General features: G+C 62.7%; 57 protein-coding genes and 1 pseudogene (1 of these 58 cut by a window edge). 31 read left to right on the top strand and 27 right to left on the bottom strand.

Annotated features, from left to right (window positions below; genetic code table 11):
- A protein-coding gene (locus BM026_RS07035) for an MFS transporter (protein WP_093123709.1) crosses the window boundary here: on the bottom strand, window positions 1-988 show its 5' portion. 263 nt of this gene lie to the left of the window's left edge; only the first 988 of its 1,251 coding nucleotides appear in the window; the start codon lies at window positions 986-988; its stop codon lies off the left edge, out of view.
- A 70-nt stretch (window positions 989-1,058) separates the two neighbouring features.
- Between BM026_RS07035 and BM026_RS07030 the strand changes: the two genes are divergently transcribed.
- The gene (locus BM026_RS07030; RefSeq protein WP_093527793.1) at window positions 1,059-1,778 is read left to right on the top strand and encodes an ArsR/SmtB family transcription factor; all 720 of its coding nucleotides are present in this window, start codon (window positions 1,059-1,061) and stop codon (window positions 1,776-1,778) included.
- Here the strand turns inward: BM026_RS07030 and BM026_RS07025 are convergent, their stop codons facing one another.
- On the bottom strand, window positions 1,779-2,567 hold the full coding sequence (locus BM026_RS07025) for an AraC family transcriptional regulator (protein ID WP_092245197.1): 789 nt from the start codon (window positions 2,565-2,567) through the stop codon (window positions 1,779-1,781).
- A gap of 86 nt (window positions 2,568-2,653) precedes the next feature.
- On the opposite strand from BM026_RS07025, the gene BM026_RS07020 reads away from it, so the two are divergent.
- From BM026_RS07020 to aqpZ, 3 genes are all read left to right on the top strand, one after another.
- Window positions 2,654-3,652 (top strand): bile acid:sodium symporter family protein, encoded by a 999-nt coding sequence (locus BM026_RS07020; protein WP_071491778.1) that lies wholly within the window; start codon window positions 2,654-2,656, stop codon window positions 3,650-3,652.
- 231 nt (window positions 3,653-3,883) lie between these two features.
- Window positions 3,884-5,068: a sugar transporter gene (locus BM026_RS07015; RefSeq protein ID WP_093123699.1), complete on the top strand. Its 1,185-nt coding sequence runs from the start codon at window positions 3,884-3,886 to the stop codon at window positions 5,066-5,068.
- A gap of 103 nt (window positions 5,069-5,171) precedes the next feature.
- Window positions 5,172-5,873: an aquaporin Z gene (gene aqpZ, locus BM026_RS07010; RefSeq protein WP_092245530.1), complete on the top strand. Its 702-nt coding sequence runs from the start codon at window positions 5,172-5,174 to the stop codon at window positions 5,871-5,873.
- Between the two features lie 64 nt (window positions 5,874-5,937).
- Here aqpZ and tal read toward each other — a convergent pair whose 3' ends face one another.
- The 7 genes from tal to BM026_RS06975 all read right to left on the bottom strand — a co-directional run bounded on the left by tal (window position 5,938) and on the right by BM026_RS06975 (window position 13,138).
- On the bottom strand, window positions 5,938-6,861 hold the full coding sequence (gene tal / locus BM026_RS07005) for a transaldolase (protein ID WP_093527791.1): 924 nt from the start codon (window positions 6,859-6,861) through the stop codon (window positions 5,938-5,940).
- Window positions 6,862-6,883: 22 nt separating this feature from the next.
- On the bottom strand, window positions 6,884-7,837 hold the full coding sequence (locus tag BM026_RS07000; protein ID WP_071491775.1) for a sugar-binding transcriptional regulator: 954 nt from the start codon (window positions 7,835-7,837) through the stop codon (window positions 6,884-6,886).
- A gap of 62 nt (window positions 7,838-7,899) precedes the next feature.
- A complete protein-coding gene (locus tag BM026_RS06995; RefSeq protein WP_093123689.1) occupies window positions 7,900-8,700 on the bottom strand; it encodes an SDR family oxidoreductase in 801 nt (266 codons plus the stop codon).
- Window positions 8,701-8,709: 9 nt separating this feature from the next.
- A complete protein-coding gene (locus BM026_RS06990; RefSeq protein ID WP_256575376.1) occupies window positions 8,710-9,489 on the bottom strand; it encodes an SDR family oxidoreductase in 780 nt (259 codons plus the stop codon).
- A gap of 131 nt (window positions 9,490-9,620) precedes the next feature.
- Window positions 9,621-11,132, bottom strand: a complete 1,512-nt coding sequence (locus BM026_RS06985; protein ID WP_092245212.1) for a sugar ABC transporter ATP-binding protein — start codon at window positions 11,130-11,132, stop codon at window positions 9,621-9,623.
- 15 nt (window positions 11,133-11,147) lie between these two features.
- Window positions 11,148-12,080, bottom strand: a complete 933-nt coding sequence (locus BM026_RS06980) for a sugar ABC transporter substrate-binding protein (protein WP_092245215.1) — start codon at window positions 12,078-12,080, stop codon at window positions 11,148-11,150.
- 50 nt (window positions 12,081-12,130) lie between these two features.
- On the bottom strand, window positions 12,131-13,138 hold the full coding sequence (locus BM026_RS06975; RefSeq protein WP_092245218.1) for an ABC transporter permease: 1,008 nt from the start codon (window positions 13,136-13,138) through the stop codon (window positions 12,131-12,133).
- A 362-nt stretch (window positions 13,139-13,500) separates the two neighbouring features.
- Between BM026_RS06975 and BM026_RS06970 the strand changes: the two genes are divergently transcribed.
- The 3 genes from BM026_RS06970 to BM026_RS06960 are packed head-to-tail and all read left to right on the top strand — an operon-like array spanning window position 13,501 to window position 16,740.
- The gene (locus tag BM026_RS06970; RefSeq protein ID WP_092245221.1) at window positions 13,501-14,337 is read left to right on the top strand and encodes a transketolase; all 837 of its coding nucleotides are present in this window, start codon (window positions 13,501-13,503) and stop codon (window positions 14,335-14,337) included.
- The gene (locus BM026_RS06965; RefSeq protein ID WP_092245224.1) at window positions 14,327-15,259 is read left to right on the top strand and encodes a transketolase family protein; all 933 of its coding nucleotides are present in this window, start codon (window positions 14,327-14,329) and stop codon (window positions 15,257-15,259) included. Before BM026_RS06970 ends, BM026_RS06965 begins: the two co-directional genes overlap by 11 nt.
- Window positions 15,260-15,264: 5 nt before the next feature.
- A complete protein-coding gene (locus tag BM026_RS06960) occupies window positions 15,265-16,740 on the top strand; it encodes an FGGY family carbohydrate kinase (RefSeq protein WP_093527789.1) in 1,476 nt (491 codons plus the stop codon).
- 175 nt (window positions 16,741-16,915) lie between these two features.
- Here the strand turns inward: BM026_RS06960 and BM026_RS06955 are convergent, their stop codons facing one another.
- Complete coding sequence (locus BM026_RS06955; protein ID WP_093527787.1) at window positions 16,916-17,860, bottom strand: aliphatic sulfonate ABC transporter substrate-binding protein; 945 nt, start codon at window positions 17,858-17,860, stop codon at window positions 16,916-16,918.
- A 245-nt stretch (window positions 17,861-18,105) separates the two neighbouring features.
- Between BM026_RS06955 and BM026_RS06950 the strand changes: the two genes are divergently transcribed.
- Together BM026_RS06950 and BM026_RS06945 are read left to right on the top strand one after the other, a co-directional pair.
- The gene (locus tag BM026_RS06950; protein WP_093527785.1) at window positions 18,106-19,044 is read left to right on the top strand and encodes an aliphatic sulfonate ABC transporter substrate-binding protein; all 939 of its coding nucleotides are present in this window, start codon (window positions 18,106-18,108) and stop codon (window positions 19,042-19,044) included.
- Entirely contained in the window at window positions 19,041-20,366 is a 1,326-nt protein-coding gene (locus BM026_RS06945; RefSeq protein ID WP_092245236.1) for an LLM class flavin-dependent oxidoreductase, read from the top strand. Before BM026_RS06950 ends, BM026_RS06945 begins: the two co-directional genes overlap by 4 nt.
- A gap of 42 nt (window positions 20,367-20,408) precedes the next feature.
- On the opposite strand, the gene BM026_RS06940 is transcribed toward BM026_RS06945, so the two are convergent.
- Window positions 20,409-21,251, bottom strand: coding sequence for an AraC family transcriptional regulator (locus BM026_RS06940; RefSeq protein WP_093527783.1), 843 nt, complete (start codon window positions 21,249-21,251; stop codon window positions 20,409-20,411).
- 111 nt (window positions 21,252-21,362) lie between these two features.
- Here BM026_RS06940 and BM026_RS06935 point away from each other — a divergent pair, with 111 nt between their 5' ends.
- On the top strand, window positions 21,363-21,773 hold the full coding sequence (locus BM026_RS06935) for a hypothetical protein (RefSeq protein WP_071491762.1): 411 nt from the start codon (window positions 21,363-21,365) through the stop codon (window positions 21,771-21,773).
- A gap of 168 nt (window positions 21,774-21,941) precedes the next feature.
- Window positions 21,942-22,850, top strand: a complete 909-nt coding sequence (glsB, locus tag BM026_RS06930; protein ID WP_071491761.1) for a glutaminase B — start codon at window positions 21,942-21,944, stop codon at window positions 22,848-22,850.
- A gap of 213 nt (window positions 22,851-23,063) precedes the next feature.
- On the opposite strand, the gene BM026_RS06925 is transcribed toward glsB, so the two are convergent.
- Genes BM026_RS06925 through BM026_RS06910 form a run of 4 tightly spaced genes read right to left on the bottom strand, consistent with a single transcriptional unit; the run spans window position 23,064 to window position 26,525 of the window.
- A complete protein-coding gene (locus BM026_RS06925) occupies window positions 23,064-24,332 on the bottom strand; it encodes an NAD(P)/FAD-dependent oxidoreductase (RefSeq protein ID WP_093527781.1) in 1,269 nt (422 codons plus the stop codon).
- Window positions 24,329-25,081, bottom strand: coding sequence for an amino acid ABC transporter ATP-binding protein (locus tag BM026_RS06920; protein ID WP_093527779.1), 753 nt, complete (start codon window positions 25,079-25,081; stop codon window positions 24,329-24,331). The genes BM026_RS06925 and BM026_RS06920 overlap by 4 nt, the downstream gene beginning before the upstream one ends.
- Window positions 25,078-25,746: an amino acid ABC transporter permease gene (locus BM026_RS06915; protein WP_092245245.1), complete on the bottom strand. Its 669-nt coding sequence runs from the start codon at window positions 25,744-25,746 to the stop codon at window positions 25,078-25,080. The genes BM026_RS06920 and BM026_RS06915 overlap by 4 nt, the downstream gene beginning before the upstream one ends.
- The gene (locus BM026_RS06910; RefSeq protein ID WP_093527777.1) at window positions 25,743-26,525 is read right to left on the bottom strand and encodes an ABC transporter substrate-binding protein; all 783 of its coding nucleotides are present in this window, start codon (window positions 26,523-26,525) and stop codon (window positions 25,743-25,745) included. The genes BM026_RS06915 and BM026_RS06910 overlap by 4 nt, the downstream gene beginning before the upstream one ends.
- 215 nt (window positions 26,526-26,740) lie before the next feature.
- Between BM026_RS06910 and BM026_RS06905 the strand changes: the two genes are divergently transcribed.
- Window positions 26,741-27,520, top strand: a complete 780-nt coding sequence (locus BM026_RS06905; protein ID WP_093512708.1) for an IclR family transcriptional regulator — start codon at window positions 26,741-26,743, stop codon at window positions 27,518-27,520.
- 121 nt (window positions 27,521-27,641) lie between these two features.
- Here BM026_RS06905 and BM026_RS06900 read toward each other — a convergent pair whose 3' ends face one another.
- Window positions 27,642-28,886, bottom strand: a complete 1,245-nt coding sequence (locus tag BM026_RS06900) for a saccharopine dehydrogenase family protein (protein ID WP_033896713.1) — start codon at window positions 28,884-28,886, stop codon at window positions 27,642-27,644.
- 28 nt (window positions 28,887-28,914) lie between these two features.
- Window positions 28,915-30,012, bottom strand: coding sequence for a carboxynorspermidine decarboxylase (locus tag BM026_RS06895; RefSeq protein WP_093527775.1), 1,098 nt, complete (start codon window positions 30,010-30,012; stop codon window positions 28,915-28,917).
- 334 nt (window positions 30,013-30,346) lie between these two features.
- Between BM026_RS06895 and BM026_RS06890 the strand changes: the two genes are divergently transcribed.
- From BM026_RS06890 to BM026_RS06855, 8 genes are all read left to right on the top strand, one after another.
- Window positions 30,347-31,366, top strand: a complete 1,020-nt coding sequence (locus tag BM026_RS06890) for a LacI family DNA-binding transcriptional regulator (RefSeq protein WP_071491754.1) — start codon at window positions 30,347-30,349, stop codon at window positions 31,364-31,366.
- Complete coding sequence (locus BM026_RS06885; RefSeq protein WP_093527773.1) at window positions 31,350-32,354, top strand: ABC transporter substrate-binding protein; 1,005 nt, start codon at window positions 31,350-31,352, stop codon at window positions 32,352-32,354. The genes BM026_RS06890 and BM026_RS06885 overlap by 17 nt, the downstream gene beginning before the upstream one ends.
- Window positions 32,355-33,173, top strand: a complete 819-nt coding sequence (locus BM026_RS06880; RefSeq protein WP_093527771.1) for an ABC transporter permease — start codon at window positions 32,355-32,357, stop codon at window positions 33,171-33,173.
- Window positions 33,170-33,964, top strand: a complete 795-nt coding sequence (locus BM026_RS06875; RefSeq protein WP_093512700.1) for an ABC transporter permease — start codon at window positions 33,170-33,172, stop codon at window positions 33,962-33,964. Before BM026_RS06880 ends, BM026_RS06875 begins: the two co-directional genes overlap by 4 nt.
- Complete coding sequence (locus BM026_RS06870; protein ID WP_071491750.1) at window positions 33,961-34,992, top strand: ABC transporter ATP-binding protein; 1,032 nt, start codon at window positions 33,961-33,963, stop codon at window positions 34,990-34,992. The genes BM026_RS06875 and BM026_RS06870 overlap by 4 nt, the downstream gene beginning before the upstream one ends.
- 9 nt (window positions 34,993-35,001) lie before the next feature.
- Window positions 35,002-35,835: a phosphodiesterase gene (locus BM026_RS06865; RefSeq protein WP_093527769.1), complete on the top strand. Its 834-nt coding sequence runs from the start codon at window positions 35,002-35,004 to the stop codon at window positions 35,833-35,835.
- Between the two features lie 7 nt (window positions 35,836-35,842).
- On the top strand, window positions 35,843-37,162 hold the full coding sequence (locus BM026_RS06860; protein WP_093527767.1) for an OprD family porin: 1,320 nt from the start codon (window positions 35,843-35,845) through the stop codon (window positions 37,160-37,162).
- Window positions 37,163-37,411: 249 nt separating this feature from the next.
- Entirely contained in the window at window positions 37,412-38,020 is a 609-nt protein-coding gene (locus BM026_RS06855; protein WP_092245281.1) for a LysE family translocator, read from the top strand.
- Between the two features lie 39 nt (window positions 38,021-38,059).
- Here BM026_RS06855 and BM026_RS06850 read toward each other — a convergent pair whose 3' ends face one another.
- Complete coding sequence (locus BM026_RS06850; RefSeq protein ID WP_093512691.1) at window positions 38,060-39,214, bottom strand: acetyltransferase domain-containing protein; 1,155 nt, start codon at window positions 39,212-39,214, stop codon at window positions 38,060-38,062.
- A 93-nt stretch (window positions 39,215-39,307) separates the two neighbouring features.
- On the opposite strand from BM026_RS06850, the gene BM026_RS06845 reads away from it, so the two are divergent.
- From BM026_RS06845 to BM026_RS06825, 5 genes are all read left to right on the top strand, one after another.
- Window positions 39,308-39,844: a DUF924 family protein gene (locus BM026_RS06845; protein WP_092245287.1), complete on the top strand. Its 537-nt coding sequence runs from the start codon at window positions 39,308-39,310 to the stop codon at window positions 39,842-39,844.
- Between the two features lie 97 nt (window positions 39,845-39,941).
- The gene (gene yfcF / locus BM026_RS06840) at window positions 39,942-40,559 is read left to right on the top strand and encodes a glutathione transferase (RefSeq protein ID WP_092245290.1); all 618 of its coding nucleotides are present in this window, start codon (window positions 39,942-39,944) and stop codon (window positions 40,557-40,559) included.
- Between the two features lie 110 nt (window positions 40,560-40,669).
- A complete protein-coding gene (locus BM026_RS06835; protein WP_093527765.1) occupies window positions 40,670-41,401 on the top strand; it encodes a GntR family transcriptional regulator in 732 nt (243 codons plus the stop codon).
- Window positions 41,402-41,499: 98 nt separating this feature from the next.
- Complete coding sequence (locus BM026_RS06830) at window positions 41,500-42,780, top strand: MFS transporter (RefSeq protein WP_093527763.1); 1,281 nt, start codon at window positions 41,500-41,502, stop codon at window positions 42,778-42,780.
- A gap of 27 nt (window positions 42,781-42,807) precedes the next feature.
- Entirely contained in the window at window positions 42,808-43,641 is an 834-nt protein-coding gene (locus BM026_RS06825; protein WP_093527761.1) for an amidohydrolase family protein, read from the top strand.
- Here BM026_RS06825 and BM026_RS06820 read toward each other — a convergent pair.
- Window positions 43,618-43,881: a hypothetical protein gene (locus BM026_RS06820; RefSeq protein WP_071491739.1), complete on the bottom strand. Its 264-nt coding sequence runs from the start codon at window positions 43,879-43,881 to the stop codon at window positions 43,618-43,620. The genes BM026_RS06825 and BM026_RS06820 overlap by 24 nt on opposite strands.
- Window positions 43,882-44,012: 131 nt before the next feature.
- Between BM026_RS06820 and BM026_RS06815 the strand changes: the two genes are divergently transcribed.
- Both BM026_RS06815 and BM026_RS06810 read left to right on the top strand, forming a co-directional pair.
- Entirely contained in the window at window positions 44,013-44,657 is a 645-nt protein-coding gene (locus tag BM026_RS06815; protein ID WP_092245301.1) for an ATPase, read from the top strand.
- A gap of 34 nt (window positions 44,658-44,691) precedes the next feature.
- Window positions 44,692-45,033, top strand: a complete 342-nt coding sequence (locus tag BM026_RS06810) for a hypothetical protein (protein ID WP_092245304.1) — start codon at window positions 44,692-44,694, stop codon at window positions 45,031-45,033.
- 131 nt (window positions 45,034-45,164) lie between these two features.
- Here BM026_RS06810 and BM026_RS06805 read toward each other — a convergent pair whose 3' ends face one another.
- The gene (locus tag BM026_RS06805; RefSeq protein WP_093527759.1) at window positions 45,165-45,911 is read right to left on the bottom strand and encodes a creatininase family protein; all 747 of its coding nucleotides are present in this window, start codon (window positions 45,909-45,911) and stop codon (window positions 45,165-45,167) included.
- Window positions 45,912-45,939: 28 nt separating this feature from the next.
- The gene (locus BM026_RS06800) at window positions 45,940-46,653 is read right to left on the bottom strand and encodes a murein L,D-transpeptidase catalytic domain family protein (RefSeq protein ID WP_093527757.1); all 714 of its coding nucleotides are present in this window, start codon (window positions 46,651-46,653) and stop codon (window positions 45,940-45,942) included.
- Window positions 46,654-46,693: 40 nt separating this feature from the next.
- Between BM026_RS06800 and BM026_RS06795 the strand changes: the two genes are divergently transcribed.
- Window positions 46,694-48,289 carry a L,D-transpeptidase family protein gene (locus tag BM026_RS06795; protein ID WP_093123581.1) on the top strand — a complete coding sequence of 532 codons (1,596 nt, stop codon included), beginning with the start codon at window positions 46,694-46,696 and terminating at the stop codon, window positions 48,287-48,289.
- A 135-nt stretch (window positions 48,290-48,424) separates the two neighbouring features.
- Here BM026_RS06795 and BM026_RS06790 read toward each other — a convergent pair whose 3' ends face one another.
- A complete protein-coding gene (locus BM026_RS06790) occupies window positions 48,425-48,967 on the bottom strand; it encodes a P-loop nucleotide/nucleoside kinase family protein (protein WP_092245314.1) in 543 nt (180 codons plus the stop codon).
- A 73-nt stretch (window positions 48,968-49,040) separates the two neighbouring features.
- On the opposite strand from BM026_RS06790, the gene dapF reads away from it, so the two are divergent.
- Entirely contained in the window at window positions 49,041-49,844 is an 804-nt protein-coding gene (gene dapF / locus BM026_RS06785; RefSeq protein ID WP_093527755.1) for a diaminopimelate epimerase, read from the top strand.
- On the opposite strand, the gene BM026_RS06780 is transcribed toward dapF, so the two are convergent.
- The gene (locus BM026_RS06780; protein ID WP_092245533.1) at window positions 49,832-50,974 is read right to left on the bottom strand and encodes a PAS domain-containing sensor histidine kinase; all 1,143 of its coding nucleotides are present in this window, start codon (window positions 50,972-50,974) and stop codon (window positions 49,832-49,834) included. The two genes, dapF and BM026_RS06780, sit on opposite strands and share 13 nt — an antisense overlap.
- The gene (locus tag BM026_RS06775; protein WP_092245320.1) at window positions 50,964-51,779 is read right to left on the bottom strand and encodes an alpha/beta fold hydrolase; all 816 of its coding nucleotides are present in this window, start codon (window positions 51,777-51,779) and stop codon (window positions 50,964-50,966) included. Before BM026_RS06775 ends, BM026_RS06780 begins: the two co-directional genes overlap by 11 nt.
- 128 nt (window positions 51,780-51,907) lie before the next feature.
- Between BM026_RS06775 and BM026_RS06770 the strand changes: the two genes are divergently transcribed.
- A complete protein-coding gene (locus BM026_RS06770; protein ID WP_093527753.1) occupies window positions 51,908-53,113 on the top strand; it encodes a TPM domain-containing protein in 1,206 nt (401 codons plus the stop codon).
- A gap of 5 nt (window positions 53,114-53,118) precedes the next feature.
- Here the strand turns inward: BM026_RS06770 and BM026_RS06765 are convergent, their stop codons facing one another.
- Window positions 53,119-53,796, bottom strand: a complete 678-nt coding sequence (locus BM026_RS06765; RefSeq protein WP_093527751.1) for a class I SAM-dependent methyltransferase — start codon at window positions 53,794-53,796, stop codon at window positions 53,119-53,121.
- A gap of 106 nt (window positions 53,797-53,902) precedes the next feature.
- Here BM026_RS06765 and BM026_RS06760 point away from each other — a divergent pair, with 106 nt between their 5' ends.
- Window positions 53,903-54,436 (top strand): GNAT family N-acetyltransferase, encoded by a 534-nt coding sequence (locus tag BM026_RS06760; protein WP_093527749.1) that lies wholly within the window; start codon window positions 53,903-53,905, stop codon window positions 54,434-54,436.
- Here the strand turns inward: BM026_RS06760 and BM026_RS06755 are convergent.
- Together BM026_RS06755 and BM026_RS06750 are read right to left on the bottom strand one after the other, a co-directional pair.
- On the bottom strand, window positions 54,423-54,848 hold the full coding sequence (locus BM026_RS06755; RefSeq protein ID WP_093527747.1) for a GNAT family N-acetyltransferase: 426 nt from the start codon (window positions 54,846-54,848) through the stop codon (window positions 54,423-54,425). The two genes, BM026_RS06760 and BM026_RS06755, sit on opposite strands and share 14 nt — an antisense overlap.
- Window positions 54,845-55,243 (bottom strand): annotated as a pseudogene (locus BM026_RS06750) (GNAT family N-acetyltransferase); the annotation flags it as partial. The gene BM026_RS06755 and the pseudogene BM026_RS06750, both read right to left, overlap by 4 nt.
- Window positions 55,244-55,336 lie beyond the last annotated feature (93 nt).

The raw sequence follows: 55,336 nt of genomic DNA, 5'->3' as shown, positions 1-55,336 counted from the left end.
TGCCGATCCCGGAGCCGATCAGCACGACTGCTATCCAGGCGACCGCAGGGTCCAATTGCAGGCAAAGCAACATCAAGGTGCCCAGCAGTTGAACCCCATAAGCCAGGCAAGCCAAATGGCGACGATTAATGCCTTGGCTCATCCAGTGCGCGGCGATGTATCGCCCGCCCATGGCGCTGGCGGTGGCCAAGCCCATGGCGAATGAGGCAGGGCGGGAGCCCAGGTGTACGACCAGGATCGAATACAGATGGGCGATCAACCCAATCTGTGCAAACAGACCAAGGGACATGCCGGCGGCCAGCGTGCGAAATTGTGCCGATCGGAATGTCTGCACGGTCGTCCAGGGGATGACAGGGGCATGGAGCGGTGATGCGGACGGCGTGGCGAGATTGTCAGGTTGCTGGCCCACGCTCTGCGGTGTTTTGCCGAACACCCACACAGCAAACCCGGCAGTCAGCGTAATGGTGCCCAGGGTTATTGCCAAGGCCGCGATGGCAAAGCCGAATCGCTCGATCAAGAGTACCCACAGCGGCGAGAAGATCACCCCACCCAGGCTTGCACCGTTATAGGCCTTGCCCAGTGCGGTTGGCCTCCCTTTGATGTACCAGGGCGCAATCAGCGTGTTGACGGCCGCGGCGCCCAATGTGACCCAGCCGATACCCGAGCACATGGCGCCGAAATATAGCACCCACAGCGCGTCCGCTTGAGCCCAGATATTAACCCCGATGCCCAGGATCAGGCTGCCCACCCAAGTTACTGCGGGTATACCCCAGCGTTTGTACAGTCGCGGCAGATTGGCGATGACCAGGGTGCCGCTGAGAAAGTGCAGGGTCACCGCCGCAGACACCTCGTCAATCGGCCACCCGGTGCGATCCATGACGGCCTGCATATAAATCGGCGGGCCGTAGAACCCGACTCCCCAGCCAATGATTGCCATAACGAACGTACACCTGAGTACGGTCTGGCCAAAAAAACGCGTGTGATTCATCGGCATCTCTCCTGGATTGGCTTGTAAAGTACTCTGCCGATATGGCTTTCACTTCGAGGAGCATCGAACTATGGATGTTGAACCTTCCGAATTGCGCCTGGCCCATGTAGCGGCTGCGATTGCCGACCCGGCCAGGGCGCGCATGCTCTGTTGCCTGCTCGATGGGCGTGCGCGCACGGCCACAGAACTGGCAGTGGTCGCGCAGAAGAGCTTGTCGACGGCGTCCAGCCATTTTCAAAAACTGCTGGAGCAAGGGCTGGTGACGATGATCAGCCAAGGCAAGCATCGCTATTTTCAATTGGCAAACAGCGATGTCGCCCATGCGCTGGAGGCGCTGCTGGCGATCAGTTCATTTGAACTGCCGGCGTTCAAGCCGTCCACTCCGTGCCATCTGCGCCATGCCCGTAGTTGCTACGATCATTTGGCCGGTGAGTTGGGGGTAAAGGTGCATGACGCCTTGTTGGAGCGCGAATGGATGGCGCTGCAGCAGGGGATGTACCAATTGACGCCAACGGGCATGGAAGGCATGGCAGAACTGGGCCTGGATCTTACCGCTCGAGTCCAGGCGCGCCGGCGCTTCGCCTACCCATGCCTGGACTGGAGTCAACGCTGTGCCCATGTGGGAGGAGCGCTGGGGGCGTTACTGCTGGATCATATGCTGCTAGGCGGGTGGCTGGCGCGAACGCTTGATTCGCGCGCGCTGACGGTGACTGCCAAAGGGCGCAGGCGTTTGGCCAGCGTTTTTGATATCCAATGCGGTGACCGCAGCCAACGCCCTGTAAGGGAATGATCAGCGGAAAAACTCACCGGGCGTGGCCTCGAATTGCTGCCGAAACGCATTGATAAACGCCGACGTCGACTCATAGCCACACCCCAGCGCCACATCCGTGACCCGCTCGCCTTGCTCCAGGGCGGGCAGGGCGCTCAATAACCGCAGGCGCTGGCGCCAGGCGCGGAACGTCAGCCCGGTGTCGCTCAAGAACAAACGACTGAGTGTCTTCTCGCTCACCCCCAGTTTCTGGCTCCACTGGCCCAAGGTTGTTTGCTGTTCCGGGTGCGCACTCAGGCTGCGATAGATCGACCGCAAGCGCGGATCCGATGGCAATGGCAGCATCAGATCGACGTGCGGCGCCGCCGCCAACTGATCCAGCACCACCTGGGCCAGGCGCCCGTCCGGCCCATCCTCGGCATACTCCACCGGCAGTTCGCTGAAGCTGCGGATCAGCTCGCGCAGCAGGCTGCTCACCGCCAGCACATGACAGCGCTCCGCCGCCCAGGTGGTGACGCTGCAATCCAGGTACAGGCTGCGCATTTCGGTGTGGGGCGAGCTGAACACGCGGTGCGGTACACCGGCTGGAATCCACACCGCGCGCTGGGGCGGTGCGACGAAGCGGCCGACGCTGGTCTGGATCTCCAGCACCCCGGAAATCGCGTAGGACAATTGCACCCACGGGTGACTGTGCCGGCGGGTCAGGGCGCGGTTGGGCAGCGATTCGGTGCGCCCATACACCGGCCGTGGCAGGCTGGAAAGGCCTGGCACGCTACGGCGCACCGTGTTGGCATGTCCTTTAGGCGGCATTTGTTGGCTCATTGGCGTTAGTCGGTAACAAGCCGTTACGTTAGAGTCGCGATGACGCTCTTGGCAACCCCCGGAAGATCCTGCTTATGACTCGCCCCCGTTTCCTGCCTGACAACTTCACCCTGACCTTGATCGCCACGGTGATTCTCGCTTCCCTGCTGCCCGCCAGCGGCCAGACCGCCGTGGCCTTCGGCTGGGTCACCAACCTGGCCATCGCGTTGCTGTTCTTCCTGCACGGCGCCAAGCTGTCGCGCCAGGCTATCGTCGCCGGCGCCGGGCACTGGCGCCTGCATCTGCTGGTGTTCAGCCTGACCTTCGTGCTGTTCCCGTTGCTGGGCCTGGCGCTCAAGCCGGTGCTGTCGCCGCTGATCGGTAAAGACCTGTACATGGGCATGCTCTACCTGTGCGCCTTGCCGGCCACGGTGCAATCGGCGATTGCCTTTACATCGCTGGCGCGGGGCAATATCCCGGCGGCGATCTGCAGCGCGGCGGCGTCCAGCCTGTTCGGCATCTTCCTGACACCGTTGCTGGTGACGCTGCTGCTCAATGTGCACGGCGAGGGCGGCTCGACGGTCGACGCGATCCTGAAAATCAGCGTGCAATTGCTGCTGCCGTTTATCGCCGGGCAGATCGCCCGCCGCTGGATCGGCGCGTGGGTCGGCCGCAACAAGTCCTGGCTGAAATTCGTCGACCAGGGCTCGATCCTGCTGGTGGTCTACGGCGCGTTCAGCGAAGCGGTGAATGAAGGCATCTGGCACCAGATCCCACTGTGGGAACTGGGCGGCCTGGTGGTCGCGTGCTGCGTGTTGCTGGGCCTGGTGCTGGTGGCCTCCACGGTGCTGGGCAAGGCGTTCGGTTTCAACCAGGAAGACCGTATCACCATCCTGTTCTGCGGTTCGAAAAAGAGTCTGGCCACCGGTGTGCCGATGGCCCAGGTACTGTTCGCCGGGGCGAGCATGGGCGTGCTGATCCTGCCGCTGATGCTGTTCCACCAGATCCAGTTGATGGTGTGCGCGGCGTTGGCACAGCGTTATGCGAATCGGCCGGAGTCGATTCCGGAATTGATGGGGCAGGTGGACCCTTGATCTACGCCGAAGGCCTTGTCGCTGTTACGACCAGCGGTATATACGAGCGGATGCCCTCGGCAAGCCCATTCAATCGGGGTCTACGTGCTCATCATGACCGCACCCTGACCCGGTTGAGGTGATTTTGAGCGGGATGAGCGTCAACAGCCGGGCCGGAAACCTATAGAATGCCCGGCGGCGGCGCTTGTCCTGGGTGGCCGTCTGATCATCGTCCGAGTACCGCGCCCTTCAATGAGCATTTCAGCCGCAACGCCCCAAGCCAATTGGCAACCGGTCTTCGCCCTCGCGTTGGCCGCGTTTGTGTTCAACACCACCGAATTCGTGCCCGTCGGGCTGCTCAGTGCCATCGGCGCCAGCTTCGACATGCCGGTGTCCAGCGTCGGGCTGATGCTCACCATCTACGCCTGGATCGTCTCCCTGACGTCGCTGCCGGTGATGCTGCTGACCCGCAACGTGGAGCGGCGCAAGCTGCTGATCGTGCTGTTCGGCCTGTTCATCGCCAGCCATGTCCTGTCCAGTGTGGCCACCAGCTTTGGCATCCTGATGCTCAGCCGAGTCGGCATTGCTTTGTCCCATGCGCTGTTCTGGTCGATCACCGCCTCGCTGGCGGTGCGCCTGGCGCCGGAAGGCAAGCAGGTGCAAGCCCTCGGCCTGCTGGCTACTGGCACTTCCCTGGCGATGGTGCTGGGTATTCCGTTGGGCCGTCTGCTGGGCGAGGCCATGGGCTGGCGCACCACGTTCCTGGTGATCGGCGCGTTCGCCGCTGCGCTGGTGTTCTGGCTGGCGCGTACGTTGCCGTTGTTACCGAGCCAGAACTCCGGCTCGCTGCGCAGCCTGCCACTGCTGTTCAAGCGCCCGGCGCTGGTGGCGCTGTATGTGCTCACCGCGATGACGGTGACTGCGCAGTTCACCGCCTACAGCTACATCGAGCCCTTTGTCGAAGGCGTGGCCGGCATGAGCGGCAGCGCGGTGACCCTGATCCTGCTGGTGTTCGGCGGCGCGGGCATCATCGGCTCGCTGCTGTTCAGCCTGGTGCACCGTTTCAACCCGCACCTGTTCGTGGTGGGCGCGGTGTTTATCCTGAGCGCCTGCCTGGCGTTGCTGCTGCCCTTGAGCGGAGCCGAATCTTACCTGGTGGTGCTGAGCATTTTCTGGGGCATGGCGATCATGGGCTTCGGCCTGGCCATGCAATCCAAGGTGCTGGTGTTGGCGCCCGACGCCACCGACGTGGCCATGGCGATGTTCTCCGGCATCTACAACATCGGCATTGGCGGCGGCGCGCTGATGGGCAGTTGGGTCGGCAGCCAGTTCGGCTTCGCCTGGATCGGCGCGGCCGGTGGGTTGCTGGCGGCGGTAGCCCTGATCGGGTATTGCCTGGCGATCAGGAAATTTGGGCAGGGCGTTGTAAGCCGCTAAGACCAGACAAGTCCTACACGACATATTGATACCCATTGCTACCGTCGCCTCGGGCCGCCCACCTCCCGTGGCGACGGCACTTGAGCAGCAATGGGAGTTGATTGTGCAAAAACGTTTGACTGCAGAGTTCATGGGTACTTTCTGGCTGACCTTCGGCGGCTGTGGCAGCGCCATCCTGGCGGCTGCGTTCCCCGGGTTGGGTATAGGTTTTGTGGGGGTTTCCCTGGCGTTCGGGCTGACGGTGTTGACCATGGCCTATGCGCTGGGCGGTATTTCCGGCGGGCATTTCAACCCGGCGGTGACCATCGGCCTGTGGGTGGGGCGCCGTATCGAGGGCGCTGATGTGCTGCCGTACATCGTGGCGCAGGTTGCGGGGGCGATTACTGCTGCTGCCGCGTTGTTCCTGATTGCCAACGGGCAGGCGGATTTCTCGGTGGGTGGTTTTGCTGCCAACGGCTATGGCCCGCTCAGCCCCGGTCATTTCGACATGAAGGCTGCCTTGCTGGCCGAACTGATCGCCACGTTTTTCTTCGTCTTCATCATCATGCGTGTGACCGCACCCGGCGCGGTGCCTGGCTTTGCCCCGATTGCCATTGGCTTGGCGCTGACCTTGATTCACCTGGTCCTGATCCCCGTCACCAACACCTCGGTCAACCCTGCGCGCAGCACCGGGCCTGCATTGTTTGCCGGAGTTGATTACCTGGCACAGCTCTGGCTGTTCTGGCTGGCGCCGATCGTGGGCGGCGTGATGGGCGCGGTGGCGGCTCGAGCAATGGATGAGTGCCGTAAAAAAGTGCCCGCCTGAACCCCAGCGTCGCCATGCCGATCATCTCGGCGGCGACGTTGTGCACGGCATAACGGTCCAGGGCTCAGAGCGTTGCGAGCACCGCTTCGAGTTTTTCCTGGTCGCGGGCAAACTGGCGAATGCCTTCAGCGAGTTTCTCGGTGGCCATCGCGTCCTCGTTGGAGCCCCAGCGGAACTGCGCTTCGTTGAGGGGCTGGCGCGGCTCCCCAACTGCCCCCGGATTCAATCGACGCTCCAGCAGGCCCTGGTCTTCATCGAGCTTTTGCAGCAGCTCGGGACTGATGGTCAGGCGGTCGCAGCCCGCCAGTTGCTCGATCTGGCTGAGGGTGCGGAAGCTGGCGCCCATGACCACGGTGTTGATGGCGTTGGCCTTGTAGTAGTTGTAGATCCGCGTCACGGACTGCACGCCTGGGTCCTCGGTGCCGGTGTAGTCCAGGCCGGTGTTCTTGCGGTACCAGTCATAGATGCGGCCTACGAATGGTGAAATCAGGAACACCCCGGCGTCGGCGCAGGCGGCGGCCTGGACGAACGAAAACAGCAGGGTCAGGTTGGTCTGGATCCCGGCCTTTTCCAGGCGCTCGGCGGTGCGGATGCCTTCCCAGGTGGAGGCCAGTTTGATCAGCACGCGGTCGCGACCGACACCGGCCTGGTCGTACAGCGCGATCAACTGGTTCGCCTTGGCCCACAGCGCGTCTTGGTCGAAGGACAGGCGCGCATCGACTTCGGTGGAGATGCGCCCCGGAATCACCTTGAGAATGCCGCAGCCCACTGAAACCGCGAAGCGATCACATGCCAGGTCCACATCGCCCTTGGACTGGCCCACCGCGCTGCGCAGCAACTCGGCATATTCCGGGATGGCAGCGGCCTTGAGCAGCAGCGACGGGTTGGTGGTGGAGTCCACCGGGCGCAAGCGGCTGATGGCTTCCAGGTCGCCGGTGTCGCACACCACGGTGGTGAATTGCTTGAGTTGTTCGAGCTTGGACGTCATGAGCGGCAGTCTCCAGAAACGGTTATTGGTTGAGGGCCTGTGCGGTGTCCAGGTCGGTGATCAGGATGTCCAGGTAGCCGCCCTGGAGCGCGCCACGAATGGCCTGGACCTTGTTCAACCCACCGGCCAGGCCGAGCACCCGGTGGATGGCGCGCAGCTTGGGCAGCGCCACCGAGACCACGAATTCTTCATCTTCCTCCAGCACCGGCTTGCCCTGGGCATCGAAGTAACGCAGGCAGATATCGCCCACCGCGCCGCGTTCGGCGAGCAGGCGCAACATGTCTTCGGTGTAGTAGTTGCCGCTGTTGCGCAGCAGTTGCGAGGGCTCCAGGTCGCCGATGCCGACAATCGCCAGGGTGATGCTGTCAAAGCGCTGCAGCACTTCCTTGACCTCTTCCATCTGCACGATGCGCTGCTTGCTCTCCACCGATTGCTCGATGCTTTGCGAGGGCAGCAAAAATGCCGGGCAGTTGAGCAGGGTCGCCAGGCGCTGGGTCAGCAAAGTGGCTTCAAACGCGCCCTTGTGGCCGACGCCGCCCAACAGTTGCACCACTTCCTGGGCGGCCTGTTTGCCCGGCTGCGCGTGCAAGTGGCCGACCATGGCGCGAATGGTGCTGCTCCACGACGAGATACCGATACGGTCCTGGGGCGACAGGCTGGTTTCCAGGTAGTGGGCGGCGGCCGAACCGATGGCCTGCTTGATACTCTCGTCATTGCCGGGCTCGGTGGCTTCCACCACGATCACCCGGCGCACGCCGTAGCGGCGCTGCAACTGGGTTTCCAGTTCCAGGTGCAGGCCTTGCAAGCGCATCACCGTGATCTTCACCACGCCTTCCTGCAGCGCCCGGCGCAGGGCACGGCTGATAAACGATTGGGACAGGTCCAGTTGCGCGGAAATCTCGGACTGCTTGAGCCCTTCTTCGTAATAGAGGCTCGCGATCTTGGTGATCAGGCGCTGTTCTTCGATCTGGCTCATGAAGGCCTCAGGGCTCTTTATAGTAAAAGGCATGACTCAATGGCCGTGAGGATACCAAACCCTTACGACATGATCAGGCCGCCGTCGATATTGATCGCCTGGCCGGTCAGGTAGGCGGCATCGTCCGAGGCGAGAAACGCCACCAGGCCCGCCACATCCGAGGGTTTGCCGGCGCGGCGCAGGGGGATGTTCTTGACCCATTCGGCCATCAATTCACCCTTGCCGTAGCGCTTCTCGTCAGTGCTGAGGATCTCGCCCCACACCCGGTCGTTGTAGTCCCACATCTCGCTTTCGATGATGCCGGGGCAGAATGCATTCACCGTGATGTCATGCCGCGCCAGTTCCAGCGCCAGGCTCTGGGTGATGCCGATCACGCCCATTTTGCTCGCGGCATAGTGGGGCGTGTAGATGAACCCCTGGCGGCCCTGGCCGGAGGAGGTGTTGATCAGCCGGCCGCTGCCTTGCTTGACCATGTACTTGGCGGCCTCCCGGCAGCCGAGCCACACGCCGGTGGTATTCACCTGCAGCACCTTGTCGAAATCGGCACGGGGCATCTTGTCGTAGTGGTCGATGGTGATGATGCCGGCGTTCTGCACCGACACGTCGATGCTGCCAAAACGGGCGTGGCCTTCGCGGTAGAGCTTTTCGATATCGTCTTCACGGGTGACGTCGATGGCCAGGGCCAGGGTGTCGACCTGGTATTCCCGGGCCAGTTGGTCGGCGGTGAAGGTCACGCGTTCCAGGTCGTTGGAAGCCAGTACCAGGTTGGCGCCTTCCTGGGCGAAACGCTCGGCAATGCCGGCGCCGATGCCCCGGCAGGCACCGGTGATGACCACAGTTTTACCGTTGAATCGTTGGGACATGACGAACTCCTACCAGCACACAAAGCCGCCATCGACCAACAGGTCGACACCGGTGCAGAAAGACGAGGCCTGGCTGACCAGGAAAATCGCCGGGCCGACCATTTCTTCCACGCTGGCCATGCGGCCCATGGGCGTGGTCTGTTCAAAGATCTTCACCTGGTCGGCGACTTCCGGGCGCGAGTTCATCGGCGTGGCGGTGTAGCCGGGGCTGATGCAGTTGACCCGCAAGCCCTTGTCGGCCCATTCCATCGCCAGGCTCTTGCTCAGGTGAATCACACCGGCCTTGGAGGTGTTGTAGTGCGCTTGCAGCAAGCCACGGTTGACGATACTGCCGGACATCGAGGCGATATTGACGATGGCGCCTTTGCCACGGGGCAACATCACGGCGGCCTGGGCCTGGCAACTGAGGAAAATTCCGGTGAGGTTGATGTCCAGGGTGGTCTGCCAGCGTTGCAGGTCCAGGTCTTCGGCGGCCTGGGCATTGGCGATGCCGGCGCAGTTGACCGCGACGCTCAGTTGGCCCAGTTCGGCTTCGGTGCGTGCCACCGCCGCGTCCAGTGCGGCGCGCTCGGTGACCGTACCGCTCAAGGCCAGGGCACGACGGCCCAGGGCCTGGATGCGTTCGACGGTGGTGGCGATGCCGGGGCTGCCCGGTAGATCGAAGCAGGCCACATCCGCGCCGGCCTCGGCCAGCCCCACGGCAATCGCCTGGCCAATGCCGCTGCCGGCGCCGGTGACAAAGGCCACTTGGCCTTGAAGACTAAAAAGCTGCATGGATAACTCCGTTATTTGAAATCACAGCCGACCCCTGTGGGAGGGGGCTTGCCCCCGATGGCGGTGTATCAGTTATAAATTTTTCAATTGAACCACTGCTATCGGGGGCAAGCCCCCTCCCACATTGGATCTTCATTGTTTGTGGGTCAGGCAGTCGCCATTTCCATCACCGACACGGGGGTGGCCTCGCCACGTTCCAGAATCCCCATCTGCCGGCCCCGGCTCATGACCAGGACGCGGTGCGACAAACCAAGCACCTCATCCAGATCCGAGCTCACCACAATCACCGCCATGCCTTTGGCCGCCAGGTCCGCGATCACTTCATAGATCGCCGCCCGCGCACCCACGTCGATGCCGCGGGTCGGTTCATCCAGGATGAAGACCTTGGGGTTGCGCGCCAGCCATTTGGCGATGATCACCTTCTGCTGGTTACCACCGGACAAACTGGAGATGCGCGACTGCGGCGCACCTTTCACCCCCAGCCGGGCCACCGCCGTGCGGGCGAATTCGCGCAGCGGGGCAGGGAATACCCAGCCGCGCTTGTCCAGCAGGTCGGTGTTGCCGTAGATCAGGTTGTCTTCGATGCGGTGTTCCACCACCACGCCTTGCTGCTTGCGGTCCTCGGGCACTAGCACCACGCCGGCCTGGATCGCCTCGAAGGGCGAGCGCAGCTGGCGTACTTGACCGTCGAGTACCAGGTGGCCTTGGACATCCTGTGCTGCGCCGGCAATAGTGCGCACCAGTTCGGTCCGCCCGGCGCCGACCACGCCGGCAATGCCGAACACTTCGCCGGCGCGCACGCTGAAATCGATGCCGTGCAAGGCAAATTCGCGGCAGCTGAGGTCCTTGACCTGCAACATCACGCGATCCTGTGGCGCTTGAAGGGCGGGGAAAATCCGCTCCAGGCTGCGCCCGACCATCTGTTCCACCAGTTCGCGCACCGGCACCTGGGCGGTGGCGTGCAAGGCGATCTGGCGTCCGTCGCGCAGTACCAGCACACGGTCGGCGATGCGTGCGATTTCTTCCAGGCGGTGGCTGATATAGATAAACGACACGCCCTCGGCCTTGAGCCGTTCCACCTGTTTGAACAGCAACTCGGTTTCTTCGCCGCCCAATGCCGCAGTGGGTTCATCCAGAATCAACAGGCTGGCCTTGAGGGTCAGCGCCTTGGCGATTTCCACCAATTGCTGGGCCGCGACGCTCAGGCCTTCGACCTTGTGCGATGCTGGCACTTTGAGCCCCAGGCGCTCCAGCTGGATCTGCGCCTGGGCCTCCATGTACGCGCGGTCCACCCGCCCATGACGCATGGGCAGGCGACCGACGAAGATATTCTCGGCGATCGACAATTGCGGCAGCAGGCGGATTTCCTGGTGGATCAGACCGATCCCGGCGCCCAGCGCCGCACCGGGCGAGGCGGGCGCGTAAGGCGCGCCGCGCCAGGTCATGCTGCCCCCGGCTTCAGGCTGTACCAGCCCGGCGATGATCGACGACAAGGTCGACTTGCCCGCACCGTTCTCACCGAGCAGGGCCAGCACTTCGCCGGGGCGGATGTCCACATTGACCTGCGACAGTACCTGCACCGGCCCATAGGCCTTGCCGATATTGCGCAGGCACAGCACCGCGTCGGCGTGGGCGGTGTCCAGGGCTGCTGCTTGCATGACGACCTCCAAGGCTTACGGGTGCTGTTGCAGGAACGGCGCGACGTTTTCTTTGGTGGTCAGCACAGTGGGCAACAGTTGCTCCTTGGGCACGGCCTTGCCGGCGTTCAGGTCGATGGCCGATGCCACGGCCAGGCGGCCCATCTTCTGGGTCTGCTGGGTCATGGTTGCATTCAGCACGCCACTTTCCACGGCCTTGAGCCCGGCGACGTCACCGTCGAAACCGACCACCACGACCTTGTGGTCGAGGTTGCCGACCTTCACCGCCTGGGCAGCGCCCAAGGCCATGGCATCGGCACGGCCGAAGAACACGGTGATGTTCGGGTCACGCTGGAGCAGGTCCTGGGCCACGGCGAAGCCTTTGTCCTGGGCCCACTCGGCGGGTTGCTGGGCGACGACCTTGAGGTCCGGGAAAGCTTTCAAGCCTTCTTCGAAACCCTTGGCGCGATCGTTCTCGGGGGTGGTGCCGAGCTGGCCTTGCAGGATCGCGATGCGACCCTTGCCATCGGTGATCTTGCCGACGTATTCGGCCAGGGTCTTGGCCCCGGCGACGCTGTCGCTGGCGATAAAGGTGTCACCCGGTGCATCGGGTGCGTTGCGGTCCACGGCGATCACCGGGATGCCGGCGGCCTTGGCGGCTTTTACCGGGACGCCGGCGGCAGTGGCACCAGCAGGGATATAGATCAGCACATCGATCTGGCGGGTGATCAGGTCTTCAATCTGGCTGACCTGGGTGGAGGAGTTGCCCTGGGCATCCACGGTGATCACCTTGATGCCCTTGGCCTTGCCCTCGGCTTCCACCGATTGCTTGATCTGGTTGAAGAAGTCGGCCTGCAGGTTGGCCACGGCCAGGCCGATGGTCAGATCCTTGGCCCAGGTGGTGCCGGCAGCGGTGAGGGTGGCAGCCGCGAGGGCGGTGGCCAACAGCAGTTTCTTGGGGCTGAACATGTCGGTGACTCCTGGTTTTATTGTTGGAGGGTGTCAACTGTCGAACAGGTTTAACGGGCAGTGCTGGAGCGGCGTCGCAGGGTGTCGATGGTCACGGCGAGGGCGATGACCACGCCGATCACCACTTGCTGAATGAAGGGCGAAACGCCCAGCAGGTTGAGGCCATTGCGCAGCACGCCAATGATCAGCACACCGACCAGGGTGCCGCCGATGCTGCCGACGCCACCGCTGAGGCTGGCGCCGCCAATTACTACGGCGGCGATGGCGTCCAGTTCCAGGCTCAGGCCGGCGCTGGGTTGAGACGAGTCCAGGCGCGCGGCCAGGGTCACGGCGGCGATGCCGGCCAGCGCACCGCTGATGGCGTATACCCACAGGGTGATCGCCCGCACCTTGATGCCGGACAGGCGCGCCACCTCCGGGCTGCCGCCCATGGCGTACAGGTTACGGCCGCCGGCGCGAAAGCGCAGGAACACCCAGGCCACCACCAGCATCACCAGGAACAGCCCGACGGTTGCCGAGAGAAAGCCGAAGTGACGCACCGTGGCCAGGCTGGTGAACCAGTCCGGGTAACCGACGATCTGCCGGCCTTCGGTGAGGATGTTCGCCAGGCCACGGGCCACCGACATCATGGTCAGCGTGGCAATGAACGGCGGCAGCTTGGCATAGGTGATCAAGGCGCCGGACACCAGCCCGGCGAGCATGCCGCTGGCTATCGAGATCGGGATCGCAAACCCCAGTGGCACCGCCTGATCCTGGTACAGCCAGCCGAGCATCATCATCGAGAAGGCCAGCACCGACCCCACCGACAGGTCGATGCCGCCGATCACGATCACGGCGGTCATGCCAATTGCGAGGATGCCCAGCACCGTGACCTGATCAAGAATATTCAGGCCATTGCGCAGCGAGAAGAAGAATTCGGAACTGAAGGAGAAGACCAGCACCAGCAACACCAGGCCGATCAGCGGGCCGCCGATATTGCTGGGAAGCAGTTTCACCAACCGGGGGCGGTGGGGCGGCTTGAGTTCGGCCGGATGCTGGATAGTAGCTTTGGCGTCCACAGTGTTCTCCTGATTTATTTTTTTTGGAGTGCTTTCAAGTGCGCTGAATATTTATGCGTGCTTGACTGTTAATTCAGATTCCAGTGCCACCGTGGCAATGTCAAGCGCTTAATTTTTCCAACAGGCCTCTGGATCGCGACTTTCATCCGGCGCAAAGCCACGGGATAGATACGCGCATGTGGGATTTCGGCCGTTTGTCCGAGGGACATTTCCAGGTTTTATTTGATTTTTCCACCGGTCATTCACTTGACCTGTCGAGCGTTCGGCGTCTAAATAGAAATATATTGTCACTGCTGAATAAATATTCAAATACAGCTTTGCACACTTTTACCCCGCGTGGTCAGCCTCAAAGGAGCCGCTGCATGAATGCCTTCCAGTACGACGCCCACCAGATCAAAGAACAGGCCCGCCTGATCCGGCGCCATGTGATCCGCCTGAATGCCGACTCACCGGCCGGCGGCCACACCGGGGCCGATCTCTCGGAAACCGATATTCTTGCCACCCTGTATTTCCGCATTCTCAATACCGGGCCGGAACGCACTGAAGACCCTGAGCGCGATATCTATATCCAGAGCAAGGGCCACGGTGTCGGTGGTTTGTATTGCTGCCTGGCGCAGGCGGGCTACATCCCCGTCGACTGGCTGCCCACCTACCAGCACTTCAACTCCCACCTGCCGGGTCACCCGGTGCGGCAGAAAACCCCTGGCATCGAACTGAACACCGGCGCCCTCGGGCACGGCCTGCCGGTGGCGGTGGGGCTGGCGCTGGCGGCGAAGATGTCCGGCAGCAAAAAACGCATCTATGTGCTGACCGGCGACGGTGAATTGGCTGAAGGCTCCAACTGGGAAGCGGCGATGGCGGCGGCCAAATACGGCCTGGATAACCTGTTCGTGATCGTCGACAAGAACAAGCTGCAACTGGCGGGCCTGACGGCGGACATCATGCCGCTGGACCCGCTGGACGTGAAATGGGCGGCCTTCGGTTTTCGTGTCAGCGAGTGCGACGGCAACGACGCGGGCCAGTTGATCGAAGCCCTGGAAAGCATGCAGGCCAAGACCGGCGCGCCCCAGGTGCTGATCGCCCACACCATCAAAGGCAAGGGCGTGTCGTTTATCGAAGCCCGTCCCGAATGGCACCACCGCGTGCCCAAGGGTGATGAAATCAACGCGGCACTGGAGGAGTTGAATCATGGCGAGTGAACATCTGGCGAGCGTCATGGTGGAAGCCTTTATTGCCGCCGTCGATGCCGGGCTGGACGTGGTGCCGGTGGTCAGCGATTCCACCTCCACGGCCAAGATCGGGCCGTTTGTGCAGCGCTTTCCCGAGCGTCTGATCAATGTGGGCATTGCCGAGCAGTCGCTGGTCAGCGTCGCGGCGGGCCTGGCCCTGGGCGGCAAGATCGCTGCGACCTGCAACGCAGCGCCATTCCTGATTTCGCGGGCCAATGAGCAGATCAAAGTCGACGTCTGCTACAACCAGGCCAACGTGAAGATGTTCGGCCTGAATGCCGGTGCCAGTTACGGCCCGTTGGCCAGCACGCACCACAGCCTCGACGATATTTCGGTAATGCGCGGCTTTGGCAACGTGCAGATCTTTGCTCCGGCCGACGCGCTTGAATGCCGGCAGATCGTCGACTACGCGCTGCGCTACCACGGCCCGGTGTATATCCGGCTTGACGGCAAGGCGTTGCCGGACCTGCACACGGGCGACTATCAATTTGCCCCAGGGCAGGTGGATATCCTGCGCCAGGGCGCGGACGTGAGCATCGTCGCCCTGGGCTCGGTGGTGCATGAAGCGCTGGATGCGGCACGGGTGCTGGCGGAGCAGGGTATCCAGGCGCAGGTGATCAACCTGTCGTCGATCCGGCCATTGCAGCGTGACGTGTTGCTCAGCGCCCTGCGTGGCACGCGGGCGGTCATCACGGTTGAAGAGCACAACATCAACGGTGGCGTCGGCAGCCTGGTGGCCGAAGTGCTGGCCGAAGCCGGGCTGGGGATTGCCCTGGTGCGCCTGGGCATCGGCGATGGTGAATATGCCGCCGCCGGCGCTCGCGAACCGACCCGCGCCTTGCATAACATCGACGCGGCTGGGATTGTGGCGGCTGCCACTCGGTTGCGGTGAATGCGATGACAGACAATACGCCGCTGATCCTGGCGATAGATGAAGGCACCAGCAACGCCAAGGCGGTGCTGGTCAACGAGCGCGGACAGGTGATTGCGCGGGGCTCGCGGCCGCTGAGCATTACCCATCCGCAGCCGGGGTTTTCCGAGCAGGACCCGCTGCTGATCTGGCACAGCACCCTGGCCGCCATTGAGGAGTGCCTGGCCCAGGTGGACCGGCCGATCACCGCGCTGGCCATCAGCAACCAGCGAGAATCGGTGGTGGCCTGGGACCGGCATACCGGCGAAGCGCTGTCGCCGTGCATCAGTTGGCAATGCCGGCGCTCCACCGCGTTGTGTGCCCAGTTGCATGAGCAGGGGCACGAAGCGCTGATCCTGGAAAAAACCGGGTTGGCCTTGGACCCGATGTTCTCGGCCGGCAAGTTCCGTTGGATTCTCGACCACCTTGAGGATGGCCACGCACGCGCCGCTGCCGGTGATATTTGCCTGGGCACGGTGGACAGCTGGTTGCTGTGGAAACTCAGCGGCGGCCAGGCGTTCGCCACCGACTACTCGAATGCCGCCCGCACGCAACTGTTCAACCTGCACACCTGTGCCTGGGACCCGGCGCTGCTGGCGCTGTTCAAGATTCCATTGGCCGCATTGGCCCCCATCCAGCCCAGTGCAGGCTTTTTTGCCGAAACCGTTGCGGCGGGCGGGTTGCCCGCCGGCATCCCGGTAATGTCGATGATTGGCGACTCCCACGCTGCGCTGTACGGGCAGGGCGGCTTTGCGCCGGGGCTGGTGAAAGCGACACTGGGTACAGGGTCGTCGTTGATGACGCCCATGGGCGGCCCGATTGCCTCGACTCACGGCTTGTCCACCACCCTGGCCTGGCACGACGGTGGTCAACCGACGTTCGGCATGGAAGGCAACATCGTCCATACCGGCGCCGCCGTGCAGTGGGCCTCGCGCCTGGTGGCGGGGGAATCCCTCGATGCCCTGACCGAGCAGGCGGCGCAACTGTCGGATAACGGCGGCGTGTATTTCGTGCCGGCGTTGTCCGGGCTGGGCGCGCCCCACTGGAAGGCCGATGCACGGGGTCTGATCTGTGGGCTGACCGAGGCCACCTCCGGTGCGCATATCCTGCGGGCGTCGCTGGAGTCCATCGGTTATCAGATTCGCGATGTGTTCGAGGCCATGCAGCAGGACATCGGCAGCCCGTTGAAAGAGCTGTGGGTGGACGGCGGTGCGACGCGCAACCGTTGGCTGATGCAGTTCCTCGCCAACCTGCTGCAACGCCCGGTGGTGCGCAGCCTGTCACCCGAAGTCTCGGCATTGGGCGCGGCGCACCTGGCGGGGAGGGCGTCGGGGGTGTGGGCGAGCGATGCAGCGCTGGAGGCGCTGGAGCGGCAGCGGGAGCGGTTTGAGCCGCAGGATGATCCCGCGATGGTGGGGCGTTACAGCGAATGGAAAAAGGCCTTGGCCCGCACCCTGTTGTGACCATCGTGATCCAAATCTGTGGCGAGCGGGCTTGCCCCGCGTCGGGCTGCGAAGCAGCCCCCACACCAGCGGCCGAAGAGTGCCTGACTCACCGCATTCCTCCTTCCAGGGTCGCTTCGCAACCCAACGCGGGGCAAGCCCGCTCGCCACAGTTGCAGTATTCCCTGTTACGCCCTCAAGGCTTCCAGGTCTGTACATCCTTGGCATCCACCGCCTTGGGCAATAACCCCGCCTTGAAGAACGCATCGGCGATTTTTTGCTGTTCGCCCAACTGATCGAGCGTCACCGGTTGCACCAGGTAGCTGCGGTGCGCATTGGCTGCTTCCACCGTCGCTACATCCAGGTTGCCCCACAACGGCCCCAGCACCTTGGCCGCATCCTGGGGGTGGGTTTTCACCCACTGCCCGGCTTTTTCCAACTGCTCGTACACCACCCTCAATACTTCCGGGTGCGCCTTGGCGTACGGCGTACCGGTCAGGTAGTAACGCTTGTAGCTGGCCAGCCCTGCGCCGTCCGCCAGGGTGCGTGTGGGCAATTGGCGCTGCACGCTGGTCAGGAAGGGTTCCCAGGTAACCCAGGCGTCCACCTTGTTGTTCTCGAACGCCGCGCGACCGTCGGCGGGTGACAGGTAGGCCGGTTCGATATCCGAAAAGGCCAGCCCCGCCTTGGCCAGTGCGGCGATCAGCAAGTAGTGGGTGCCAGCGGCCTTGGTCACGGCGATCTTCTTGCCCTTGAGGTCCGCCAGGTTCTGGATCGGCGAGTCCTTGCGTACCACGATGGCCTGGGCCGCGGGCGAGGGCGCTTCCTGGGCGAAGTAGGTGAGTTTGGCCTGGGCCGCCTGGGCGAAGATCGGCACGGTGTCGGCCACGTCGGCGCTGATATCCACATTGCCCACGTTCAGTGCTTCGAGCAGCGGCAGGCCGCTGGGGAACTCGTGCCAACTCACGTCGATGTTGTCGGCCTTGAGGGCTTTTTCCAGGGTGCCCTGGGTTTTCAGCAGGGTGATCAGGGTCGAGGACTTCTGGTAACCGATGCGTACGGTTTCCTGGGCCTGCGCGCTGATGGCGACGGACAGAGCCAGCAAGCCGAGGAGTGCGGCGAAGGGGTGAGGTAGGGACATGGCGAGCTCGATCTGTGACGAAATAGGCCTGAGCTTAAAGTTCTAAAAACTATTCGTTAAATACTCTTTCGATCTGAGCTTAGGACGCTTTTCCCTGCCGCCTATGAATTGGGCATAACCATAGAATTATAAGATTCTTTCATCATTGCTCATCGTTAATATAATCGAACAAGCTTTATTGCCAGGCCTGACGCGGTTTTTTGGCATAAGCAGCGCCCTTCATTTCTTCCTCGCCAAGGCCTCCCATGACGTTCAAAAACCTAATCGTCGCCGCCAGCCTGCTGTTCGCCGCCACGGCGGCCCAGGCCGAGCAAACCCTGGATATCAGCTACCAGCGCTCATCCACCCTGTGGATCCTGCTCAAGCAAAATGGCCAGTTGGAACAGCGCCTCAAGCCCCTGGGCTTCACGGTGAACTGGCATGAATTCAGCACCGGCCTGCTTAGCTCGCTGAATGCCGGCAGCGTCGACCTGCACGCCGATGTGGCTGACGCATTCGCGCTGTTTACCCAGGCCGCCGATGCACCGCTGACCTATTACGCCCAGGAAAACGCATCGCCGGGCGCCCAGGCGATCATCGTTCAGGACCCGTCGCCGATCCACAGCATCGCCGACCTCAAGGGCAAGACCGTTGCCGTGTCCAAGGGCTCGGGCAGCAACTACCTGCTGATCTCGGCGTTGAAAAAGGCCGGGCTGACCCTGGCCGATATCACCCCGCGTTACCTGGAAGCCCCGGATGGCGGCGCGGCCTTCGCTAATGGCAGTGTCGACGCGTGGGTGATCTGGGACCCGTTCTTCGCCACCCAACAGTTGGATCACCATGTGCGGGTAATCGCCGACGGCAAGGACGGCCTGGCCGACTACAACCGTTTCTATCTGGCGACGACGACGTTCGCCAAGGCCCACCCGGACGTGTTGCAGGTGACCTTCGACATCCTGCGCGAGACCGGCCAATGGGTGAAGGCCCATCCCAAGGAAGCCGCCGCCATCCTTGGCCCGCTGTGGGGCAATATCGCCCCGGCCACGGTCGAGCGCGCCAATAGCCGTCGCAGCTACGACATCATCCCGGTCAAGCTGGACAACCTCGCCGAGCAACAGCGCATCGCCGACACCTATTACGCCGCCAAGCTGATTCCCAAGCCGTTGCAGGTCAGCGCCATCACCGTGTGGACGCCCAAGCCATGAGCCGCCAGATCCATTTATCCGCGTTCCTGTTGAGTGGGCCGGTGGTGCACAGCCACGCGGTGTGGCGCCACCCGGAAACCGTTGGCAATTACCTCGACCCGGAGTACTACGCGCGGGTCGCCAAGGTGGTGGAAGAGGGGCTGTTCGACTTCCTGTTCTTCGCCGACCGCCTGGCCGTGGGCGACCAGATGGGCGGCTCGCGCGAGTTGGCCTTGCGCTACGGCGCCCAGGACGCCACGCGTCTGGACCCGTTGCCGATCCTGTCTTACCTGGTCGGCAAGACCAGCAGGCTGGGCCTGGGCGCAACGCGGTCCACCACCTATTACGAACCGGCGCACATCGCCCGTGAATTCGCCACCCTCGACCACCTGTCCAGGGGCCGCGCGGCGTGGAACATCGTCACCTCGATGAACGACAGCGAGGGTCGCCTGTTCGGCAAGGACAAGCACCTGGAGCACGACCTGCGCTACGACCGCGCCGATGAGTTTGTCGAAGTTGCGCTGAAACTGTGGAACAGCTGGGGCAAGGACGCGCTGAAACTGAACCGCGAAAGCGGCGTGCTGGCAGACCCTGGATTGATTCGTTCGGTGCAGCACCAGGGCGAGTGGTTCAGGGTCGAAGGCCCGCTGAATATCCCGCGCACGCCCCAGGGCCGACCGGTACTGATCCAGGCCGGCTCTTCCGGGCGTGGTCGGCGCTTCGGTGCGCGTTGGGCCGAGGCGATCTTCACTATCCATCCGCACTTGGCGGCCATGCGTGCGTTCCGCGATGACGTGCGTGCCCAGGTGGTGCAGCAGGGGCGTGACGCCGACAGCTGCAAAGTGCTGACGGCGGTGATGCCGTTCATGGGTGGCAGCGAGGCCGAGGCCCGCGCCAAGCGCGATCGGCACAATGCGCTGGCCCGTCCGGAATTGGGACTGGTGACACTGGCTTCGCAGTTGAATGTGGACCTGTCGCCATTCCCGCTTTCGGCGACACTGGCCGAGATCGCCCAGTCGACGTTGATCCACCCGGCTGCGGCGGAAAAGCTGTTGATGCAAGGCCCGCAAACCACCCTGGAACAACTTGGGCGCATCTTCGCCAGCAGCGTGCGCGTGCCGCAATTGGTGGGTACCGGCGCGCAGATTGCCGATCAACTGGCCGAGCTGTTCGAGCAGGGCGGTTGCGACGGGTTTGTGATCTCTCCGGGGTATTTGCCGGGCTCGTTCACGGAGTTTGTCGAGAGCGTGATTCCGCATTTGCAGCGCAAGGGGCTGTTCCGCACCGCGTATGAAGGGGCGACGTTGCGTGAGCATTTGGGCTTGGCTGATCTGGACAGTTGACTGTGTGGCGAGCAGGCCTGCAGAACCGGGTAGCCAGCCCCTTCAGTTCAGCGCAATCGTCGCCGGGGCCAGCGAGCTCAATGCCCCGGCGCGGTCCGCCAGGTAACGCGCCGGCGGCTGGCCTACCGTCTTGCGGAACATGGTGATAAAACCGCTGGCGTTCTCATAGCCCAGGTCCAGGGCCACGCGTTGCACGCTTTCACCCCTGGCCAGGCGTTGCAGTGACAGGATTACATGCAACTGCCGGCGCCAACGGCCAAAACTCAGGCCCAGTTCCTCCAGCAGCAGGCGCGTCATGCTGCGTTCGCTCATGCCGATGCGCACCGCCCACTGACCGAGGGTGGACTTGTCCGCCGGTTCAGCCAGCAGGCTGTCGGCCAGGCGACGCAGGCGCGGATCTTGTGGCATGGGCAGGTGCAGGGCTTCAACAGGCGCGACGGCCAATTCATCCAGCAAGGTACTGATCAAACGGCCCTGGGCGCCGTGCTCGTCATACAGCTGCGGGAAACTCACCGCCTTGCTGATCAGCTCATGCAGCAGGGCCGACACCGCCAGCGTGCAGCATTGCCGGGGCAGGGCGCAGGCGGCATCGGGGTCGATCAGCAGGCAATAGACTTCCGCAGCGCCAGCCCCCCGTGCCGCGTGGGGCGTTCCGCCGGGAATCCACAGCGCGCATTGCGGCGGCACGATCCAGATACCGGCCTCAATCTCGCAATGGATGACCCCGCGCAAGGTGTACATCAGTTGGCCCTTGCGATGGGCATGCTGGGTATGTTCCCAGGTATCCGACGTGGCGGTGGCCCCTACGGCCACTACGGCGCGGGAGAATACGTCGGCGTCTCTGGACAGTGACGGATCGTGCATTTCGAGGCGATGATGTTTCATGAAAAGGGATCGCAGGTTGGCTGAATTGCGAAACAGTCTGGCTATTCTGTGCAATGCCGTCCAGCGGCTTGAGCCCTATAGTGAGATCAGTTCTCAACAAGGAGCTCGGCCATGCGACTCGACAGTTCAACATTCCCGGTGGTGAAAATCGTCTTTGATGCGCCCAATGAAGGTGGGCCGGAGGATGCCTTCGCCGTGTTCGAAAGCCTGCTGGCCCGCCAGCAACCGTTCCTGCTGCTGCACGAAAAATCCGTGGACGAGAACAATCACGAACACTCCCATGAGGAGCGCAAGCAAGCGTCGATCTGGATGAAGAAAAACAAACAGGCGCTGCATACCTACGTCAAAGGCATGATCCAGGTCGAGCCCAGTGCCGCGCAGCGCCTGGCGCTCAAGCCGTTTGCCGCGATGTTCGGCAAGGCCTGGGGTTATCCGTTGCTGGTGGTGGAATCCCGGGACCGGGCCTGGGCACTGGCGCGGGATGTGCTGGATGAGCGGGTGTCGGATGTGGCGCACTTTTGAGCGCACGCAACATTGAGCTGCGGCGAGGGAGTCCCCACTCCCTCTGTGGCGAGCGGGCTTGTCCCGCGTTGGGGTGCGAAGCGCCCCTGATGAAGCTTGACCTGCGTGTTTCAGGTATCCTCCGCGCCCCGCTTACCACCGATTCAAAGACAGATGACTGGACAAGACATGCAGGCGCTGCTGGAGTCGATCCTCGACGAAGTGCGCCCCCTGATCGGCCTCGGCAAAGTCGCCGATTACATCCCGGCATTGGCCGATGTGCCTGCCAACCAATTGGGCATCGCCGTGTACGGCAACGACGGCTCGGCCTACTGCGCCGGTGACGCCGACACACTGTTCTCGGTGCAGAGCATTTCCAAGGTGTTCAGCCTGGTGCAGGCCATCGACCACGGTGGCGAAACCATCTGGGAACGCCTGGGCCATGAGCCTTCGGGGCAGCCATTCAACTCCATGGTGCAGCTGGAATTCGAACGTGGCCGCCCGCGTAATCCGTTCATCAACGCCGGTGCGCTGGTGATCTGCGACATCAACCAATCGCGCTTCGCCGTGCCGATCTTGTCGATGCGCGATTTCGTCCGGCGCCTGTCGGGCAACCCGCAGATCCTGGTCAACAGCGTCGTCGCCGAATCCGAGGCCCAGCACGGCGCCCGCAACGCGGCCATGGCCTACCTGATGAAATCCTTTGGCAACTTCCACAACGACGTGGACGCGGTGCTGCACAGCTACTTCAACTACTGCGCCTTGCAGATGAGCTGCCTGGACTTGGCCAAGGCATTCAGCTTCCTGGCCAATGAAGGCACGAGTGCCCACAGCGGCGAACAGATTTTAACGGCGCGCCAGACCAAGCAGGTCAACTCGATCATGGCCACCAGCGGGCTGTACGACGAGGCAGGCAATTTTGCCTATCGCGTGGGGTTGCCGGGCAAGAGCGGGGTGGGCGGCGGGATTGTCGCGGTGGTGCCGGGGCAATTTACGGTGTGCGTGTGGTCGCCGGAGTTGAATACGGCGGGGAACTCGCTGGCGGGGATGAAGGCGTTGGAATTGTTGAGTGAGCGGATTGGGTGGTCGGTGTTTTGAGGGTGCGCCCCGTTCATGGGAGCGATCGCCGTTGGCGATTGAGAGTATTAATCGCTTTACGCGTGCAATAGGTTCTCCCAGAAAAGGAGATCCAGTGTGGGAGCTGGCTTGCCTGCGATGGCGGTACATCAGCCAGCACATCCAGCGGCTGACACACCGCTGTCGCGGGCAAGCCCACTCTCACATGGGGAGTGGTGTGAGTGAGGGCTCTGTTCAGCTCACATTGAGCCGATCCAGCAAGCTGTACCACGCCACTCCCGCGCCAATGTAAAACCGCTGCAACCCATGCATCGGCAAGCGCTGCAACGGCGTCACCGGGTAGGCGAACTCCGCCTGGCTATCACACAACTTGCCCGCCAATTGCTGCCCCAGGCTGGTACACAGTGCGATGCCACGGCCATTGCAGCCCAGGGCCAACGTCAACCCTGGCGCGGGCTGGTGCACATGGGGCATGAAGTCCCGCGTGATCGCAATACGGCCCGCCCAGCGATATTCGAATTCCAGTGGCCCCAATTGCGGAAACAGCAGTGCCAGCGAGCGTTCCAGGTGGGCGAAATCCGTGGGTGACGTGGGGTCGTTGAACAGTCCGCGTCCGCCCATCAGCAAGCGGCCATGGCTGTCTTTGCGAAAGTACAGCAGCAGCCGTTGTGCGGTGGAGACGGTTTCTTGCCCCGGCAAGATGCTGTCCGCCGCTCGCCCGCTCAAGGGTTTGGTGGCGACAATAAAACTGTTCGCCGCCAGGATGCTCTGCGCCATGCCCGGCCACAGGTTGCCGCTGTAGCCGTTGGTGGCCAACACCACTTGATCGGCCGTGACCTGCGCACCGCCAGCCGTCTGCAATTGCCAGCCGCAACCCTGGCGCTGCAACCCGGTCACCGCGCTTTGCCCATGGATCCGCACACCCGCCGCCAACGCCGCACCCACCAAGCCACGGGCATACGCCAACGGCTGAATCGCCCCGGCGCGACCGTCCAGCCAGCCACCGGCAAACGCCTCACTGCCCATGCGCGAAGCCACCGCTGCGGCATTCAGGCGCTGCACGGGTACACCGCGCCTGGCCCATTGATCTGCCCGTGCGTGCAACCCCGCGACGCCTTTTTCGCTGTACGACACCTGCATCCAGCCTTTGCGTACCGGCGCGCAATCGATGCCGTGTTTTTCGATCAGCTTGAACACCAGGTCGGCCGAGTTCGATACAGTCGAGATCAACGGTTCGGCGCGCTCCGCTCCGTACATCTGCACCAGTTGCTGCGGGTCGTATTTGAGCGTCGGGTTGACTTGCCCACCGTTGCGTCCGGATGCGCCCCAGCCCGGCTCGTTGGCCTCCAGTACGCACACGCTGACGCCGCGCTCGGCCAAATGCAGCGCCGTCGACAAGCCGGTATACCCGGCGCCGACAATCGCCACGTCCACCTTCACCGACTCGCTCAACGCAGGCGTCGGCACCACTGAGGGCGCAGTCGCTGACCACAATGACTTCATGACAGGCTCCGCGTGTTGCCGGTGGGGTGCAGCACGCGCCGCAGGAAGTCCTGGGTCCGCGCATGCTGCGGGTTGCCCAGCACCTGTTCGGCCGGCCCGCTTTCGACGATGTAGCCGCCATGCAGGAAGCACACACGGTCGGCCACTTCGCGGGCAAAGCCCATTTCGTGAGTGACGACGATCATGGTCATGCCCTCATCGGCGAGGGTGCGCATCACCGCCAGCACATCACCGACCAGTTCCGGGTCGAGGGCCGAGGTGGGCTCATCGAACAGCATGGCTTCGGGTTTCATCGCCAGGGCACGGGCGATGGCCACGCGTTGTTGCTGGCCGCCGGAGAGCTGCTCCGGGTAGGCCTCGGCCTTGGCGCTCAGGCCGACTTTTTCCAGCAGCACCAGGGCTTCTTCGCGAGCCTGCCTGGGCGGCTCGCCTTTGACGTACACCGGGCCTTCCATCACGTTCTCCAGCACGGTGCGGTGGGGGAACAGGTTGAAGCGCTGGAACACCATGCCCATGCGGCTGCGCAGGGCGTGTACGGTCTTGCTGCCGCGCTGCACGGTTTCGCCGAACACGTTGATGTGCCCGCCGTCATAGGCTTCCAGCGCGTTGATGCAGCGCAGCAAGGTGGATTTGCCTGAGCCCGACGGCCCGATCAGGCATACCACTTCGCCCTTGGCCACGTCGAGGTCTACGCCGTGCAGCACGCGGTGGCTGCCGTAATGTTTTTGCAGTTGGCGAATCTCGATCATGCTTTTTTCCTCCGGCCCAGGTGTTGTTCCATGCGGCGCAGGCCGTACACCAGCGGCAGGCTCATCAGCAGGTAGAGCAGGGCGACCAGGGTGTAGACGGTCATGTTCTGGAAGGTCGACGAGGCAATCAGTTGGCCCTGGCGGGTCATCTCCGCGACGGTGATGGTGGACACCAGCGACGAGTCCTTGAGCATCATTACCAACGTGTTGCCGTACGGCGGCAGGGCGATGCGAAACGCCTGCGGCAGGATCACCCGGCGCATCATCAGCGCCGAGCGCATGCCCAGCGCTTCGGCGGCTTCACGCTGGCCCTGTTCGACGGCAATGATGCCGGTGCGGAAGTTCTCGGCCTGGTACGCCGAGTAGGCGATGCCCATGCCGATCACGCCCGCGTAGAACGCGGTGAGGTGCACGCCCATGTCCGGCAGCACGAAGTAGATGTAGAACAACTGCACGATGATCGGCAGCCCACGGATCACATTGATGATGGTGCTCGCCGCCCACGACAGTGCACGGATCGGCGACAGCTTGAGCAACGCCAGCACCAGGCCGATGGCACTGCTGAGCAGGAACGACAGCACGGTGATCTGGATCGTCACCCACGCGCCTTGCAGCAGAATCGGCAAAAAGTCCTGGGCGTTCTGCAGGAACTCCGCCGGTTTCATGGGCGCACCTGGGTATCCAGGCCCCACTTCTTGAGAATGCTGTCGAGGGTGCCGTCTGCCTTGATCCTGGCAATGGCGGTGTTCAGGCGCTCCAGGGTTTGCGCGTCCCCCTTGCGCACCACCAGGCACACCTGGCCGACGTTGGTGGGCTTGTAGTCAGGGGCGAGTTTCACGCCTTTGAACAACTTCTGGCGGATCTGGTAGGCGACCACCGGCTGGTCACCCACGGCGGCCTTGATGCGGCCCAGGGACAGGTCGCGGACCATCTCGCCGATGGAGTCGTAGGTGCGGATTTCCTTGAAGATGCCGAGCTTGTTCAACTGGTCATAGAAGACGGTGCCGGCCTGTACGCCGACCACCTGATCCTTGAGAGGCATGAGGTCGGGGTAGGCGGTGTTGTCGTCGGCGTTGATGATCAGGCCTTCGCCGTAGGCGTACACCGGGGCGCTGAAGTCGACGACCTTGGTGCGCTCTTCGGTCTTGAGCATGCCGGCGGAAATAAAATCCAACTTGCCGGAGGTGAGAGAGGGGATCAGCGCAGCGAAGTTGGTCTGCTCGATCTGGCTGGTAAAGCCGCCAGCCTTGCCCACGGCCTCGGCCACATCGACCATCACGCCCTGGATGCTGTTGCTCTTGATGTCGAGAAAGGTAAACGGCGAACCACTGGCCGTTGCACCGACTTTGTACGAGGACGCACTTTCTGCGTGCACCGCGGTGACGCACAGCGTGGCGCAAAGACCGAAGGCGAGGCGGCGAAACAAGGGCGAAAGACTGTTCATCGGGTTACTCCAGAAGGAAAACGGATAGTCAGTACCGCAAGCGGCTGCCGATGAAATCGCAAGCTCTGTGCCATTTCGATTGATTAGAATCGAATATCGCTATAGAAAATCGACAAAATGAACTTTTCGTATCGCTATGCGATATTAATTGGTCTATTTCTGTGATTTGAGGTAGAAATATCACCACGCCTGATCGACCTGACCGCGAGTCCGCCATGTCCGAAGAACGCAACAGTCTGCACAACCAATCCCTGGAAAAAGGCCTGTCGGTGCTCAAGGCATTCAGCGCACAGCGCCGCAGCATGAGCCTTGCAGAGGTGGCCGAGGCCGCCGGCATGACCAAAAGCTCGGCCCAGCGCATGGTGTTTACCCTCGAAAGCCTGGGTTACCTTCGGAAACACTCCCGCACCCGGCATTACCAACTCACACCCCGGGTGCTGGAGCTGGGCTTCAGTTACCTGGATGCGCATTCGTTGATCGAGGTGGCGAATCCGTTCCTGTCGGAGTTGACCCGGCTGACCGGCGAGACCTCGTGCCTCACCGAGCCTGCGGGCTACGACATGACCTACATCGCACGGTTCGTCAGCGCGGGCTTTGTGCCGGTGCACATGCCGATCGGCTCGCGGGTACCGATGTACTGCACGGCGTCGGGGCGGGCGTATTTGAGCGCGTTGCCGCAGGAGGAAGCGCTGGTGTTGATCGAGAACAGTCAGCGTATTGCCCACACCAGCCAGACGCTGACTGAAGTCGACGAAATCATGGCGTCGTTGCAGCAGGTGCGTGAGCAGGGCTATGCGGTCAACGGCCAGGAACTGTTCCTGGGCGACATGACCATCGGCGCGCCGGTACTGGGTGCCAATGGTCGACCGGTGGCGGCGGTGCATGTGGTGGCGCCGACCAGCCGCTGGACTCGGGCGGATGCAGAGAAACAGTTGGCGCCGGCGCTTCTGCAATGCTCAAGGGCACTGAGCAACTCGGCCCGTAACCTGGAATAACAGACACCCTGAAACCCAATGTGGGAGGGGGCTTGCCCCCGATTGCAGTGGGTCAGTCAATACAGCTGTGACTGATCCACCGCTATCGGGGGCAAGCCCCCTCCCACTTGCAGCTGCCTATTCAGGCAATCGCATCCCAAGCCCGATCACCGTTCTCGTCTTTGATCCGAGTCGGCAAGCCCATCACATCCAGCGCCTTCAGGAACGGCTCGGCCGGCAGTTCCTCGACGTTGGCCATGTGCTTCACATCCCACTCGCCACGGGCCACCAGCAGCGCTGCGGCCACCGGTGGTACGCCGGCGGTGTAGGAGATGCCCTGGCTGTCGGTCTCGGCAAAGGCTTCTTCATGACACGCCACGTTGTAGATGAACATCTCGTGGGGCTGGCCATTCTTGGTGCCCTTGACCAGGTCACCGATGCAGGTCTTGCCGGTGTAGCCCGGTGCCAGCGAAGACGGGTCGGGCAGCACGGCCTTGACCAGTTTCAGCGGCACGACTTCCAGGCCTTCGGCGGTGGTGACCGGTTTTTCGGAAAGCAGGCCGAGGTTTTTCAGCACGGTGAACACGTTGATGTAGTGTTCGCCGAAGCTCATCCAGAAACGCACGTTGGGCACGTCGAGGTTTTTCGACAGCGAGTGCACTTCATCGTGGCCGGTCAGGTAGAGGTTCTGCGAACCGACGACCGGCAGGTCATCGGTGCGTTTGACTTCGAACATGGTGTTGCTGGTCCACTGGCTGTTCTGCCAGCTCCACACCTGTCCGGTGAACTCGCGGAAGTTGATTTCCGGGTCGAAATTGGTGGCGAAGTATTTGCCATGGGAGCCGGCATTGACGTCGAGGATGTCGATCGAATCAATACGGTCGAAATGCTGTTGCTGCGCCAGCGCGGCGTACGCGTTGACGACACCCGGGTCGAAGCCCACGCCAAGGATGGCGGTGATGTTCTTCTGTTTGCACTCTTCCAGGTGGTTCCACTCGTAGTTGCCGTACCACGGCGGGGTCTCGCAGACCTTGCCCGGCTCTTCGTGGATGGCGGTGTCGAGGTACGCAACGCCGGTGTCGATGCAGGCCCGCAAAACCGACATGTTGAGGAACGCGGAACCGACGTTGATGACGATCTGCGAGTCGGTCTCGCGGATCAGGGCCTTGGTCGCTTCCACGTCCAGGGCGTTCAGCGCGAAGGCTTGGATATCGGCGGGTACCTTGAGGCTACCCTTGGCCTTGACGCTGTCGATGATGGCCTGGCATTTGGAGATGTTGCGCGACGCGATAGCAATACGACCGAGTTCGTCGTTGTGCTGCGCGCACTTGTGGGCCACCACCTTGGCGACACCTCCTGCACCAATGATAAGAACGTTCTTTTTCAATTGCTTTATCTCTCCTTTATCCGCCAGCTTACGAAAGGCTGGACAGGTAGTCGTCGTAACCAAATTCACGAACCACCTCGACTGTACCGTCGAGTTGTTTCACTACGATGGACGGCATTTTCAGGCCGTTGAACCAGTTTTTCTTGACCATGGTGTAGCCTGCGGTGTCGATGAACGACAGCCGATCGCCGATGGCCAGCGGACGATCAAATTGATACTCGCCGAAGATGTCCCCGGCCAGGCAGGATTTGCCGCACACCATGTAGGTGTGTTCGCCCTCGCTTGGCGCCAGCTTGGCGTTGAGGCGGTAGATCAGCAGGTCCAGCAGGTGGGCTTCGATGGAGCTGTCGACCACGGCGAGGTGCTTGCCGTTGTAGAGGGTGTCGAGCACGGTCACTTCCAACGAGGCGCTGTTGGTGATTGCCGCTTCGCCGGGTTCCAAGTACACCTGCACGCCGTACTTCTCGGAGAACGCCTTCAGGCGGGCGCAGAACGCGTCCACGGCATAGTCTTCACCGGTGAAGTGGATGCCGCCGCCGAGGCTGACCCACTCGACCTTGTGCAGCAGCGCGCCGAAGCGTTCTTCGATGACGCCGAGCATCTTGTCGAACAGGCTGAAGTCGCCGTTCTCGCAGTTGTTGTGGAACATGAAGCCAGAGATCTGCTCGATCACACCTTCGATCTTCACCGGGTCCCATTCGCCCAGGCGGCTGAACGGACGCGCCGGGTCGGCCAGCAGGTAGTCGGAGCTGCTCACCTGCGGGTTGACGCGCAGGCCGCGGGTCTTGCCTTCGCTGCGCTCGGCAAAGCGCTGCAGCTGGCTGATGGAGTTGAAGATGATTTTGTCGCAGTTATCCAGCATCTCTTCGATTTCGTCGTCGGCCCAGGCCACGCTGTAGGCGTGCGCCTCGCCTTCGAACTTCTGGCGGCCGAGCTTTAGCTCATACAACGACGACGAGGTGGTGCCGTCCATGTATTGCTGCATCAGGTCGAACACCGACCAGGTGGCAAAGCACTTGAGCGCCAGCAGAGCCTTGGCGCCGGACTGTTCGCGCACGTAAGCAATCTTCTGCATGTTGACCAGAAGCTTCTGTTTATCGATGAGGTAGTACGGCGTTTTGATCATTTTTGAGAGCCTGCGGCGGTGCCTGCCAAAAAAGGACACGCATTGTGCCCGCACTTGGATCGAATCGAAAGGTTAGTGGGCGGATTTTGCTGCGTCCGGTTTGTGACCCTATGGATGGGCACCGGTCCAATGTGGGAGGGGGCTTGCCCCCGATAGCAGTGTGTCAGCCACCCAATCCAGTACTGACCCACTGCCATCGGGGGCAAGCCCCCTCCCACAGTTTGGCCCCTGTATATCGGGTCCACCGACATCAAACTGTCATCACCCTACCGCCGAATTGCCACATTCCGCCGCTACTGTCCTCGCCAATGAGATCGATCTCAAGCGAGTGACAATGACTGACCTGAAAGACGTCGCGCGGCTGGCCGGCGTATCCCGCGCCACCGCCGCCCGCACTTTTGCCTCCCCCGACCAGGTGCGCCCGACCACCCGTGAGCAGGTGTTCGCCGCCGCCCGTGAGTTGGGGTTCCGGCCCAATCTGCTGGGCCGCCAATTGCGCCTGCAAACCACCCGGTTGATCGGCGTGGTGGTGCCCAACCTGCTCAACCCGGTGTTCGCCGAACAGTTCCAGGCCATGGAGCGCGCGGCACGTGCACGCGGCTACAGCCTGCTGTTGGCGACTACCGACTACAACAGCGAGCGCGAAAGCATTGTGGTGGAAGAGTTGTTGCGCCAGCGCGTGGACGGCCTGGTGCTGACGGTCACGGATGCTGAAAGCAACGTCGTGCTCAGCAGCCTGAATACAGAGAAAACCCCGTTTGTGCTGGCCTACCACCAACCCAGTAACCCCAGCTACAGCGCTGTGTCGGTGGACAACCGCGCGGGCATGGCCTTGGCCACGCGTTATTTGCTGGAAGCGGGGCACCGCCGCATCAGCATGGTCGCCGGTCCCGCCTTGCAGTCGGACCGTGCGCGCCTGCGGTACGCCGGGTATTGCGAGGCGATGCGCGAATGCGGCTTGCCAGCGCGTCCGGTCATCGAAATGCCGGCACACACCCAGGCGGAATTCGCCGCCATCGCGCCATTCCTCCAAGGCGAGGATGCACCCACCGCACTGGTGTGCTCCAACGACTTCCTGGCCATCAGCCTGATCGCCGAACTGCGCCGCAACGCCTGGAACGTGCCCGAACAACTCTCGGTGATGGGCTTCGATGGCATCAGCCTCGGCACCCAGATGCACCCGACCCTGTGCAGCGTGGTGCAGCCGATTGCGCTGCTGGCCAGCACCGTGATTGACCAACTGCTGGCGCAGATCGCCGGCCATGCCCCGACGTCCCATTGCCTGCCTTGCCATATCCGGCCGGGCGAAAGCACTCAACCCCACGAGGAAACCCCTGATGCGCGCATTCCGTAAAACCCTGGCAGCCGTGCTGCTGTGCGGTATGGCCAGCCTGGCCCAGGCCGCCGAAACCGCGATCTGCTACAACTGCCCGCCGGACTGGGCCGACTGGGCCACCCAGCTCAAGGCCATCGCCGCCAGCACCGGCGTGCAAGTGCCCCTGGACAACAAGAACTCCGGCCAATCCCTGGCGCAGTTGGTGGCAGAGAAAGCCGCACCGGTGGCCGACGTCGTTTACTACGGCGTGACCTTCGGCCTGCAGGCGCAAAAAGCCGAGGTGGTCGGCACCTACAAACCCAAGGCCTGGGACCAGATTCCTGCCGGGCTGAAAGACCCGGCCGGCCATTGGTTTGCGATCCACTCCGGCACCTTGGGCATCATGGTCAACGTCGATGCGCTCGGTGGTCTGCCGGTGCCGCAAAGCTGGGCCGACCTGCTCAAGCCTGAATACAAAGGCATGGTCGGTTACCTCGACCCGTCCAGTGCCTTCGTCGGCTACGTGTCGGCGGTGGCGATCAACCGCGCCATGGGCGGCGACCTGGACAATTTCGCGCCGGCCATCGACTACTTCCAGAAACTGGCGAAAAACGCGCCCATCGTGCCCAAGCAGACCGCCTATGCGCGGGTGCTGTCCGGCGAGTTGCCGATCCTGGTGGACTACGACTTCAACGCCTATCGCGCGCGCTACAAAGACAAGGCCAACGTCGCCTTCGTGATTCCCCAGGAAGGCAGCATCAGCGTGCCCTACGTGATGAGCCTGGTGGCCAACGCGCCGCACCGCGCCAACGCAGAAAAGGTGCTCGACTTCGTGCTATCGGACGAAGGCCAGGCGCTCTGGGCCAAAGCCTACCTGCGCCCGGTACGGCCGATGAAGATGCCGGCGGAGGTGGCCGCACAGTTCCTGCCCGACAGCGACTACGCCCGTGCCGGTGTGGTGGACTACGAAAAAATGGCCGCTGTGCAGGAATCCTTCGCCGCCCGTTACCTGAACGAGGTCAAGTAAGTGGCCGCATCGGCAAGACACGCAGTCTGGGCGCTGGCCCCGGCCTTTGCGGTGCTGCTCGCGTTCTGGCTGCTGCCGCTGGCGCACCTGATGGTGCTCGGCGCCGAGAGCCGCGACAGCCATGGCAGCGGCTACTGGCAGGTGCTCAGCAGTGCGCAGTACCTGGGCAGCCTTGGGCAAACCCTGCTGCTGGCGGTGGTGGTGACACTGGTGGCGCTGCTGATCGGCGGCATCAGCGGGGTGTTCCTCGCCCGGCAGCAGTTTTTCGGGCGTTCGGCGCTGGTGGCATTGCTCACGTTTCCCCTGGCGTTTCCCGGTGTGGTGGTGGGCTTCCTGGTGATTCTGCTGGCTGGCCGTCAAGGCCTGCTCGCCTCACTGGGCCTGAAATTGGCCGGTGAGCGCTGGATCTTCGCCTACTCGCTGGCGGGGCTGTTCGTGGGCTACCTGTATTTCTCGATCCCACGGGTGATCCTCACGGTAATGGCGGCATGCGAGAGCCTCGACCGCAGCCTGGAAGAAGCCGCCCATTCCCTGGGCGCCGGGCATTGGCGAGTAGTGTGCGATGTGATCGTGCCAGGCCTGGCGCCGGCGCTGGCCTCCTGCGGGGCGATCTGTTTCGCCACCTCCATGGGCGCCTTCGGCACCGCCTTTACCTTGGGCACGCGTCTGAACGTCACCCCGGTGGCCATCTACAACGTGTTCACCAACTACGCCAACTTCGCCGTGGCGGCCGCACTGTCGGTGGTGCTTGGCGCGGTGACCTGGGCCGTGCTGCTGCTCACGCGACGGCTGGTGAAAAATTCGGGGACTGTGCTGTGAAGCGCTCATCACTGTTTGTGTTGCAACTGCTGTTCACCCTGATGGTGTGCGCCTTCATGCTGGTGCCGGTGCTGATGTCGCTGCTGGCCGGGCTGACCCGCAATTTCTTCGTCGGTCTGTCCAGTGGCTTGACCTTCGATTGGCTGATGCAGGTGTGGCAGGCATATTCGCCCACCGTGTGGTTGTCGCTGCAACTGGCGCTGGCCTGCGCGGTGTGCGTCTGCGTGATTGGCGTGCCGGCGGCCTACGCCTTGGTGCGCATGAACAACCGCTTCAGCCGCGCCTTTGAAGAATTGATGGTGCTGCCGGTGGCCATGCCGGGGTTGGCCAGTGCGTTGGCCTTGCTGTTGACCTACGGCCAATTCGGCAGTTTTCGCAGCAGTTGGCTGTTCATCCTGGTCGGCCATGTGCTGTTCACCCTGCCGTTCCTGGTACGCCCGGTGATGGCGGTGATGCAGCGCCAGCAACTGCCGGTGCTGGAAGAAGCGGCGGCCAGCCTGGGGGCCGGTCCGATCAAGCGCTTTTTCAGCGTGGTGGTGCCCAACTGCCGGGCCGGGATCCTGGCCGGTGTGCTGATGGTCGTCACCTTGTCCCTGGGTGAATTCAACCTGACCTGGATGCTCCACACGCCGATGACCAAGACCTTGCCCGTGGGCCTGGCCGACAGCTACGCCTCGGCGCGCCTGGAAATCGCCAGCGCCTACACCCTTATCTTTTTGCTGATGATCGTGCCGCTGTTGATTGCGCTGCAGGCCATCAGTGCCCGTTTGTCCCGTGGAGAGCGTCGATGACCGCTATCACTATCCGCCTGCAAGGCTGTCGCAAGGCGTTCGCCGACGGCACTGTGGCCGTGCATGACTTGAACCTGACCGTCGAAGGCGGCGAAACCCTGGCCATTCTCGGTCCGTCCGGCTGTGGCAAAACCACCACCTTGCGCCTGATCGCCGGCCTCGAACGCCCGGATGTGGGCCAGGTGTGGTTCGGCGACCAGGACGTGACGCGCCTGCCCATCGAACGCCGCGATGTGGGCATGGTGTTCCAGAATTACGCGCTGTTTCCCAACCTGGATGTGGCCGGGAATATCGTTTATGGCTTGAAGATTCGCGGTATGTCGGTGGTGGAGCGTAACCAGCGCTGCGACGAGTTGCTGGAACTGGTGGGCTTGCAGCACCACGGCAAACGCAGCATCCATGAGCTCTCCGGCGGCCAGCGCCAGCGCGTGGCCTTGGCGCGTGCGTTGGCGCCGCGCCCGAAAGTGTTGCTGCTGGACGAACCGCTGGCCGCCCTGGATGCGCAACTGCGCGAACGCCTGCGCAGCGAGCTGAATGAGTTGCTGCGCGGCCTGGGCATCACCTCGGTGTTCGTCACCCACGACCAGGGCGAAGCCATGGCCCTGGGCGACCGCATCCTGGTGATGGAGCACGGACGTGTCGCGCAATTGGCCAGTCCGCGTGACATCTACCAGAAACCGGCCAATGCCTTCGTCGCGGGCTTTGTCGGCAACCTCAATGCCTTTGCCGTGCTCGAGCCATCGGCCCATGGTTTGAAAGTCTGTGGCGGCGAGTTGCCGTGGCAGGACGTCAACCTGCCCAGCACCGTCTATTGCCGCCCCGAACACCTGAGGGTGATGGAGAGCGAAGGGCACTTGCACGGCCACCTGCTGGCGCAGTTCTTCCAAGGCGCGCAAAGCCGCCTGCTGGTGGATGTGGGCGGCCCGCAACCGCTGCTGGTCGACAGCAGCGACAACCAGCTGTACGCCGTCGGCGCACCGATTGCCCTGGCGATCGCGCCGCACATGTTGTTCACCCTGAATGCTTGAGACTCTATCGTGAATCGTCCGTTTCTCGTCGCGCAGATCAGCGACCTGCACCTTAAAGCCGGCCAGCGTCTCACTTACGGGGTTGTCGATACGTTAGGCGCCCTGCGCCGCGCCGTCGACCACTTGAACGCCAGCCACCCACGGCCCGATATCGTGGTCATCAGCGGTGACCTGGTGGACTTCGGCCGCGCCGATGAATACGCCGTGCTGCACCCCGAACTCGCGCGCCTGCACATGCCGTGCTACCTGGTGCCGGGCAATCACGACAGCCGTGGGCCGTTACTGGAAGCATTTCGTGATCACGCGTATCTGCCGTTGTCGGCCGAGGGCCCGCTGGACTGGGTGGTCGACGACCATCCACTGCGCCTGATCGGCCTTGACTCGACCATTCCTGGCGGCCACGGCGGCCAGTTACTCGATAGCCAATTGCACTGGCTGGACGAGCAACTGGCGTTGCGCCCGGATGCACCGACGCTGCTGATCCTGCATCACCCGCCGTTCATCAGTGGCATCGGCCACATGGACCGCGAACCCTTCATCAATGCCGGCACCCTGGAGCAAGTCGTTGCCCGCCATCCGCAAGTGGAACGCTTGCTGTGCGGCCATCTGCACCGGCCGATGCAGCGGCGTTTCGGTGGCAGCCTGAGTTGTGTGTGCCCCGGCACCTCCCACCAGATCGTGCTGGATTTGCAAGAAGCGGCGCCCGCGCATTTCAACCTGGAGCCGGCGGGCTATCTGTTGCATCGCTGGGGCGTGCAGCAGGGTTTGATCAGCCACAACGGCGTGTTCGGGGAGTACCCGGGGCCGTATCCGTTCTATGACGCCCATGGATTAATTGACTGAGGTTGTGATGAAAGCCACTTTGCATGTGTTAAGCGTATTGACCGGCGGCCTGGGCATTGCCCTGAGCCCCCTGGCCTCGGCTGATTTTCTGAGTGACAGCAAAGCCAACTTGAGCCTGCGCAACTTCTACTTCAACAACGACAACCGTGACGGCGCCGCCGCACCGTCGAAGACCGAAGAGTGGGGCCAGGCATTTATCCTCAACTACCAGTCGGGCTTTACCGACGGCACTGTCGGCTTCGGCCTGGATGCCGTGGGCATGCTCGGCGTCACCCTCGACAGTGGCGCCGGTCGTCATGTGGGCAGTTCGATGATCCCCACCGACGACGGCAAGGCCGCCGACACCTGGGCCCGTGGCGGCGCGACGGCCAAGGCGCGTTTCGCCAAGAGCGAACTGCGCTACGGCTACCTGCGCCCGAACCTGCCGATCCTGGTGAGCAACGACGGGCGCCTGTTGCCGCAGTCGTTCGAAGGCGGGCAGATCACCAGCAAGGACATCGACAACCTGACCCTGATCGGCGGCCAACTGCAGCACACCACCGGTCGTGGTTCCAGCGACCGCAGCGGCCTGGCGGCGGCCGGTGGCACCCAGGAAAGCAATAAATTCAACTACGCCGGTGCCGATTACCAGGTGACCAAAGACCTGTTGGTCCAGTACTACTACGCCAACCTCGAAGACTATTACCAACAGCACTTCGCCGGTTTGATCCATGTATTGCCGCTGGGCGACTACGGCTCATTGAAAACCGACCTGCGCTACTTCAAGACCAGCTCCGACGGCAAGAACAGCAGCGTCGCCGGCCGTGCCGAAGGCTACAAGCTCGGCGGCTATACCAAAAACGGCACGGGTGAAATCGACAACAACACCTGGAGCGCAGCGTTCATCTACTCCCTGGGCCCGCACGCGGTTACCGCCGGTTACCAGCAAGTCTCGGATGACAGCAACTTCGCCCAACTCAACCAGGGCGGCCTGGTCAACAAAGGGGAGGGCGGTTCCAGCCTGTACCTCTACACCGACCGTACCGTGCAGACCTTCATCCAGGCCGGCGAACGCACGGCCTTTGCCCAATACGCCTATGACTTCGCCTCGCTTGGTGTGCCGGGCCTGAAGGCGTCGGTGATGTACTTGAAGGGCGAGCACATTCTCACTGCCAACGGCAACGATGCCAGCGAGTGGGAGCGCGATATCTCGCTGGATTACGTGGTGCAGAGTGGCACGTTCAAGAACGTCGGGTTCGGCTGGCGCAACGGTGTGTCGCGCAGTGAAGTGGCGCGGGACCAGGATCAGAATCGGGTGTTCGTGAGTTATTCGATTCCGTTGATGTAAGCGGTTTGAGGAAAGCACCAACCTGTGGTGAGGGGCAAGCCCGCTCACCACGGCAAGCCCCTGGCCACCAGTCGATAAAACGCAGGGGGTCGCCATCGGTCGTGCCAGGCAGCAGTTCGGCGCGCTCATGTGAGTGTTTTTGTGATTCAAGTATGGGTAATGGATAGGTACGGGCCGACCACAAACGTACAAGATACGCCCCGACCCTCCTCAGTAGACTCGCTCGACTTCTTCTACTGCAGGGTTTCCATGGACATCTTCCTCTACGCCTTCAGCGTCATGTACAGCCCCGGTCCCGTGAATTTCATGGGCCTCAACGCCGGGCTCACCGGTCAGTTCCGCCGCTCCACTGGATTCTTCATTGGCGTGGGCTGCGCGATGCTGGTGTTGTTCGTGCTGTTCGGCTACACCGGCGAGGCGATCATCTCCCAGGCCGCGTTGCCGTATATCTCGTTGGTCGGCGGTGTGTACACGCTGTACCTGGCCTATCAAGTGTTCACCGCACGCACGGTGGTGGATGAAAGCGCCTCATCGGCACCCGTCAGAACCCTTACGTTCTGGAATGGCCTGGTGATCCAGTTGCTCAACCCCAAGGGCATCATGGCCGTGTTGCCGATCACCAGTGTGATGCTGCCGGCGGCGCATATCACCGGGGCGTCCATTGCCGTGGTCTCGGCGGTGCTGGCCTTCGGGGCGTTCGGCGCGCCGTGGGTCTATGCGCTGCTGGGGGCGGTGCTGGGGCGGCGGATCAACGGGACGTCGGCGTTCACCGTGTTCAACCGGTGCATGGGGCTGGCGCTGGCGGTGTGTGCGTATTTCATGTTTCACGCGTTTTATGCGCATCTGGTCGCAACATGAATGGATCTTGTCACCTCGACTCACGCATAGATCGAGTTTCTACAGGTACTTGAGCCAGACCAGGTCGCGGCGCCGGGCTTTGAGCCCGGCGAACCAATGTACCGGCGCGTACAGCGCCAGCGGCAGCAGCAACGCCACCAGCCAAATGGCGCCCATGCCGTCGAAGCCGAAGTAGTTGCCGTGATTCAGGCCAAACAGTGCCACACACGTGACGTAGAGGATTTTCAGCACGTACAGGTGCAGCAGATAGAAGAACATAGGCGCTGCACCGAAGGTGGCGAGCATGCTGATCCAGCGCTTGCTTCCCGCCTTCTCGAACGCCAGCAACAGCAGTAGCCCAATCCCCAGCGTCAGCGCCAGAAACAGCAGCGAAGGCGGGTACTTGGTGATGTTGAAAAAGCTCATCAGGGTTTGCACGCCGTTGTCATAGGCTTGCCATGGTTTTTCGCCATACCCATTGACCGCTCGCACTACCACGAACCCTATCAATGCACTTGCACCGCCCAGCCACAGATAACGCTGGCGCTGCGCCGGCTGCATGTCTTTGGCAAACCAGGGGCCGAGGCTGTAGCCCAGGGCGATCACGCCGATCCACGGTAGCACCGGATAAGTGACGCGCAGGCGCAGCGACTCGCCCACTTCGATCCAACTGCGCTCATGCAGGATTGTCCACGGAATATGCAGTGCCGAACCGGCCTCGAAGTGCAGCCCATCCAGCAGGTTATGCCCGCCAATGATCAGCAGCGCCAACACGACCAGCAGCGGTCGCGGCAACCACACCAGTGCCGCCAGGGCGAGCATGCTCACGCCGATAGCCCAGATCACCTGCAGGTAGATCACGCTGGGCGGCAACTGGAAGGTCCAGGCAAAGTTGACCAGGGTGAACTCCAGCACCACCAGGAACAGCCCACGCTTGAACAGGAACGCCGACACATCGCGACGGCCCTGGTACTTCTGGCCGTAGAGCCAGGCCGACAGCCCGGTGAGCAACACAAACACCGGCGCGCACAGGTGGGCGAGGGTGCGGCTGGCAAACAGTGCGGGCTCGGTGCTGTCGATGGCCATCGGGTCGCTGACCTGGCGGTGCAGCAGGAAGGTTTCGCGCACATGGTCGAGGAGCATGAACAGGATCACCAGGCCGCGCAGGGCGTCGATGGAAAGCAAGCGTTGGCGCAGGGGAACAGCGTCGGTCATGGGCGTGATCACAGGGCAAGGTGGCAAGGGAGCGTTATCCTATAACATTGGATTCTGATACCGTCAGCTAAATCATTTTTCCAGGTACTCACCATGACGACGCCGCAGGATGTCATCGACTTCTGGCAACACGCCGGCCCCAAGCGCTGGTTTGCCAAGGACGCTGCTTTCGACGCCAGCTTCCGCGACACTTTCCACAGCGCGCATCTGCAAGCCGCCCGGCGTGAGCTGGAAAGCTGGCTGGACTCGGCGCACGGTGCCCTGGCGTTGCTGATCCTGCTCGACCAGTACCCGCGCAATGCCTACCGTGGCACCGCCCATATGTTCGCCACCGACCCGTTGGCGCGGCTGTATGCGCGGCGCATGGTGGACGCCGGGCTGGACCGGCAGGTCGAACCGGCATTGCGTGCGTTCTGCTACCTGCCGTTCGAGCATTCGGAAGACCCGGCCGATCAACAGCGCTCCCTGGACCTGAACCGGCAACTGGATGCCAACACCTACCATTGGGCCAAGGAGCACGCGCGCATCATCGAGCAATTCGGGCGTTTTCCCCATCGAAACGAGGTGTTGGCGCGTGAGACCACGGATGAGGAACGTGCCTTTCTGGACGAGGGCGGATTTGCCGGTTAACCCGGTATTCCACCCAGGAATGCCCCCATAAAAACAGCGCATTGTCTTTCTTGTGGCGCATCTCGTAGCGTGGTGTTCCCCCTCAAGGAGAATCGTTATGCGCCTGTATGTGGATCATCTGTACACCAGCCCCTACGCCATGTCGGTGTTCGTGACCCTGCGCGAAAAAGGCCTGGCGTTCGACACGGTTACCCTGGACCTGGATGCCGCGCAGCAGCACGCGGCCGACTTTGCCCAACTGTCCCTGACCCAACGCGTACCGACCTTGCTGGAGGGCGACTTTGCCTTGTCGGAGTCGTCGGCGATCACCGAGTACCTGGAGCAAGCCTACCCTGAAGTGCCGGTGTATCCGGCCGATCCAAAACAGCGGGCGAGGGCGCGGCAGGTCCAGGCATGGCTGCGCAGCGATTTGCTGCCGATCCGTCAGGAGCGCTCGACGATGGTGGTGTTCTATGGGCAGAAGATGCCCGCACTGTCGCCTGTGGCTCAAGCGGCGGCAACGAAGTTGATCAGTGCGGCCCAGACGCTGTTGGCGGGTAATCCGCCGTACTTGTTCGGTGAGTGGTGCATCGCTGATGTGGACCTGGCGGTGATGCTCAATCGCTTGATCCTCAACGGTGACAGCGTGCCTGCCGAGTTGGTGGCATACGCCCGACGCCAGTGGCAGCGGCCTTCCGTGCAGGCGTGGGTGCAGCAACAACGCCCGGCGCAGTAACCACCATTCATCTTCCGTCTGCGGTGAGGCGCTTGACAGGCATCACCCGGCGGAAGAATACTCTGGTCATATTCATATATATGACTAAATAACAAAGTGAATGTGACCCCATGAATACGCTGTCCAGTGATGCCCGCCTGCCGCTTTACCAACGCTTGCGCGACCAGCTGATCGAGCAGATCGCCAACAATCGCTGGCGCCCCGGCGAAGCGATTCCCACCGAAGCGGTGTTGTCCGCCGAGTACGCGCTGTCGACCGGTACCGTGCGCAAGGCCGTGGATGCACTGGTCAGCGAGGGCATTCTGGAGCGTCAGCAGGGCCGTGGCACCTTTGTGCGCCGCCCGCAATTCCAGTCGTCGCTGTTTCGCTTCTTCCGTTTTCAAGGCCCGTCGGGCGAGCGTCAGGTGCCGCAAAGCCGCATCCTCACGGTCGAGTCCGTGGCCGCGCCGTCGGCGGTCAGCGAGGCGCTGGGCCTGGCCTCCGAAGCCCAAGTGATCCGCATCGTCCGGACCCGTCTGTTTGACGTGCAGCCGCTGCTCGCCGAAGAAATCTGGCTGCCGCGCGCACGCTTCCAGGCGCTGCTCGACATCGACCTGGCCGTGCAAGGCCCGTTGCTGTATCCGGTGTATGAGAGTGTCTGCGGGCAGGTGGTGGCCTCGGCCGAGGAAACCCTCACGGCCGAATCGGTCAACGCGGTGTACGCGCGCTTGCTGCAAGTACCGGTCAACAGCCCGGTGGTGGTGATCGAGCGCCTGGCCCGCGACTACGCCGGCCAGCCCCTGGAGTGGCGACGCTCCCGTGGGCATGCCGAACACTTCCGCTACCACGTGGACATTCGCTGACCGCACATCCGCACCGTTAACTGTTTGCCCAACACTGGCCCGGCAGTGGCGCGGTTCGCGCCCGGCTGCCTCGCGTTTGACCTATAAGGATAAAAATCATGTTCAGTTGGTATCGCCAAGTCACTCCTCGGGAGCGCAAAACGTTCTGGGCCTGCTTCGGCGGCTGGTCCCTGGATGCATTGGAAGTGCAGATGTTCGGCCTGGCGATCCCGGCACTCATCGCGGCCTTCGCCTTGAGCAAGGGCGATGCGGGGCTGATCAGCGGCGTCACGCTGGTGACCTCGGCCATCGGCGGTTGGGTCGGCGGTACCTTGTCCGACCGCTACGGCCGGGTGCGCACGTTGCAGTGGATGATCCTGTGGTTCTCGTTCTTCACGTTTTTGTCGGCGTTCGTTACCGGCTTCCACCAACTGCTGATCGTCAAGGCGCTGCAAGGCTTCGGCATCGGTGGTGAATGGGCGGCGGGCGCGGTGTTGATGGCCGAGACCATCAACCCGAAATATCGCGGCAAGGTGATGGGCACCGTGCAGAGCGCCTGGGCCGTGGGCTGGGGCGTGGCGGTCGGGGTGTTTGCGCTGATCTATTCGTTTGTGCCCCAGGACATGGCCTGGCGGGTGATGTTCGTGGTGGGCCTGCTGCCGTCGTTCCTGATTATCTGGGTGCGGCGTAACGTTGAAGAACCCGACAGCTTTCAGCGCCTGCAAAAGGAACAGGCGATTCCCCAGAGTTTCTTCAAGTCGCTGGCGGGCATCTTTCGCCCTGAGCTGATCCGCGTCACGCTGTTCGGCGGCCTGCTGGGCCTGGGTGCCCACGGTGGTTACCATGCGGTGATGACCTGGCTGCCGACCTTTCTCAAGACCGAGCGCAACCTGTCGGTACTCAACTCGGGCGGCTACCTGGCGGTGATCATCTTTGCCTTCTGGTGTGGCTGCATCGCCAGTGGTTGGCTGATCGACCGCATTGGTCGCCGCAAGAACATCGTGCTGTTTGCGCTGTGCTGCGTGATCACCGTGCAGGCCTATGTGTTCCTGCCGCTGAGCAATACGCAGATGCTGTTCCTTGGCTTCCCGCTGGGCTTTTTCGCCGCCGGTATCCCGGCCAGCCTGGGGGCGTTGTTCAACGAGTTGTACCCGGCGGATGTGCGCGGCGCCGGCGTGGGCTTTTGCTACAACTTCGGGCGCGTGCTGTCGGCGGTGTTTCCCTTCCTGGTGGGGCATATGAGCGACTCGATGTCCCTCGGCTCGGCCATCGGCATCGATGCCGGGATCGCCTACGGCGTCGCGGTGATCGCCGCGCTGTGCCTGCCGGAAACCCGTGGCCGTGTGCTGGAAGCGGCACCCGCCGAGCGCGTCGTGACCGGCCAGCGCGCCCAGGCCTGATCCTTTTTACTTTTGAAAGACGACCCCATGCTTGATAACCGTTCCATCACCGGCATCGACGCCCACGCCCATGTGTTCAGCCAGGCGCTGACCCTGGCCGGTGAGCGTCGCTACACCCCAGGCTACGACGCCACGCTGGCGGACTACCTCGGCCACTTGCACGCCAATGGCCTGAGCCACGGTGTGCTGGTACAGCCCAGTTTCCTGGGCACCGACAACGGCTATCTGTTGGCCGCTTTGCAGCAAGCCCCGGATCAGTTGCGCGGCGTGGTGGTGCTGGAGCGGGATATCCCGCACGACGCTTTACAGGCGATGGCCCGCGCAGGCGTGGTTGGCGTGCGCTTGAACCTGGTGGGCCGGGCGCTGCCGGACTTTGCCGAGCCCGGCTGGAAGGTTTTTTTCGAGCACCTTGTCGCCCTGGGCTGGCATGTGGAATTGCACCGCGAGGTAGCCGACCTGCCGCAATTGGTGCGCCAGTTGCTGCCGTTCGGGATCAAGCTGGTGGTCGACCATTTTGGCCGGCCGGATGCACGACTCGGCGTCGCCCAGCGCGATTTTGCCGAGTTGCTGGACTTGGGCCTCAGCGGTCAGTTGTGGTTGAAAGTCTCGGGGATCTATCGCCTGGGCGGCAGCCCGGCGCAGAACCTTGAGTTCGCCCGCCAGGCCATGCCGGTGCTGCAGCAGAGTTTTGGTCTGCACCGCTTGGTGTGGGGCAGTGACTGGCCGCACACCCAGCATGAAACGTCAGTCGACTACCCCACGGTGATCGAGCAACGCCAGGCCCTGGGCTGGTCGGCACCGGTCGCGCAGGCCTTGCTGATCGATACGCCTCGCGCGTTATTCGGCTTCGACCACCCGTAGCCAATCCTCTTTCACACGGCGGTCCAGCTCCTCCCAGTCGGCCATGCCCAGTACCCGCGTGGTGTTCAGGCCGCGCAGGTAGCCGCGCAGTTGCTGGGCACTGGCGCTGATCCGATCCGCGTCCGCCGCCTCGTCCTGCAGCACGTGTTCATAGTCGACCAGGTAATCGGCGACCCGTTCGCGGAACTCCGGTAGTACGGCTTCGCGGATGCGGTCGAAGGTTTTCTGGTAGGGCTTCATGGCGTTGTCCTTATAGGTTTTATGTCAGCACTATCGGTTCAGATAATAGTCACCATCAAGCATCGCAAGTTCTGTTTTTGCAGGAAAAGCGGAAAATCGCCCCATCGAGACGCTGTTCAAGGAAATGCGCGATGAGGACGTTTATTCAGGTGGCTTTGATGGCTCTGATGCTTGGCACGGTGGTCATCAACAACGCGGCAATCGCCGATGATCTGCATACCAGCCATTTGCTACCTATCATCGGTAGCGTAGACTCCCTGCAGCACGCGCAGTCAGTGGGTGTGTTGTTAAGCGACAACACCCGCGACAACCTCAGCTACCTCGAACGCTACCACGATATGGCCTTGAATGGCGCCAAGGATGCCCTCGACGGACGTATCCGCCAGGCGTTCGTCAACAGTTCCGACCCGGAACTGGCCATCGATTGGTTGATGAGCTCGCTGCAAGGCACCTTTTTGTCGGTAACGGTCTACGACAACCTGGACGCCCTGGTGCAGGCGCACCCCGATGTGGTGGTGATGCTCGATACCCATAACCAACTGCTGACCCAGCGTAACGATGTGGTGGAGGCGCGTTTTATCGCGCGGTTCTACGACGCGAACCTGCAGTACATCGCCAAGGCCGAAGGCTCGGTGCACAAGCAGGTGCCATCGGTGTGGGTACATGACAAGGCCGCGCCGGAGATTGCCGCGCAGATCGAGCAGCAGCGTGATGTGCAACTCGATGCCTTGAAGCAGTTCGATGCGTCGCTCAAAGCGTTGGTCCGTGCTGGTTGATGTGAACCTTCATTTTTATAGTCAGGAATTTTTCATGCGCGCTTTTTTCGCCCCGGCCTTGGCCATTGCTTCCCTGTTGTTGGCTGGTTGTGTAACCGCCCCCAACGCCCCGAGCCTGACCCTGCAAACCGGCAAGAGCCCGCAAGCCTATGTGCAGTGCGTGCTGCCCAAGCTGGAAAAACACGGGATCACCTCGACCGTCACCCAGAACTCGCGCCATGCCAAAGTGGTGCTGACCAGCAAGATAGCCGCCGATGATGTGCTGGAAGCCTACAAGTCCCAGGAGGGCGGCAAGGTGTTCCTGTATGAGCGCAAGCCGCTGGCGTCGACGATCACGCCGTCGCGGCTTGAGCTGGCGGCAAAGGACTGCCAGTAATCCCAGGCCATACATAAAACCACATGTGGGAGGGGGCTTGCCCCCGATAGCGGTGGATCAGTCAATACATCTGTGACTGCCATACTGCTATCGGGGGCAAGCCCCCTCCCACAATTGGATTTGCGTAGGGCTTAAGGTTTGGCTTCGTTGCTGAAGCTGTTCACTGTCTTGACCAACCCCTGCGCGGCCAGCGCCACCAATTCCCCACCTTTTTCCACCGTCGCCAGCGCCGGGTCCGAGCCCATGCGCCCATCCGGGAAGCGCGCGCGGAAGTCCAGGGCTTCGCGGATCGGCCCGGTGTTGGCGATTTGCGGCGAGTAGTCGGCGGTCTTGATCGCGTCCGGGTAGGCCCATTGGGTCACCGCAATCTCCGACGGCGTGGCATGGCTGCCATGGCCCACCGGGAACTGGCGCTGGGCCAGGTCGGTCACGCCTTCCAGGTCCCACCAGTTCACCAGCTTCAACGCAAACCCGGCGGGGCGGCGGGCGAAGCTTGCTTCGGCGTACAGCTCGGAAAACGCCGCTTCAATCGTGGCGATATTGCCGCCATGGCCGTTCAGAAACAGAATCTTCTCGAAACCATGCCCGGCCAGCGAACGCACCCAGTCGCCAATCGCGGCGATAAAGGTGGACGGGCGCAGGGAAATGGTGCCGGGAAACCCCAGGTGATGCTGGGCCATGCCGATATTGAAGGTCGGGCCGATTAGGATGTCGGCGCTCTTTTGCGCCTCATGGGCGATGATTTCCGGGCACATCCAGTCGGTGCCGAGCAGGCCGGTGGGGCCGTGCTGCTCGTTGGAGCCGATGGGAATCACCACCGTGCAGCTGCGTTCCAGAAACTGCCCGATCTCGATCCAGGTGGACTTATGTAGAAGCATGCGGCGCTCTCTTATCTATGGGGACAGGCTATCCGCCACGGATTGTACGACTACTCGCCACCTGTTGGGGTTTGCAATTGAGGTAGGTCGAAGACTTCAACCAACGCTGGTCGGGGTACCACGAAAACATGAACTGCCCATCCTTGAGCTTGTCCACTACCTGGCGGGCTACCTGCGGGCGCACGGCCGGGCAACCCTGGCTGCGACCGATACGACCTTCACGCTTGCTCCACAGGGGGCTTACGTAGTCGGCGGCGTGGATCACAATGGCGCGGTCGCGGGCCTGATCGTTGAAACCCGGCTCCAGGCCGTCCATGCGCAACGAGTAACCGTGGGTGCCCAGGTAGCTTTCCTGGGTGCGGAACAGACCCAGGCTGGACTGGTGGCTGCCTTCCAGGTTGGAAAACTGGGTGGCGAAGTTTTCCCCGGACTTGGCGCCGTGGGCCACCAGGTCGCGCAGTACCAGGGTCTTCTTGCGCAAATCGAAGATCCACAGCCGACGGGCGGTGGAAGGCTGGGAGTAGTCAATGACCGCCAGGCGTTCGGAGCGCTCTTCGCCGTTATTGACTGCGCACTGCACCGCGTTCAGGGCGCTTTTGAGTACAGTGGGATTGAGTTCTGGAGCCGAGCGCGCCAGGCTGCTATACAAGTTAGGCGAGGTCTGATTGGCGGCGAGCGCGAAATTGCTCAGCGAGGCCAACGTCACGGTCATCAAGCCGAGGCGGCGCATGAAAGTCAGCATCTACAAAGTATCCCCCCGCTGTGGATTGGAGCCAGGTCAATTGTTCAAAAAACACGCATGTTACTTGAGCATTTGCCTGCTCGTTGCACCATTGGTCGCGACAGCCGATGCGCTGCCGGTCGAGCCGTTGCCGGTGACCACGCCCGCACCGGTCGACCTGGCACCCGTGCAGCAGGCCTTGGCGCAATTGCCGAGCGTCTGCCCCGGCCTGGTGCCGCAGATTGACGCGGCTGCCCAACTGCGTCTGCAAGCGTTCTACCAGCAGCAGGGTAATGGGCCACTGTGGTCCGCCGACGAGCGCCGGCAAGCCCTGCAATCTCAGTTGCTGATGCTCGCCGATGACGGCCTGGACCCCACCCACTATAGCCTGCCTGCGCCAGATGCCACGGCCAACGTGCTGTGCAGCGACATCGCCAGCAGCCAGCACTACCTGCAAGCCCTGCAGGATTTGCACTACGGGCGCCTGCAGCAATCGCGCTTCGAGCCGCTGTGGCATTCCCAGCCGCCGACCCGCGACCCTAATATTGAAGTGCTGGCGTTTGCCGCCACCGGCCTGCAAGACATGGCCCAGGCGTTCGATCAGGCACGCCCCAGCGCGGACCTCTACCGCAGCCTGCGCAATGCCTATGCCACTGTGCGCCAGCAGCCATTGCCGCATTGGGACCCGGTCGCCAACGGCCCGCTGTTGCGCCCCGGGATGGACGACCCGCGCGTACCGGAACTGGCGCGGCGCCTGATCGGCGGAGGTTACCTGGCCAAGGCCCCCGGCGGCAGGCAGTACGGTGACGAGTTGGTCAAGGCGGTCAAGGCCTTCCAGCTGAGTCATTCGTTGCAGGCCGACGGCGTGATCGGCGCCGGTACGGTGGCCGAGCTCAATATCAGCCCGGCGATCCGTCGCGAGCAACTGCGCATCAACCTCGAACGCTTCCGCTGGCTGGCCCAGGACCTGGAGCCCGAGGGCGTGCTGGTCAACGTCGCGGCTGCGCAATTGAGCGTGTACCAGAGCGGCATCCCGGTGTGGCAGACCCGCCTGCAAGTGGGCCGCGCCGAGCGCCAGACGCCATTGCTCAAATCGCGTATTACCCGGCTGACCCTCAACCCCACGTGGACCATCCCGCCCACCATCATGCGCGAGGACAAACTCCCGGCCATCCGCCTCAACCCTGAATACCTGCGCCAACAGAACCTGCAAGTGCTCGATGCCGAAGGCCACCCGCTGGCGCCGGAACAGATCGACTGGGCGCGCCCGGGCAATATCCTGCTGCGCCAGGAAGCTGGCCCGCGCAACCCGCTGGGCAAGATCGTGATGCGCTTTCCCAACCCGTACTCGGTGTACCTGCACGACACGCCGAGCCAGCCGCTGTTCACCAAAGGGCCACGGGCGTTCAGTTCGGGGTGTGTGCGGGTCGAGCAACCGCTGCTCCTGCGCGATCTGCTGGTGAGCCCGGCCGAACGCGCGCGCACCGATGAACTGCTGGCCACCGGCGTGACCCACGAATTCAGGCTGGCCACGCCGGTGCCGGTGTTGTTGAGTTACTGGACGGTTGAGGTCAACCGTGAGGGCGGGTTGGTATACGCGCCGGATATCTATGGGCGGGACCTGGTGTTGATGAAGGCGATGGGCAGCGTGTTGTAGGCGGCTCAACCTCGTGGCGAGCAGGCCTGTTGTGGCGAGCGGGCTTGTTGTGGCGAGCGGGCTTGCCCCGCGTTGGGCTGCGCAGCAGCCCCGGTAAGCTCCTGCATTTCCCCTGTCAGAACGCATTGCCTGGTTTCAGGGCCGCTTCGCGCCCCAACGCGGGGCAAGCCCGCTCGCCACAGAGGTGAGGTTCGCCATCGTTGTTGTCACGGCTTGCTCCGGTGTCATGCAGGCGGTATCGAGCGTCAAGGGCACTTCATCCCAAACCTCATACTCATGCGCCAACACAGACGCCCAGGAGGGCGGAACCAGGCCGGGAATATCCCCCGTGCGGGTTTCCACCCGTCGTTGATGTTCCTGCTGGTCTGAGCAGATCACCCGAACATTCAGTAATGCCACCTTTGCTGCTGCAGCGACGGCCTTCCACGCTTGCCGGCTTTCCCTGACCGGATTTACGCAGTCCGCCACCACGGTGTGGCCCAGTTGCAGACTGCTCAGCGCCAGTGCATTCGCCACGCCATAACCGCTGGCACCCACGTCCCCTGCCAGCACACCGGCCTCGCGTATAGCCTGTTCAATCAAGTCGATACGCAGGTAAACCGCCGCGGTCTGGCGTGCGAGTTCGCGGGCAATCGTGGTTTTGCCGGTGCCGGGCAGGCCACTGAAGACAATTAGCATAGGTGGGTCTCATAAGAGTGGGCCGGTTCAGAGTATCCTTCAGTTCCCCCACAGGTCGACCACAGGACAACCGATGCTTTTGCCGTTCGTGAAAATGCACGCCCATGGCGATGACTTCATCATCATCGACCGCCGTGGCTTGCACGACCCCATCACCGCGCAGATCGCCCGCCGCCTGGGCGACCGTCACACCGGTATCGGTTTCAACCAGCTTGCCGTGGTACTCGACTGCGATGACGCCGCCGCGCGCATCAAGTTCTGGAACCCCAACGGTACGCCGCTGGCCACCTGCGGCAGCGCGACCCGTGGCGTGGCTGATCGCTTGATGCATGAGGCCGCTACGGATTCGGTGCTGTTGCGTACCGACCGGGGCCTGCTGACCTGCGTACGTGCCCCCGGGCGGCAAGTCTCGGTGAACATGGGCGAGCCGTCGCTGGACTGGCATGCAGTGCCGCTGGCCGGGGCCATGGATACGCTTGTTCTGCCTATCGAGGGCGAACCGGCCGCGTGCAGCATGGGCAATCCGCACTGTACGTTTTTCGTGGATGACCTCACCACGATCGAGGTCGCCGCCGTGGGCCCTGCACTGGAAAAACATCGGTTGTTCCCGGACAAGACCAATGTGCATTTCGTGCAGGTGCTGGACCGTAGCCGTATCCGCCTGCGCATCTGGGAGCGTGGCGGCGGCGTGCCGCTGGGCTCCGGCTCGTGCTGCTGCGGCGCGGTGGTCAATGGGATCCGGCGCGGGTTCCTGGATGCCACGGTGCAGGTGGAGTGCGACGGCGGCATCGTGACCGTGCACTGGGCGGGTGAGGGCGGTGTGGTGCTGACCGGCAGTGTCGAGCCGGTGATGCAAGGCAGCGCCTACGTGTTCTGAAACGTCACGGTGAAGGTGGTGCCGCCGGTGGCGCAGGAACTCACCGCCACATCCCCGCCGTGCACCTTGGCCAACTCGCGCACGATATACAGGCCCAGGCCCACGCTGCGCACATCACTGCCCTGGTCGGTACCTCGGGTCATGGGCTCGAACAGCCCGGCCAGCAACGCTTCGGGAATGGCCGCGCCGTGGTTGTGTACCGCCACTTCGCAGCCGCCAACGCCCAGGCGTGAGGTAATCCGGATCGGCCGTTGCAGGTCGCCATAGGCCACGCTGTTGGCCACCAGGTTGCCGATGATCTGCTGCACGCGGTCGGCGTCCAGGCAGGCGTCGCCATGGCCTTCTGCGTGATGTTCCAACGTCGCCTTGGGAAACGCCACGCGCAGTTCGTCCACGGTGCGATGAATCACGCCATGCAAGTCCAACGGTAGGGCCTTGATGGAGATGCCCTGGCCGACCCGGGCCTGGGTGAAGTCCAGCAGGTCGGCGATCATGCGTTGGGCGCGTTCGGACGACTGGCCGATGTGCCCCAGCAACTGGCGCTCCTTGGCCGTGCGTTCGCTGCGGCTGAGAAAGTCGGAGGCCATGCGGATGGCGGTGAGCGGGTTTTTCAGGTCATGGCTGACAATCGCCACCATCTGCTCGGCGAACAGTGCGCGGCGCTGGGCGATGGCATAGGCCTCGCGCAGTTCGGCCTGGGCTTGCTGCAAGGCCAGTTCGGTGGCGGTTTTTTCCTGCAGCAGGGCTTCGGCCAGGTTGCGTGCGTTGAGCAGCTCTCGTTCGTACTTGTCGCGGTCGGTGGTGCCGAACAGAGCCAGGTCGTACATCGTAGCGTCGGCCTGCTCGCGCTTGTTGCCGTTGAGCAGCACGGTGATCTTGTGGCCGTCACGGTGCAGCATGTCCAGCTTTACTTCGGTGATGCTGCCATGCATGTGCAACATGGGCGCCAGGTGGGTCTGGTGGAAAATCCGGCCGCCCATGGTCAGCAGGTCCTGGAAGCGCTTGCCGCACAGCTCGGCGGCACTGAACCCCAGCCATTCGCTGAAGCGTGCGTTGGTTTGCACCAGGGTGCCATCTTCCGAGGTGACGGCCAGTGCGCAAGCGGCGCTATCGAATAGATCAGCTGGCACGTGCAGTTGCCCACGGCGCAAGGAAGCTGTCAATGGCCACCGCGCAAGCCTGGGGCGCGCTCATGTGCGGGCAATGGCCGACGTTATCCACCAGGTGATAGGTGCTGTTGGGCAAAACGCTGTGCAGGTATTCGCCGACAGCCACCGGTGCGATCAGGTCGTCGGTCGATTGCAGGATCAGCACCGGGGTGGCCAGGTCGATCACATCCTGACGGTTGTCCGACATGAACGTCACCCGTGCGAATTGCTTGGCGATATCCGGCTCGGTGCGGCAGAAACTCTTGGTCAGCTCTTCGCCCAGCGCGGGCTGATCAGGCGCGCCCATGATCACCGGGGCCATGGCGCTGGACCAGCCGAGGTAGTTGCTGTCGAGGGTGTCGAGCAGGTCTTCGATATCGCTACGCTTGAAACCGCCGATATAGCCGTCTTCATCGATATAGCGCGGCGACGGGCCGATCATCACGTGAGCGGCGATCCGTCCCGGTGCCTGGCGGTCGGCGAGGGTGCCGATCATCGCGCTGACCGAGTGACCCACCAGAATCACCGGGCCTGCGGCATGGGCGTCGATGATCTGATTGAGGTCCCGGGCATAGCCGTCCAGCGTGCTGTATTTGTCTTTGTCGTACGCGCTCAGGTCCGACAGGCCTGCACCGACGAGGTCGTACAGGACCACACGAAAACGCTCGAGGAAATGCGGTGCCAGGTAGTTCCACATGGCCTGGTTGCAGCCAAAACCATGGGAGAACACCAAAGTCGACGCGCCGGTGCCCATCACATTGACGTTGTTGCGCTGACGTAGATCCATGGGCTTCTCGGTTATGGCGTATTGCTATGTGTGTGCGCAGTTTAGATAGTCAACGCCGTGGGGTCACGCGTTATAGCGTTGATAAGGTAAAGTCGGCGCCTTCAGGAAGAAACTTCGGGTAACAAAGCATGATGGCGATTTTGCGGCAATCGATCCTGGGCCTGGTGGCGCTGGTGCTCATCGGCCTGTTGAGCACCGCCCATGCGGAGGATTCGCCCATCGGCGTGGCCCTCGACCAGCGGGTGATCGACCTCACCAACACCCTGGACGCTGCCACCGCCACCCGTATGAAAAACCAGCTCGCCGACCTTGAACAGCGCAAAGGCGCGCAAATTTCGGTGCTGCTGGTGCCCACCACTGGCGGCGCGAGTATCGAGGACTACGCCAACCAGCTGTTCCGTGCCTGGAAGCTGGGGCGCAAGGACATCAACGACGGCATCCTGCTGGTGGTGGCCAAGGACGATCGCAAGGTGCGTATCGAAGTGGGCTACGGCCTGGAAGGCACGGTGACCGACCTGCTGGCCCATCGCATCATCGAAGAACACATCACGCCAGCGTTTCGCCAGGGCGATTTCGCGGGCGGTGTCTCCCAGGGCGTGAACGATCTGGTGGTGCTGGTCGACGGCGGTGACCTGCCCGCGATTGCGGCGCCGGGGCTCAATCCGCAGTTCATTGCGATACTGCTGGCGTTTGTCATCGGAGCCATCGGCGGTGTGCTCATCGCCGCCGGCAAGCTGCATTGGCGCCGCGCGTTGATTGCCACCGCGGTAGTGACAGCGCTTCTGGCGATCTATGGCGGCGGGCGCGATTGGCCGATGTACCTGTTTGTAGTGCCGCTGACGTTGCTGATCGGCGGCGCCACATTCGGCGCATTGTGGTTGGCGCGTGGGGTGTTTTACAGCGTGTTGGGACTGCTGGCGTACATCGTCGCGGTGCTGGTCGCGAACCACTTCGTCGAGGTCAACTTCGTCCATTGGCTGGTGTGGCCGTTTGGCAGCGCCTTGGTGCTGGGATTGTACGTGGGGCTGTTTTTCGTCATCCGTGAATCCTGGAAAAAACGCCCACGCTTTTTCATCCTGCGTGTGTTGGTGGTGCTGGCGGTCTATGTGGCAGTGGGGATGTTGCTGGGGCAGGGTTACCAGGGCTGGATAGTGGCGATACCGGCTGCGACGATCGTGGCGTTTATTGTGTTTATCCAGAGTATTTCCGAGGGCGGCTCGGGGTCGGGCGGTGGTTCCGGTTCCAGCTCCGGCGGCTCCCGGTCCAGTTCCAGCAGCAGTTCATCGGGCGGCGGTGGTTCCAGTGGCGGCGGCGGAGCGTCAGGGAGCTGGTAAAGCGGCTAGCGCGACTTGTAGCCCACCCAGCCCTTGAAACTGAAGGCAGCGTAGAAAAGCTCTACACCTTGAAATCCGGCTTCCCTCATCAGCGCTTCATCCGCTTCGGGCGACAGCACCGGCAACTTTTCACTGATCGCCGCAATCGCTCGCTCCGCATCCGCTGCCGGCACGCCCGAATCCACCGCAAACGCAGCGTAGCGCTTCAACCAACGGCGTTTATCCTCCGGCGCCTGCGGGAAGCTGTGATGGGCCACCACCAGCGGTGCGCCCGGCAGCAGCCGTTGCCAGAGTGCCTTGAGGGTGTGCAGGCGCTGCTCGGCGGCGATGAAGTGCAAGGTCAGCAAGCACGTGGCGCCGTCGAAGGGACCTGGCGGGGCTGTGTCGATGTAGCCTTCATGCAGTTGTGTGCGCTCAATCAACGGCCCCAGCGTGGCTTCGGCCAGCTTCAACATCTCGGCCGAAGGATCTACCCCGACAAAACGCCAGTCGGATTGCGCATCGGCAAAGCGTTTCAACTCCAAGCCACCTCCCGCGCCCAACACCAGCACATTGCCCGTGGCCGGCACGCTTTCGCGCAGCAACAGGGTGGTCATGCGTTGCAGGCCATCGAATCCTGGTACCAGGCGCATGGGGCCTTCGGCGTAACGGGCGACAGCATCGGGGTCGGAAAAAAAGCTCATGCCGGGCTCCTGCGAATTGGGCGGGGTCAACCCTACTGCGGCGGACCCGCAGTGGCAACATCCGTGGTAAAACAGCGGTCCTCACCCCTCAGAGTATGGACGCTCGATGTCTACCATCCTTCTTCGCGACGCCACCCCCGACGATGCCTTGTGCTTGGGTGTACTGGGCATGCAAGTCTTCCTAGACACCTATGCGCCCCAAGGCATTCGCGGCTCGATCGCTACTGAGGTGCTCGAAGCGTTCGCGCCGCAGGTTATGGCCCGGTTGATCGCCGATCCAGGCATCTTGCTCATGGTCGCCGAGTCCAACCACCACCTTCTCGGTTTCGCTCAGGTCAGACTCAACGCTCGTCACCCGCTGATTGACGCGGTCGACGTTGCCGAACTGCAACGCCTGTATATCCAGGAACGCTTCACCGGCCTGGGTATCGGCTATCAACTGCTGCAAGCGGCCGAGCGCGGCGCGGTGACGGGTGGTGCGTCGATGCTATGGGCGACGGTGTGGGAACGTAACGAGCGCGCCCTGGGTTTTTACCCTCGGCGCGGGTATGGGCTGCTGGGCAATCCGGTGCATACCTTCCAGGGTGAAAGCCATGGGAATCGCTTGTTTGGCAAAGCCCTGGACGTCACAGCACCTTAGACAGAAACACCCGGCTGCTGCCGTCCGGTTCGCATGGAATCTCACCAAAGCGCACCCAGCCATGCTTCTCGTAAAAACCCGGCGCTTGAAAGCTGAGGGTGTACAGCACTGCGTGGTGACAGCCGCGGCGCCGGGCTTCGTCCTCGAAGGCTTGCAGCAATTGACCGCCAAGACCCGAGCCGCGAAGGGCCTCCGGCAGATGGAAGAGGTCGAGGAACGCCATGCCCAATGTGCTCTTGCCGGTGATGCCGCCGAGGGTTTGCTGGGTATCGGGATCTTTGATGAGCACCGTCAGCGGTTGTCGGTCGTTGTAGCCGGTGGCGGCTTCGTTGAACGCCGCCAGGCCGTTACCGAGGATGCGCTCGGCGTCGGGGTTGGGTTGGTCACTGACTTCGATGCGCGGCGCGCTCATTGCTGGAACACCATCACCATCTCATGCCACGCCATGCCACCGTGATCCGACGGCGACGGCTGCACATACTGGTAACCCATGCGTTCATACAGCGGAACATGCTGTTCCTTGCACATCAGATGAATCGTCTGCTTGCCCATGCCGCGCATGCGCTGCACAAACTCGGTCATCAACGTTTTTGAGTAACCCTTGCCCTGGTGCGCCGGGTCGACCACCACCGACATGATCACCACATTCGGCGCGTCGGCCGAGTGGCCCACCAACTCCTTGAACGCTTCATCTGACATCACCACCTTGTGGGCGCAGCCGCCGTTGATGAAACCCACCACTTCGCCAGCCGCCTCCAGGATCAGAAAACCTTGGGGGTACTGCGCAATCCGCGTGGCGATCTTTTCGTAAGCGATCCATAAACCCCACCTATCCCAAGGTGAGTCAACGGTTTACCGTGGCATCTCCGGTGAGCAGTTCCACGGCAGCAAGGCTTCGTA

It is taken from the genome of Pseudomonas sp. NFPP24 (assembly GCF_900112095.1).
Lineage (GTDB): Bacteria > Pseudomonadota > Gammaproteobacteria > Pseudomonadales > Pseudomonadaceae > Aquipseudomonas > Aquipseudomonas extremorientalis.
Note: the sequence above shows the minus strand (reverse complement) of the source record. Positions and strands in the feature narration are given on the sequence as shown.

What these genes read in the sequence shown, in the direction of transcription:
- BM026_RS07030 (WP_093527793.1), top strand. Translation starts at nt 1,059, where the DNA reads ATGGATGTTGAACCTTCCGAATTGCGCCTGGCCCATGTAGCGGCTGCG.
- BM026_RS07025 (WP_092245197.1), bottom strand. Translation starts at nt 2,567, where the DNA reads ATGCCGCCTAAAGGACATGCCAACACGGTGCGCCGTAGCGTGCCAGGC.
- BM026_RS07020 (WP_071491778.1), top strand. Translation starts at nt 2,654, where the DNA reads ATGACTCGCCCCCGTTTCCTGCCTGACAACTTCACCCTGACCTTGATC.
- BM026_RS07015 (WP_093123699.1), top strand. Translation starts at nt 3,884, where the DNA reads ATGAGCATTTCAGCCGCAACGCCCCAAGCCAATTGGCAACCGGTCTTC.
- tal (WP_093527791.1), bottom strand. Translation starts at nt 6,861, where the DNA reads ATGACGTCCAAGCTCGAACAACTCAAGCAATTCACCACCGTGGTGTGC.
- BM026_RS07000 (WP_071491775.1), bottom strand. Translation starts at nt 7,837, where the DNA reads ATGAGCCAGATCGAAGAACAGCGCCTGATCACCAAGATCGCGAGCCTC.
- BM026_RS06995 (WP_093123689.1), bottom strand. Translation starts at nt 8,700, where the DNA reads ATGTCCCAACGATTCAACGGTAAAACTGTGGTCATCACCGGTGCCTGC.
- BM026_RS06985 (WP_092245212.1), bottom strand. Translation starts at nt 11,132, where the DNA reads ATGCAAGCAGCAGCCCTGGACACCGCCCACGCCGACGCGGTGCTGTGC.
- BM026_RS06980 (WP_092245215.1), bottom strand. Translation starts at nt 12,080, where the DNA reads ATGTTCAGCCCCAAGAAACTGCTGTTGGCCACCGCCCTCGCGGCTGCC.
- BM026_RS06970 (WP_092245221.1), top strand. Translation starts at nt 13,501, where the DNA reads ATGAATGCCTTCCAGTACGACGCCCACCAGATCAAAGAACAGGCCCGC.
- BM026_RS06965 (WP_092245224.1), top strand. Translation starts at nt 14,327, where the DNA reads ATGGCGAGTGAACATCTGGCGAGCGTCATGGTGGAAGCCTTTATTGCC.
- BM026_RS06960 (WP_093527789.1), top strand. Translation starts at nt 15,265, where the DNA reads ATGACAGACAATACGCCGCTGATCCTGGCGATAGATGAAGGCACCAGC.
- BM026_RS06955 (WP_093527787.1), bottom strand. Translation starts at nt 17,860, where the DNA reads ATGTCCCTACCTCACCCCTTCGCCGCACTCCTCGGCTTGCTGGCTCTG.
- BM026_RS06950 (WP_093527785.1), top strand. Translation starts at nt 18,106, where the DNA reads ATGACGTTCAAAAACCTAATCGTCGCCGCCAGCCTGCTGTTCGCCGCC.
- BM026_RS06945 (WP_092245236.1), top strand. Translation starts at nt 19,041, where the DNA reads ATGAGCCGCCAGATCCATTTATCCGCGTTCCTGTTGAGTGGGCCGGTG.
- BM026_RS06940 (WP_093527783.1), bottom strand. Translation starts at nt 21,251, where the DNA reads ATGAAACATCATCGCCTCGAAATGCACGATCCGTCACTGTCCAGAGAC.
- BM026_RS06935 (WP_071491762.1), top strand. Translation starts at nt 21,363, where the DNA reads ATGCGACTCGACAGTTCAACATTCCCGGTGGTGAAAATCGTCTTTGAT.
- glsB (WP_071491761.1), top strand. Translation starts at nt 21,942, where the DNA reads ATGCAGGCGCTGCTGGAGTCGATCCTCGACGAAGTGCGCCCCCTGATC.
- BM026_RS06925 (WP_093527781.1), bottom strand. Translation starts at nt 24,332, where the DNA reads ATGAAGTCATTGTGGTCAGCGACTGCGCCCTCAGTGGTGCCGACGCCT.
- BM026_RS06920 (WP_093527779.1), bottom strand. Translation starts at nt 25,081, where the DNA reads ATGATCGAGATTCGCCAACTGCAAAAACATTACGGCAGCCACCGCGTG.
- BM026_RS06915 (WP_092245245.1), bottom strand. Translation starts at nt 25,746, where the DNA reads ATGAAACCGGCGGAGTTCCTGCAGAACGCCCAGGACTTTTTGCCGATT.
- BM026_RS06910 (WP_093527777.1), bottom strand. Translation starts at nt 26,525, where the DNA reads ATGAACAGTCTTTCGCCCTTGTTTCGCCGCCTCGCCTTCGGTCTTTGC.
- BM026_RS06905 (WP_093512708.1), top strand. Translation starts at nt 26,741, where the DNA reads ATGTCCGAAGAACGCAACAGTCTGCACAACCAATCCCTGGAAAAAGGC.
- BM026_RS06895 (WP_093527775.1), bottom strand. Translation starts at nt 30,012, where the DNA reads ATGATCAAAACGCCGTACTACCTCATCGATAAACAGAAGCTTCTGGTC.
- BM026_RS06890 (WP_071491754.1), top strand. Translation starts at nt 30,347, where the DNA reads ATGACTGACCTGAAAGACGTCGCGCGGCTGGCCGGCGTATCCCGCGCC.
- BM026_RS06885 (WP_093527773.1), top strand. Translation starts at nt 31,350, where the DNA reads ATGCGCGCATTCCGTAAAACCCTGGCAGCCGTGCTGCTGTGCGGTATG.
- BM026_RS06870 (WP_071491750.1), top strand. Translation starts at nt 33,961, where the DNA reads ATGACCGCTATCACTATCCGCCTGCAAGGCTGTCGCAAGGCGTTCGCC.
- BM026_RS06860 (WP_093527767.1), top strand. Translation starts at nt 35,843, where the DNA reads ATGAAAGCCACTTTGCATGTGTTAAGCGTATTGACCGGCGGCCTGGGC.
- BM026_RS06855 (WP_092245281.1), top strand. Translation starts at nt 37,412, where the DNA reads ATGGACATCTTCCTCTACGCCTTCAGCGTCATGTACAGCCCCGGTCCC.
- BM026_RS06850 (WP_093512691.1), bottom strand. Translation starts at nt 39,214, where the DNA reads ATGACCGACGCTGTTCCCCTGCGCCAACGCTTGCTTTCCATCGACGCC.
- BM026_RS06845 (WP_092245287.1), top strand. Translation starts at nt 39,308, where the DNA reads ATGACGACGCCGCAGGATGTCATCGACTTCTGGCAACACGCCGGCCCC.
- yfcF (WP_092245290.1), top strand. Translation starts at nt 39,942, where the DNA reads ATGCGCCTGTATGTGGATCATCTGTACACCAGCCCCTACGCCATGTCG.
- BM026_RS06835 (WP_093527765.1), top strand. Translation starts at nt 40,670, where the DNA reads ATGAATACGCTGTCCAGTGATGCCCGCCTGCCGCTTTACCAACGCTTG.
- BM026_RS06830 (WP_093527763.1), top strand. Translation starts at nt 41,500, where the DNA reads ATGTTCAGTTGGTATCGCCAAGTCACTCCTCGGGAGCGCAAAACGTTC.
- BM026_RS06825 (WP_093527761.1), top strand. Translation starts at nt 42,808, where the DNA reads ATGCTTGATAACCGTTCCATCACCGGCATCGACGCCCACGCCCATGTG.
- BM026_RS06820 (WP_071491739.1), bottom strand. Translation starts at nt 43,881, where the DNA reads ATGAAGCCCTACCAGAAAACCTTCGACCGCATCCGCGAAGCCGTACTA.
- BM026_RS06815 (WP_092245301.1), top strand. Translation starts at nt 44,013, where the DNA reads ATGAGGACGTTTATTCAGGTGGCTTTGATGGCTCTGATGCTTGGCACG.
- BM026_RS06810 (WP_092245304.1), top strand. Translation starts at nt 44,692, where the DNA reads ATGCGCGCTTTTTTCGCCCCGGCCTTGGCCATTGCTTCCCTGTTGTTG.
- BM026_RS06805 (WP_093527759.1), bottom strand. Translation starts at nt 45,911, where the DNA reads ATGCTTCTACATAAGTCCACCTGGATCGAGATCGGGCAGTTTCTGGAA.
- BM026_RS06800 (WP_093527757.1), bottom strand. Translation starts at nt 46,653, where the DNA reads ATGCTGACTTTCATGCGCCGCCTCGGCTTGATGACCGTGACGTTGGCC.
- BM026_RS06790 (WP_092245314.1), bottom strand. Translation starts at nt 48,967, where the DNA reads ATGCTAATTGTCTTCAGTGGCCTGCCCGGCACCGGCAAAACCACGATT.
- dapF (WP_093527755.1), top strand. Translation starts at nt 49,041, where the DNA reads ATGCTTTTGCCGTTCGTGAAAATGCACGCCCATGGCGATGACTTCATC.
- BM026_RS06775 (WP_092245320.1), bottom strand. Translation starts at nt 51,779, where the DNA reads ATGGATCTACGTCAGCGCAACAACGTCAATGTGATGGGCACCGGCGCG.
- BM026_RS06770 (WP_093527753.1), top strand. Translation starts at nt 51,908, where the DNA reads ATGATGGCGATTTTGCGGCAATCGATCCTGGGCCTGGTGGCGCTGGTG.
- BM026_RS06765 (WP_093527751.1), bottom strand. Translation starts at nt 53,796, where the DNA reads ATGAGCTTTTTTTCCGACCCCGATGCTGTCGCCCGTTACGCCGAAGGC.
- BM026_RS06760 (WP_093527749.1), top strand. Translation starts at nt 53,903, where the DNA reads ATGTCTACCATCCTTCTTCGCGACGCCACCCCCGACGATGCCTTGTGC.
- BM026_RS06755 (WP_093527747.1), bottom strand. Translation starts at nt 54,848, where the DNA reads ATGAGCGCGCCGCGCATCGAAGTCAGTGACCAACCCAACCCCGACGCC.